The 56,385-nt window shown below is 56.2% G+C and carries 57 protein-coding genes and 1 pseudogene (2 of these 58 running past the window's edge); 25 read left to right on the top strand and 33 right to left on the bottom strand.

All coding sequences use genetic code 11. The annotated features are described in order from the left end of the window. The 4 genes from AC5Q5A_RS16185 to AC5Q5A_RS16200 all read left to right on the top strand — a co-directional run. Positions 1-231, top strand: partial view of an ArsR/SmtB family transcription factor gene (locus AC5Q5A_RS16185; protein WP_493895908.1) — the 3' portion only. 156 nt of this gene lie to the left of the window's left edge; the window shows 231 of its 387 coding nt (coding positions 157-387); its start codon lies off the left edge, out of view; its stop codon occupies positions 229-231. Continuing rightward, positions 231-725 carry an SRPBCC family protein gene (locus AC5Q5A_RS16190; protein WP_493895909.1) on the top strand — a complete coding sequence of 165 codons (495 nt, stop codon included), beginning with the start codon at positions 231-233 and terminating at the stop codon, positions 723-725. The genes AC5Q5A_RS16185 and AC5Q5A_RS16190 overlap by 1 nt, the downstream gene beginning before the upstream one ends. Before the next feature lie 252 nt (positions 726-977). Then, positions 978-2,627 (top strand): MFS transporter, encoded by a 1,650-nt coding sequence (locus AC5Q5A_RS16195; RefSeq protein ID WP_493895910.1) that lies wholly within the window; start codon positions 978-980, stop codon positions 2,625-2,627. An 88-nt stretch (positions 2,628-2,715) separates the two neighbouring features. Continuing rightward, entirely contained in the window at positions 2,716-3,444 is a 729-nt protein-coding gene (locus AC5Q5A_RS16200; protein ID WP_493895911.1) for a DUF899 domain-containing protein, read from the top strand. Here AC5Q5A_RS16200 and AC5Q5A_RS16205 read toward each other — a convergent pair whose 3' ends face one another. Further along, positions 3,445-3,612, bottom strand: a complete 168-nt coding sequence (locus tag AC5Q5A_RS16205; RefSeq protein ID WP_493895912.1) for a hypothetical protein — start codon at positions 3,610-3,612, stop codon at positions 3,445-3,447. 181 nt (positions 3,613-3,793) lie between these two features. Between AC5Q5A_RS16205 and AC5Q5A_RS16210 the strand changes: the two genes are divergently transcribed. Continuing rightward, positions 3,794-5,095, top strand: a complete 1,302-nt coding sequence (locus tag AC5Q5A_RS16210; RefSeq protein ID WP_493895913.1) for a calcium-binding protein — start codon at positions 3,794-3,796, stop codon at positions 5,093-5,095. 121 nt (positions 5,096-5,216) lie between these two features. On the opposite strand, the gene AC5Q5A_RS16215 is transcribed toward AC5Q5A_RS16210, so the two are convergent. The 3 genes and pseudogenes from AC5Q5A_RS16215 to AC5Q5A_RS16225 all read right to left on the bottom strand — a co-directional run. Beyond that, on the bottom strand, positions 5,217-6,017 hold the full coding sequence (locus AC5Q5A_RS16215; RefSeq protein WP_296990674.1) for a MetQ/NlpA family ABC transporter substrate-binding protein: 801 nt from the start codon (positions 6,015-6,017) through the stop codon (positions 5,217-5,219). An 88-nt stretch (positions 6,018-6,105) separates the two neighbouring features. Next, positions 6,106-6,765, bottom strand: coding sequence for a methionine ABC transporter permease (locus tag AC5Q5A_RS16220; protein ID WP_210516613.1), 660 nt, complete (start codon positions 6,763-6,765; stop codon positions 6,106-6,108). Between the two features lie 102 nt (positions 6,766-6,867). Beyond that, positions 6,868-7,596: pseudogene (locus tag AC5Q5A_RS16225) on the bottom strand (methionine ABC transporter ATP-binding protein); the annotation flags it as partial. A gap of 324 nt (positions 7,597-7,920) precedes the next feature. Between AC5Q5A_RS16225 and AC5Q5A_RS16230 the strand changes: the two are divergent. From AC5Q5A_RS16230 to AC5Q5A_RS16240, 3 genes are all read left to right on the top strand, one after another. Then, positions 7,921-8,829, top strand: coding sequence for a hypothetical protein (locus AC5Q5A_RS16230; protein ID WP_493895914.1), 909 nt, complete (start codon positions 7,921-7,923; stop codon positions 8,827-8,829). 154 nt (positions 8,830-8,983) lie between these two features. After that, complete coding sequence (locus AC5Q5A_RS16235; protein ID WP_493895915.1) at positions 8,984-11,170, top strand: protein-arginine deiminase family protein; 2,187 nt, start codon at positions 8,984-8,986, stop codon at positions 11,168-11,170. Between the two features lie 29 nt (positions 11,171-11,199). Next, positions 11,200-11,829, top strand: coding sequence for a hypothetical protein (locus AC5Q5A_RS16240; RefSeq protein ID WP_493895916.1), 630 nt, complete (start codon positions 11,200-11,202; stop codon positions 11,827-11,829). Positions 11,830-11,858: 29 nt separating this feature from the next. Here the strand turns inward: AC5Q5A_RS16240 and AC5Q5A_RS16245 are convergent, their stop codons facing one another. After that, positions 11,859-12,506, bottom strand: a complete 648-nt coding sequence (locus AC5Q5A_RS16245; protein ID WP_493895917.1) for a TetR/AcrR family transcriptional regulator — start codon at positions 12,504-12,506, stop codon at positions 11,859-11,861. 235 nt (positions 12,507-12,741) lie between these two features. Here AC5Q5A_RS16245 and AC5Q5A_RS16250 point away from each other — a divergent pair, with 235 nt between their 5' ends. After that, positions 12,742-13,704 carry a homocysteine S-methyltransferase family protein gene (locus tag AC5Q5A_RS16250; RefSeq protein WP_493895918.1) on the top strand — a complete coding sequence of 321 codons (963 nt, stop codon included), beginning with the start codon at positions 12,742-12,744 and terminating at the stop codon, positions 13,702-13,704. A 41-nt stretch (positions 13,705-13,745) separates the two neighbouring features. After that, entirely contained in the window at positions 13,746-14,393 is a 648-nt protein-coding gene (locus AC5Q5A_RS16255) for a GNAT family N-acetyltransferase (RefSeq protein WP_493895919.1), read from the top strand. A 33-nt stretch (positions 14,394-14,426) separates the two neighbouring features. On the opposite strand, the gene AC5Q5A_RS16260 is transcribed toward AC5Q5A_RS16255, so the two are convergent. After that, positions 14,427-14,882 (bottom strand): DNA polymerase III subunit chi, encoded by a 456-nt coding sequence (locus AC5Q5A_RS16260; protein WP_493895920.1) that lies wholly within the window; start codon positions 14,880-14,882, stop codon positions 14,427-14,429. Between the two features lie 85 nt (positions 14,883-14,967). Next, on the bottom strand, positions 14,968-16,437 hold the full coding sequence (locus tag AC5Q5A_RS16265) for a leucyl aminopeptidase (RefSeq protein ID WP_063087077.1): 1,470 nt from the start codon (positions 16,435-16,437) through the stop codon (positions 14,968-14,970). Positions 16,438-16,680: 243 nt separating this feature from the next. Here AC5Q5A_RS16265 and AC5Q5A_RS16270 point away from each other — a divergent pair, with 243 nt between their 5' ends. Next, the gene (locus tag AC5Q5A_RS16270) at positions 16,681-17,913 is read left to right on the top strand and encodes an NnrS family protein (RefSeq protein WP_493895921.1); all 1,233 of its coding nucleotides are present in this window, start codon (positions 16,681-16,683) and stop codon (positions 17,911-17,913) included. 11 nt (positions 17,914-17,924) lie between these two features. Here the strand turns inward: AC5Q5A_RS16270 and AC5Q5A_RS16275 are convergent, their stop codons facing one another. The 3 genes from AC5Q5A_RS16275 to amrS form a co-directional block, all read right to left on the bottom strand. Next, complete coding sequence (locus AC5Q5A_RS16275) at positions 17,925-18,389, bottom strand: GNAT family N-acetyltransferase (protein ID WP_493895922.1); 465 nt, start codon at positions 18,387-18,389, stop codon at positions 17,925-17,927. Positions 18,390-18,500: 111 nt separating this feature from the next. Beyond that, complete coding sequence (locus tag AC5Q5A_RS16280) at positions 18,501-18,899, bottom strand: (R)-mandelonitrile lyase (RefSeq protein WP_493895923.1); 399 nt, start codon at positions 18,897-18,899, stop codon at positions 18,501-18,503. A gap of 48 nt (positions 18,900-18,947) precedes the next feature. After that, positions 18,948-20,045 carry an AmmeMemoRadiSam system radical SAM enzyme gene (gene amrS / locus AC5Q5A_RS16285; protein WP_493895924.1) on the bottom strand — a complete coding sequence of 366 codons (1,098 nt, stop codon included), beginning with the start codon at positions 20,043-20,045 and terminating at the stop codon, positions 18,948-18,950. Positions 20,046-20,133: 88 nt separating this feature from the next. On the opposite strand from amrS, the gene amrB reads away from it, so the two are divergent. Further along, positions 20,134-21,597: an AmmeMemoRadiSam system protein B gene (amrB, locus tag AC5Q5A_RS16290; protein WP_493895925.1), complete on the top strand. Its 1,464-nt coding sequence runs from the start codon at positions 20,134-20,136 to the stop codon at positions 21,595-21,597. Here amrB and AC5Q5A_RS16295 read toward each other — a convergent pair. Together AC5Q5A_RS16295 and AC5Q5A_RS16300 are read right to left on the bottom strand one after the other, a co-directional pair. Continuing rightward, positions 21,556-22,059, bottom strand: coding sequence for a GNAT family N-acetyltransferase (locus tag AC5Q5A_RS16295; protein ID WP_493895926.1), 504 nt, complete (start codon positions 22,057-22,059; stop codon positions 21,556-21,558). The two genes, amrB and AC5Q5A_RS16295, sit on opposite strands and share 42 nt — an antisense overlap. A 73-nt stretch (positions 22,060-22,132) precedes the next feature. Further along, the gene (locus AC5Q5A_RS16300; protein ID WP_063087068.1) at positions 22,133-22,534 is read right to left on the bottom strand and encodes a rhodanese-like domain-containing protein; all 402 of its coding nucleotides are present in this window, start codon (positions 22,532-22,534) and stop codon (positions 22,133-22,135) included. A 105-nt stretch (positions 22,535-22,639) separates the two neighbouring features. On the opposite strand from AC5Q5A_RS16300, the gene ftrA reads away from it, so the two are divergent. The 3 genes from ftrA to cysQ all read left to right on the top strand — a co-directional run bounded on the left by ftrA (position 22,640) and on the right by cysQ (position 25,115). After that, complete coding sequence (gene ftrA, locus AC5Q5A_RS16305; RefSeq protein ID WP_493895927.1) at positions 22,640-23,653, top strand: transcriptional regulator FtrA; 1,014 nt, start codon at positions 22,640-22,642, stop codon at positions 23,651-23,653. 166 nt (positions 23,654-23,819) lie between these two features. Continuing rightward, entirely contained in the window at positions 23,820-24,203 is a 384-nt protein-coding gene (locus tag AC5Q5A_RS16310; RefSeq protein WP_493895928.1) for a DUF2750 domain-containing protein, read from the top strand. A 96-nt stretch (positions 24,204-24,299) separates the two neighbouring features. Beyond that, the gene (cysQ, locus tag AC5Q5A_RS16315) at positions 24,300-25,115 is read left to right on the top strand and encodes a 3'(2'),5'-bisphosphate nucleotidase CysQ (protein ID WP_493895929.1); all 816 of its coding nucleotides are present in this window, start codon (positions 24,300-24,302) and stop codon (positions 25,113-25,115) included. 28 nt (positions 25,116-25,143) lie between these two features. Here cysQ and AC5Q5A_RS16320 read toward each other — a convergent pair whose 3' ends face one another. After that, positions 25,144-25,272, bottom strand: coding sequence for a hypothetical protein (locus AC5Q5A_RS16320; RefSeq protein ID WP_493895930.1), 129 nt, complete (start codon positions 25,270-25,272; stop codon positions 25,144-25,146). 171 nt (positions 25,273-25,443) lie between these two features. Then, positions 25,444-26,610, bottom strand: a complete 1,167-nt coding sequence (locus AC5Q5A_RS16325; protein ID WP_493895931.1) for an MFS transporter — start codon at positions 26,608-26,610, stop codon at positions 25,444-25,446. A 270-nt stretch (positions 26,611-26,880) separates the two neighbouring features. Here AC5Q5A_RS16325 and AC5Q5A_RS16330 point away from each other — a divergent pair, with 270 nt between their 5' ends. Genes AC5Q5A_RS16330 through AC5Q5A_RS16340 form a run of 3 tightly spaced genes read left to right on the top strand, consistent with a single transcriptional unit; the run spans position 26,881 to position 30,110 of the window. Next, positions 26,881-27,876 carry an L-threonylcarbamoyladenylate synthase gene (locus AC5Q5A_RS16330; RefSeq protein WP_493895932.1) on the top strand — a complete coding sequence of 332 codons (996 nt, stop codon included), beginning with the start codon at positions 26,881-26,883 and terminating at the stop codon, positions 27,874-27,876. Between the two features lie 12 nt (positions 27,877-27,888). Next, entirely contained in the window at positions 27,889-29,301 is a 1,413-nt protein-coding gene (locus tag AC5Q5A_RS16335; protein ID WP_493895933.1) for an FAD-binding oxidoreductase, read from the top strand. 59 nt (positions 29,302-29,360) lie between these two features. Continuing rightward, the gene (locus AC5Q5A_RS16340) at positions 29,361-30,110 is read left to right on the top strand and encodes a DUF4336 domain-containing protein (RefSeq protein ID WP_493895934.1); all 750 of its coding nucleotides are present in this window, start codon (positions 29,361-29,363) and stop codon (positions 30,108-30,110) included. A gap of 14 nt (positions 30,111-30,124) precedes the next feature. Here the strand turns inward: AC5Q5A_RS16340 and AC5Q5A_RS16345 are convergent, their stop codons facing one another. The 7 genes from AC5Q5A_RS16345 to AC5Q5A_RS16375 form a co-directional block, all read right to left on the bottom strand. Continuing rightward, entirely contained in the window at positions 30,125-31,042 is a 918-nt protein-coding gene (locus AC5Q5A_RS16345; protein ID WP_493895935.1) for a DMT family transporter, read from the bottom strand. 179 nt (positions 31,043-31,221) lie between these two features. Further along, positions 31,222-32,073: a 5'-nucleotidase, lipoprotein e(P4) family gene (locus AC5Q5A_RS16350; protein WP_197145324.1), complete on the bottom strand. Its 852-nt coding sequence runs from the start codon at positions 32,071-32,073 to the stop codon at positions 31,222-31,224. A gap of 171 nt (positions 32,074-32,244) precedes the next feature. Further along, positions 32,245-32,559, bottom strand: coding sequence for an acylphosphatase (locus tag AC5Q5A_RS16355; RefSeq protein ID WP_338182480.1), 315 nt, complete (start codon positions 32,557-32,559; stop codon positions 32,245-32,247). A gap of 39 nt (positions 32,560-32,598) precedes the next feature. After that, positions 32,599-32,982 carry a DUF1244 domain-containing protein gene (locus AC5Q5A_RS16360; RefSeq protein ID WP_493895936.1) on the bottom strand — a complete coding sequence of 128 codons (384 nt, stop codon included), beginning with the start codon at positions 32,980-32,982 and terminating at the stop codon, positions 32,599-32,601. Further along, the gene (locus AC5Q5A_RS16365) at positions 32,975-33,709 is read right to left on the bottom strand and encodes an HAD family hydrolase (protein WP_493895937.1); all 735 of its coding nucleotides are present in this window, start codon (positions 33,707-33,709) and stop codon (positions 32,975-32,977) included. The genes AC5Q5A_RS16360 and AC5Q5A_RS16365 overlap by 8 nt, the downstream gene beginning before the upstream one ends. A gap of 281 nt (positions 33,710-33,990) precedes the next feature. After that, positions 33,991-35,991, bottom strand: a complete 2,001-nt coding sequence (gene accC, locus AC5Q5A_RS16370) for an acetyl-CoA carboxylase biotin carboxylase subunit (RefSeq protein ID WP_493895938.1) — start codon at positions 35,989-35,991, stop codon at positions 33,991-33,993. Positions 35,992-36,012: 21 nt separating this feature from the next. Further along, on the bottom strand, positions 36,013-37,545 hold the full coding sequence (locus AC5Q5A_RS16375; RefSeq protein WP_063087055.1) for an acyl-CoA carboxylase subunit beta: 1,533 nt from the start codon (positions 37,543-37,545) through the stop codon (positions 36,013-36,015). Between the two features lie 362 nt (positions 37,546-37,907). Between AC5Q5A_RS16375 and AC5Q5A_RS16380 the strand changes: the two genes are divergently transcribed. Beyond that, positions 37,908-38,873 (top strand): ABC transporter ATP-binding protein, encoded by a 966-nt coding sequence (locus AC5Q5A_RS16380; RefSeq protein WP_064790771.1) that lies wholly within the window; start codon positions 37,908-37,910, stop codon positions 38,871-38,873. 25 nt (positions 38,874-38,898) lie between these two features. On the opposite strand, the gene AC5Q5A_RS16385 is transcribed toward AC5Q5A_RS16380, so the two are convergent. Together AC5Q5A_RS16385 and AC5Q5A_RS16390 are read right to left on the bottom strand one after the other, a co-directional pair. Beyond that, complete coding sequence (locus AC5Q5A_RS16385; RefSeq protein WP_493895939.1) at positions 38,899-41,088, bottom strand: diguanylate cyclase domain-containing protein; 2,190 nt, start codon at positions 41,086-41,088, stop codon at positions 38,899-38,901. A 289-nt stretch (positions 41,089-41,377) separates the two neighbouring features. Beyond that, positions 41,378-42,091 (bottom strand): ATP12 family chaperone protein, encoded by a 714-nt coding sequence (locus tag AC5Q5A_RS16390; RefSeq protein ID WP_493895940.1) that lies wholly within the window; start codon positions 42,089-42,091, stop codon positions 41,378-41,380. Between the two features lie 283 nt (positions 42,092-42,374). Here AC5Q5A_RS16390 and AC5Q5A_RS16395 point away from each other — a divergent pair, with 283 nt between their 5' ends. The 3 genes from AC5Q5A_RS16395 to AC5Q5A_RS16405 all read left to right on the top strand — a co-directional run bounded on the left by AC5Q5A_RS16395 (position 42,375) and on the right by AC5Q5A_RS16405 (position 45,070). Next, positions 42,375-43,397 carry an ABC transporter substrate-binding protein gene (locus AC5Q5A_RS16395; RefSeq protein ID WP_063087050.1) on the top strand — a complete coding sequence of 341 codons (1,023 nt, stop codon included), beginning with the start codon at positions 42,375-42,377 and terminating at the stop codon, positions 43,395-43,397. 98 nt (positions 43,398-43,495) lie between these two features. Continuing rightward, the gene (locus AC5Q5A_RS16400) at positions 43,496-44,281 is read left to right on the top strand and encodes an ABC transporter ATP-binding protein (RefSeq protein ID WP_063087049.1); all 786 of its coding nucleotides are present in this window, start codon (positions 43,496-43,498) and stop codon (positions 44,279-44,281) included. Between the two features lie 18 nt (positions 44,282-44,299). Next, positions 44,300-45,070: an ABC transporter permease gene (locus tag AC5Q5A_RS16405; RefSeq protein ID WP_008892212.1), complete on the top strand. Its 771-nt coding sequence runs from the start codon at positions 44,300-44,302 to the stop codon at positions 45,068-45,070. A gap of 82 nt (positions 45,071-45,152) precedes the next feature. Here the strand turns inward: AC5Q5A_RS16405 and AC5Q5A_RS16410 are convergent, their stop codons facing one another. Beyond that, complete coding sequence (locus AC5Q5A_RS16410; RefSeq protein WP_493895941.1) at positions 45,153-45,977, bottom strand: dienelactone hydrolase family protein; 825 nt, start codon at positions 45,975-45,977, stop codon at positions 45,153-45,155. 281 nt (positions 45,978-46,258) lie between these two features. Here AC5Q5A_RS16410 and AC5Q5A_RS16415 point away from each other — a divergent pair, with 281 nt between their 5' ends. Then, positions 46,259-46,873, top strand: coding sequence for an HAD family hydrolase (locus AC5Q5A_RS16415; RefSeq protein WP_493895942.1), 615 nt, complete (start codon positions 46,259-46,261; stop codon positions 46,871-46,873). On the opposite strand, the gene AC5Q5A_RS16420 is transcribed toward AC5Q5A_RS16415, so the two are convergent. Both AC5Q5A_RS16420 and AC5Q5A_RS16425 read right to left on the bottom strand, forming a co-directional pair. Beyond that, on the bottom strand, positions 46,874-47,347 hold the full coding sequence (locus AC5Q5A_RS16420) for an SRPBCC domain-containing protein (RefSeq protein ID WP_493895943.1): 474 nt from the start codon (positions 47,345-47,347) through the stop codon (positions 46,874-46,876). It abuts the gene before it with no gap. Beyond that, positions 47,334-48,032 (bottom strand): HAD-IA family hydrolase, encoded by a 699-nt coding sequence (locus AC5Q5A_RS16425; RefSeq protein ID WP_008892208.1) that lies wholly within the window; start codon positions 48,030-48,032, stop codon positions 47,334-47,336. The genes AC5Q5A_RS16420 and AC5Q5A_RS16425 overlap by 14 nt, the downstream gene beginning before the upstream one ends. A 245-nt stretch (positions 48,033-48,277) precedes the next feature. Between AC5Q5A_RS16425 and AC5Q5A_RS16430 the strand changes: the two genes are divergently transcribed. Then, the gene (locus AC5Q5A_RS16430) at positions 48,278-48,544 is read left to right on the top strand and encodes a hypothetical protein (RefSeq protein WP_493895944.1); all 267 of its coding nucleotides are present in this window, start codon (positions 48,278-48,280) and stop codon (positions 48,542-48,544) included. A 94-nt stretch (positions 48,545-48,638) separates the two neighbouring features. On the opposite strand, the gene AC5Q5A_RS16435 is transcribed toward AC5Q5A_RS16430, so the two are convergent. The 5 genes from AC5Q5A_RS16435 to AC5Q5A_RS16455 form a co-directional block, all read right to left on the bottom strand. Continuing rightward, entirely contained in the window at positions 48,639-49,742 is a 1,104-nt protein-coding gene (locus AC5Q5A_RS16435; protein ID WP_493895945.1) for an RluA family pseudouridine synthase, read from the bottom strand. Beyond that, on the bottom strand, positions 49,739-50,131 hold the full coding sequence (gene crcB, locus AC5Q5A_RS16440; RefSeq protein WP_063087043.1) for a fluoride efflux transporter CrcB: 393 nt from the start codon (positions 50,129-50,131) through the stop codon (positions 49,739-49,741). Before crcB ends, AC5Q5A_RS16435 begins: the two co-directional genes overlap by 4 nt. A gap of 130 nt (positions 50,132-50,261) precedes the next feature. Beyond that, positions 50,262-50,792, bottom strand: coding sequence for a DUF1499 domain-containing protein (locus AC5Q5A_RS16445; RefSeq protein ID WP_493895946.1), 531 nt, complete (start codon positions 50,790-50,792; stop codon positions 50,262-50,264). Between the two features lie 180 nt (positions 50,793-50,972). Further along, entirely contained in the window at positions 50,973-51,578 is a 606-nt protein-coding gene (locus AC5Q5A_RS16450) for an FMN-dependent NADH-azoreductase (RefSeq protein ID WP_063087040.1), read from the bottom strand. 118 nt (positions 51,579-51,696) lie between these two features. Next, the gene (locus tag AC5Q5A_RS16455) at positions 51,697-53,010 is read right to left on the bottom strand and encodes a replication-associated recombination protein A (RefSeq protein WP_493895947.1); all 1,314 of its coding nucleotides are present in this window, start codon (positions 53,008-53,010) and stop codon (positions 51,697-51,699) included. A 206-nt stretch (positions 53,011-53,216) separates the two neighbouring features. On the opposite strand from AC5Q5A_RS16455, the gene AC5Q5A_RS16460 reads away from it, so the two are divergent. Further along, positions 53,217-54,434, top strand: coding sequence for an MFS transporter (locus AC5Q5A_RS16460; protein ID WP_493895948.1), 1,218 nt, complete (start codon positions 53,217-53,219; stop codon positions 54,432-54,434). Positions 54,435-54,499: 65 nt separating this feature from the next. On the opposite strand, the gene AC5Q5A_RS16465 is transcribed toward AC5Q5A_RS16460, so the two are convergent. Continuing rightward, complete coding sequence (locus AC5Q5A_RS16465; protein ID WP_493895949.1) at positions 54,500-55,957, bottom strand: DegQ family serine endoprotease; 1,458 nt, start codon at positions 55,955-55,957, stop codon at positions 54,500-54,502. Positions 55,958-56,145: 188 nt separating this feature from the next. Continuing rightward, on the bottom strand, positions 56,146-56,385 hold the 3' portion of the coding sequence (gene rplQ, locus AC5Q5A_RS16470) for a 50S ribosomal protein L17 (RefSeq protein ID WP_008892198.1). 192 nt of this gene lie beyond the right edge of the window; the window shows 240 of its 432 coding nt (coding positions 193-432); the start codon falls outside the window, past its right edge; its stop codon occupies positions 56,146-56,148.

Raw genomic sequence — 56,385 nt, forward strand, 5'->3', positions numbered from 1 at the left:
AAGCATCTCAATGTCTTGTCCGGGGCCGGGCTGATTGCCCGGCAAAAAACCGGGCGCACGGTGCGCGTCCGGCTTCAACCCGAAAAGATGGCGCACGCCATGGAATGGTTGAAGCGCTATGAACGGTTCTGGACGGATCGGCTTGATCGGCTGGCCGCCTTTGTCGAGAACGCGGCACAAAACGAGACATCGACACATCCCGCCGCCCCGCAGGATCAGGAGGACCGGTAATGCAACCGCAACCGCAACAGCCCCCGCGAAAGCAAACATCCCCGCAAGACGAAAAACCAAGTCTGACCATCCGGCGACGTATTGCCGCCCCGCCCGCAATGGTCTTTGCCGCCTGGACCGATCCGCAAAAACTTGCGCAATGGTGGGGACCGCATGACTGCCAGACGCTGGACGCCACCATTGATGCCCGCGTCGGCGGCACGTTTCGCATCCGCTTCAAGGAACCCGGACCGGATGGTGAAATTCACGATGTCAGCGGCACCTATGACGCGGTTGAAATTAACCAAAAGCTGTCCTTTAGCTGGCAATGGATCACCATGCCAGAACGCAAATCGCACGTCACACTGACCCTTGCGCCGGACGATAACGGCAAGGCCACCATCCTTGTCCTGCATCACGAACAATTCGCCGACGAGGCCGCCCGCGACGGTCACAATGGCGGCTGGAACAGCGCACTGGACAAACTCGAAACCCTCTTCGCGGCGGCCTCATAAAGCCCTTGACCTCAATCACGGTTGAGGCCCGAGCATTGCCGTGAATGGACACAGCAGTACCACCGCTGCACCATAGACTCCCGCCTGCGCGGGAGTGACGAGCATAAAGAACACCCACGGTTCCGTCATGCCCGCAAAGCCTGCCGTCACGAAGGCGGGGGGGCGGGCATCCAGACAGCACCGCAAAACAACACACAATAAAATACAAGGCGGCCCCCATACGCCACCACCAAGGAAACACAGGAACAAGACATGAGCGCCCCAAGCCACCTCGAAACTGCCGCGCAAGGCACCGACACCAAGGCGACCCACCGCGAATGGATCGGCCTTCTGGTTTTGGCCTTGCCCTGCCTTTTGATTGCCATGGACATGACCGTCCTGCATCTTGCCGTGCCCCATTTGACCGCAAGCCTCAACCCGACCAGTGACCAGTTGCTGTGGATTGTTGATATCTATGGCTTTTTCATTGCCGGATCGCTGATCACCATGGGCACGCTTGGCGACCGCATCGGGCGGCGCAAGCTTCTGATGATCGGGGCTGCCTGTTTCGGGGCGGCATCGGTTTTGGCCGCCTTTGCCAATACATCGGAAATGCTGATTTTCGCGCGCGGGGTTCTGGGTGTTGCCGGGGCAACGTTGATGCCCTCTACGCTGTCGCTGATCCGCAACATGTTTTTTAATGAAAAGGAACGCTCCTTTGCCATTGCCGCATGGATGACAACCTTCATGGTTGGCACGGCGGCCGGTCCGTTGCTCGGCGGGCTGGTGCTAAGCTATTTCTGGTGGGGGGCGGTCTTCCTGCTTAATGTGCCGGTGATGGTGCTGCTATTGCTTGCTGCACCCGTCCTTCTGCCCGAACACAGGGCGGAAAAATTCGGGCGGATCGACCTGCCAAGTGCTGCACTTTCGCTCACCTCGATCCTTGCAATCATTTACGGCGTAAAGGTTATGGCCGCCTATGGCGTTGGCACCGAAGCATTCGCCGCCGTCGCGCTTGGCCTTCTTGGCATGTGGGTGTTCATCCGCCGTCAGCGCAAACTCGACGACCCGCTGCTTGATCTTGGCCTTTTGTACCGGCGCACGATTTCGGTCCCGATTGTCATTCAGACGGCCGCGATCTTTGTCGGGATGGCCTATTTCATGTTCCTGTCCCAGTCCCTGCAACTGGTCATCGGCCTGACGCCAGTTCAGGCCGGCATGGCCATGCTGCCCGCCACCGTTTCAGGCATTGTCGGATCGCTCGGGGCCCCGGTTTTGCTGGGCCGGTTTCGCCCCGGCTCGGTCATGACGGGCGCACTTGTCCTGACCGCGTTCGGGTTTGGCCTGCTGTCCCTGCCTGGCGCGGTCGGCAGTCTTTATATTCTTGCCACCGGGGCTGCAATCTTTTCACTGGGGATCACACCGGTTGCAATGATCTGTACCGATATGGTGATCACGGCCGCCCCGACCGACCGGACCGGATCGGCTGCGGCCATGTCCGAAACCAGTGCCGAACTGGGCGGGGCATTGGGTATTGCCGTTCTGGGCAGTGTCGGCACGGCGATGTATCGCAAAGCCATGCTTGATACCGACCTCCCCGCCAATCTCACAGCCGGGGCGATTGATGCGCTCCGCAGTACGCTGGGTGGTGCCGTCCATGCGCTGGCTGACGCCCGGTCCGGCTTGGCCGGCGACGTCTTGTTACAGGCCCGCACAGCCTTCTCCGACGGCTTGCAGGTGATTTCAATCATCTGTGCGCTTCTGATGGTTTTGTCTGCGATTGGCACCGTCATCGTCTTGCGCAATGCCAAGGCAGAGACCGATGCAGGATCTGACGCCGATTCCAATGACACCCCGGATGGCGATACGGAAATCGACCCTGCCCTGCAACCGGCGGCCTGTGCGGCTGGTCGCGTCGACTAAAAACACGAGGCACGGGCACTGCGTCAATCTCGGCGGTGCCCGACACACGGGAAACATTCCCCCCCCCCGACGGAAAAGGAGAACCGATATGACCCGTCCCCAAATCGTCTCCCGCGCAGAATGGCTCGAAGCCCGCAAGGCGCACCTGAAACGTGAAAAAGACCATATGCGTGCGTGGGACCGTCTGTGTGAAGAACGCCGTGCCTTGCCTTGGGTCAAGGTCGACAAGGAGTATGAATTTGACACGCCCACCGGCAAAAAGTCGCTCGGCGATCTGTTTGACGGTCGCAGTCAAATGATCGTTTATCACTTCATGTTCGGCCCCGGCTGGCAAGAAGGCTGTGACGGCTGTTCCTTCCTTGCCGATCATTTTGACGGAGCCAATCTGCATCTGCGTCATCATGACGTGACCCTGATGGTGGTCTCGCGTGCCCCGCTGGCGGAATTCCTGCCCTTCAAGAAACGGATGAACTGGCATTTCCCGTGGGTGTCCTCGCATGGCAGCGATTTCAATTACGATTTTGATGCCTCCTTCCGCCCCGATGATGTCGAAGCGGGCAAGGCGACATACAATTTCGCGCCCTATCGCGGCAAGATGGAAGACTTGCACGGCATCAGCGTGTTTTACCGCGATCCCGACACCAACGAGATTTTCCACACCTATTCATCCTACAGCCGTGGGGGCGATCCGCTGATCGGGGCGCATGCCTTTCTTGATCTCACGCCCTTTGGCCGCAACGAAAACGGCACGATGGATTGGGTGAAGCTGCACGATCAGTATGAAGACCACAAAACAGCGGACGCATGCTGCCATTGATCAGCACAAACCCCGATAATCCATGACCCGTCGCTCTACGAAGACGCCAACGCCCAAAAACTCGCCGACATCCAAAAGGAACTCGGCCAGATCGAAAACGAACTCGCCATGGTCGAACAGAAATGGCTCGACAAGCAGGAAGAATACGACGCGATGGTCGCCTGACACCCTCGCCTCAATCTGATCAACATACAGGCCCGCAATACATGATTGCGGGCCTGTGTTGTTTCTGCCATTTGCGTAGCACTTCCCCACGGAACAAGCCCGTTGGCAACCAGTCATCAAGTCGCCAAAATTCCGCCGCAACCTTGGATTGCCGGGGTAAAGGCATTCCACGCAGGAGATGGTCATGGTTGACAACATCTATGGAACCGACGGCAATGACACGATTATCGGAACAGAACAGGACGACAGGATATATGGACGCGAGGGCGACGATTATGTCCGCGCGCTTGGCGGCAACGATCACCTGTTTGAGCTGGGGTTTGGTGATGACACGCTTGATGGCGGTGCCGGACATGACGACATCAATGGCAGTGCCGGAAACGATACGCTGTTTGGCGGGTCGGGCAATGACAAACTCAATGGCGGATCGGGTGCTGATGTGATTGATGGCGGCCCCGGTCGCGATGAAATCACCTTCGGCTTCACGCAAGCCCCCTCAGATCAAGGCGTTTACGTCAATCTCACGACCGGCATCGGGTTGGGCGGCGATGCCGAAGGCGACCGCTATAGCAATATCGAGGATATCCGCGATACGACCTATGGCGATGTGCTGATTGGCGATGACGGCAAAAACGCCTTTTATCAGGTCTACAACCGCACCGATGACGGTGACGTCATGCAGGGACAGGGCGGCGATGACACCTTCTATGCCGCGGCCAGCACCGACTTTTCCGAGGACCGCACCAATATCTTTGATGGCGGTGACGGGATTGACACCATCAGCTATATCGCCGGATGGGGCAATGATGCGCCTTATGGCGAATATGGCCCGCAACCGGTCATCAATCTTGCAACCGGCACGGGCCGCACCGGCGATCATTTCATCAACATCGAAAATGTCGATGGCAGCAATCAAAGCGACCTGATCATCGGCGATGAAGGCGACAACCGTCTTGTCGGCAATCGCGGAATGGATACGATCTATGGCCGTGACGGCGATGACGTCATTGTCGGCGAAAACATCCATGGCGAAGCCGGAAATGATACGCTCACCGGTGAATGGTATGACGTCTCGCTTTATGGCGGCGATGGGCATGATACGCTGCGCGCCGGTCCCCTTGGTGATCCGGTTTTCGGCGACAACCTTTTGTCGGGCGGGGCCGGCAATGACTGGCTCGAAGGCAATAGCGGCAATGATACCTTTGTTTTCGATGCGGAGGCCTCAAGCCGCGACCGGGTTGTCGGGTTTGAAACCGGTGACAGCGATGAAACTGGCAATCATCCCGATGCCCTGCTTCTGACAAGCGATCTTCAGGACCGCTCCGGCATCACGGATTTCGACAGCTTCCTCGATCACACCACCCAGACCGGCGATGATCTCTATGTCGATTTCAGCAATGGCGATCCGTGGACATTTGGCGTGATCATCGAAGACACCGACAAGGATGATCTGACCGCCGATCATGTCCTGTTTGCCGATGTCTAAATCGGGCGAACTCAAATCCTCATACAATTGGATTTGGGGCGCGGTCTGATCCGGACATAAAAAAGTCCCGCAGGATGCGTTTCCTGCGGGACTTTTCAATTATTTTGAATAATCGCGATGATTATTCAGGAAGTTTGAATACCGGCAGAACCGATCCTTCATACTTGGTTTCGATGAATTTGCGCACCGCATCATCGTGATAGGCTTCAACCAGCGTCTTGACCCACGGCTCGTCCTTGCGGGCGGTTTGGGTAACAATAACATTGGCATACGGGCTGTCATTGCCTTCGATCGCAATCGAATCCTTGATCGGGTTCAGGCCGGCTTCGAGCGCGTAGTTGGTGTTGATCGCCGACGCATCCAGATCATCCAGCGAACGCGGAAGCTGTGCAGCGTCAAGCTCTACAAAGCTGATATTCTTGGGGTTTTCGATGATATCAAGCGGGCTGACCACAAGACCCGCTGCCGGATCGACCTTGATCAGGCCATGGGACTGCAGGACCAGCAACGCACGACCGCCATTGGTCGGATCGTTCGGAATGCCGACTTCAGCACCGTCAGCCAGTTCATCGAGGCTTTTGATCTTGTTGGAATAAATGCCCATCGGGGTCAGGATGTTGTAGCCGACGACCGACAGCTCATACCCGCGATCCTTGATCTGGTTATCAAGATACGGCACATGCTGGAAGCTGTTGGCATCGAGATCGCCATCATCAAGCGCCTGGTTCGGGATAACATAGTCCGAGAAGCTGACCAGTTCGATGTCCAAGCCCTTGGTGGCTGCGACCTTGACGACTTCTTCCATGACTTCTTCATGCGCACCCGGGGTGACGCCGATTTTGATCGCGTCATTGGCCAGTGCCTGACCGGTGAGTGCGGATGCCAGAACGGCAGCCGCCGTCAGTTTAAGGAAAAACCGCATTGTAAAACTCCTTGATTTCATTTGGGTTTGTGCGGGAATTTGAAGAATATGAGTGATCCTCACATTCGGATTTTGTTCGATGAGATGCTCAGATGTTTCGCTTGTCGGCCTTGCGCGCCAGATAGTCGCCAAAGCTTTGCACGACCTGCACGACGACAATCAGCGTGATGACAACCGCCGCCATCACATCCGGGCGGAAACGCTGATAGCCATAACGAATGCCAAGATCACCAAGCCCACCGGCACCAACGGCCCCGACCATCGCGGAATAACCAATCAGGGTCACAGCGGTCAGGGTCAGACCGTGAATGATGCCCGGCAATGCTTCGGGCAACAGAACCTTGGTCACGACCTGTACCGGACGCGCGCCCATGGCCTGGGCGGCCTCGATCAAGCCACCATCCACTTCGCGCATCGCACCTTCGATGATCCGGGCAATAAACGGAATGGCCGCCACAGTAAGCGGCACGATGGCAGCAGACGTGCCAATTGAAGTGCCAACGACAAAGCGGGTAAACGGAATAATCGCCACCGCCAGAATGATGAACGGGACCGAGCGGGTCGCGTTGACCAGCGGACCAAAAACGCGCTGGAACCAAAGGGCTTCAAACAGCTCCCCCCGGCCAGATGTGGCGAGTAACACACCAAGCGGCAAGCCAAAGGCGGTCGCAATCGAAAGCGAGACGGCCACCATGTAAAGGGTTTCACCGGTCGCCTGCAGCAGAATGGGTGCAAGGGTAGAAAACATGACTTAGCCCTCCTGCCCGGCGGCAACGCCGCTGGTATTTGTGTTGGTTTTGGCGGTGCTGTTCGCATCCGATCCGGCCCGGAAATCCATGAATTCATCGGCCAGAAGCGATTGGGTGGTCGCGTGTTTCGGATCAGCAAAGATGCCGTCAACCGCGCCCTCTTCGACAATCACGCCAGCATCCATCACAGCCACACGGTCACACAGCGCCTTGACCACCGCCATTTCGTGGGTGATCACCACCATGGTCAGACCAAGGCGTTTGTTGATGTCCTTGAGAAGTGTGAGGATCTGACGGGTGGTTTCCGGATCAAGCGCCGAGGTCACCTCGTCACACAGCAGAACCTTGGGGTTGGACGACAGCGCACGCGCAATGCCAACACGCTGTTTCTGACCACCGGACAACTCTGCCGGATAACGATCACGTTTGTCTTCGAGCCCGACGAGCGGTAATAGCGGATCAACCGCCTTGGCGATCTCGGCCTTGGTCGCACCGGCCAGTTCAAGCGGCAGAGCGATATTATCGAACACGGTCCGCGACGACAGAAGGTTGAAATGCTGAAACACCATGCCGAGCTGACGGCGGAACAGCGGCAAGTCGCGTTTGGAAAGTGTGGTGACATCGGTGCCATCAACCGTGACCGAACCCGAGGTCGGGGTTTCAAGCAGGTTGATGCAGCGGATCAGGGTTGATTTACCCGCACCGGAGCGGCCAATAACGCCGACGATTTCGCCAGCAGCGATGTCAAGATTGATGCCGCGCAGCGCAACATGTTCGTCGCTACCACGCCGGGCTGCATAAGTTTTCTGGACGTTCGAGAGCCGGATCATGGATCCCAACCTTTCCGTAGATACAAAAAAACCGCCACGGCTTTACCGAGGCGGTCGTACATACGGAGCATATACGCCCTCTCGCTTTAGCCGCATTTTTAGCGCGCCCGCAAGCTGAGGAGCAAATCGGCGCGTTCAACACCCCTTGTCTATCTGACCCGGTGTCATTGTTCAATGGCTAAAATCATGCATTTCACGCATGGCATGTATGATTCCCAAAAATATAACACAAAAATTTTGTTTATTTAGTGCTTAATGGCCCGACATCACAAAGCCCCACCCTGTCCGTCTATCAGGGGTCAATATCAATGCGGGATTGAACAGATGGCCTTTGCCAACCGGATCAACGACCTTGCCCGAACACTGGCGCAATACCCGACTTTTGTCACAGTCATGGGCAATAAGGTGGATGTGCGCACCAAGGAGCAATTGGCGACAATGTCTGCCGAGACAGCCAAGCTCGAGGCACTGGCGGCCGAGGGAGATACCGCCATCGCAAATGGCACCTGCACGGACCCAGCGGGGCTTTCATCCCGGCTGAACTTCAACGCATCACAGATTTCATCCCTGCTGACCGCCTTTGCCGCCCAGGATTCCGAGCGCCTGAAATCGATGAGCATCATCAGCAAACAGAAATTCGACGGCTACGCAAAGAACCGTCTGGGCGCGGAAAAGCGATTTTCTGATGAGGTTTCAACACTGTTCATACAGGAAGCCAAAGCGGTCGCCGGACTGGCAAAGAGTGACAGCGGTAAACCGGATGCAAAGCCCGATACTAAGCCTGACACCAAACCCGATACACGACCGGATACATCACCAGACGGGAATTCAGACAGCAAACCGGCATCTGACCCAGCATCCGAGCCTGTTCCTGAACCGTCATTGAGTGATGTCATTGCCAATATGCCGGGTTATTTGCAGGTGGCATATCCCACGGCTGCGGGCAATTACGATCAAGTACAGCTTTCCAATCTGTGCACCAGTGCAGGCAAATCGGCCATATCACTTGGCGCACAGACCTCTGGCGGTGTGAGCGACTTTATCACGGCAAGCGTTCTTTATGGCACTGATTTGCCCAATCAGGACTGGGCAAAGACCATTTTGAACGACAGCGAAGCCGGAACCGTTGACGACCGAATGGCAATTCTGCGCAACGCCACAGAGTCCCGAATTCAGGTTCAGGTCGCATTGGCACAAGCCATTTCCCAGACCGTCACCCATCCAGAGATTTGAGGACGTCATGGCAGTTTATACAGTTCGAGTTACGGCCCCACAGGGTGACTATCCGTTCAATCAGGTGCGTGTATCACTGAGCAGTGTCAATCAGGGGCAAAGCAACCACACTTTCACATTTCAGCCAAATGCGCGTGTTCAGCAGCGCAGTTTTGTGGTTCCAAACGGTGTTTGGCGTCTCCGCGTTTCAGGGACCGGTTTTGTCCCGGTGAGTCAACAAAATATCAACATCAATGGCAATGCAACAAATGCCATCGACTTGACTGTCACCTACTATACTCTGCACACGGACCGCGACAGAGACGGCGACCTTGACGATGCCGGTGCACTTAACCAGATCACACCAAATGCCATCAGCTTCGGCCCCGATGGTCGCGGTGCAATCATCCCCGTCAATTGTAACCGTGACGGCAATAATGCAGCCGTGGGCAGAACGGATAATCAGGACAGAGTGATTAACGGCAATGCCGACCTTGCCGACGATGTTGCACGCATTCGAATTCAACGCAGAAGTTTCGGCCCGAATGTCAATCTTCCTGGCGACTGGTCGCTCCGGCTGCGGGTTGAAAGAACACTGATCGGCGATGATCCGGCGAACCGCCATTTCAGAATCTTTAACGGCGTTGCCAATAACAGCACCGAAATCATCGGCCCGGAAACCGTTCAGGAAGCCCCGATTACGACCCAGACCGTTGGGAATGCCAAAGAGTTTGGTATCGAAGCTGTTCGATTTTCCGGAGAAGGTTTTGGTCGGGGCGAAGCGGTCTTGTATCTGTTCGTTATCCAGCCCGAGGTCTCTGGCAACAACAATCCGAGTTACCTCTTTGCTGACCGTATTGTCACCGCCCGTTGGATTGGCAACCACCACCGACAAGCGGTCACACGAATGTATTTTGCCGATGCTAACAATGCCCGCTTTCAAGGCGACCTTGCCACCCCCGCAGCAGCGGAAAACCCGCCTTACCCAATCACGGTTGCCGCCCCCACCACGGCGGTCCAGACCAACGTGCCATATCTGAACGTCAATGCCTGGGGTCATTTCATTGCCGCAGGCGAAGGTGGTGTTCTTCCGGTTGTGGGCGACGATCGATGGCTGCGCGACACCTTTGTTTCCGGGCATACTGTCTGGCCCGGCAACGCCAACGATAGCGTCAAAAACCGTGATGTGTTTATGAAGACCCATCGGTGGCGTTCTTTACAAAACTGGGTCTATCAAACCCTGATCAGCGATGATGTCGGGCTTTACTATCCCGCAGCCGGCAGTGCCGACCGTGTCAATGATGGCAACTCAGGTGGCAACATTGCGGTAACGCCACCGGTCAAGAAGACACAAAACGGCGGAACGACATATTATCGATATGGCCGGATTTATTTTGGCGACAATCGTTACAGCACGGTCGATGACAGCAGTCAGGCTTTTTTCCAAGCCCAGAACATACAACCGCCGATCATTCTTGACACAGATTGGCTGGCTGTCGGGCATGTGGATGAAATGATGACGTTTTTGCCTTACAACACGCCGGTTGATCAGTTCAAGAAATGGAAGCTTTTGGTAGCCAGCCCGGCGAAAGCATATGAAATCCTGAACCAGAACCTCAATGCGCACGGCGATGCAATACTTTTGGCGAGACCACCCCAATCACCAGGCAACAACACCAATCAGTACGACGGTCTGGACTTTGGTAGTGACGCCGATGTTTCAGACGACATCACTGCTTTCCTGGGCAATGGTCAGGCAAAAACAGAATGGGAGGACCATGCCAACGGTGTTTACCGTGCTTACACTTATGAACAACTGCGTATCTGGAATCTTGATGGCGTGGAAGCCGTTATTAACCGAAACATTGATTTGCTCAAGGCTGCGTTCGATCTTGTCGACAATGATATCATCCGTGTTCCGGTCATTTTCGTGCCAGAAGTCCGCATTCCGGGAAATGCTGTATTCGGGGATCTGATTGATCAGACCCGCATGACAACTGATGGTGGGTTTAACGTTAAACCGGGTCGCCGCGGTGGGTTCCGATGTGGAGCCCTGACCGGTGATATGGTCAACATGTTTGTCGGCAATACGCACCTGATGATTCCAAAGCCGTTTGGCCCCTGGATTGAAGACAATACCCATGCCAATAACGGCTATGATCTTTTTGAGACCTATCTGGACGCGCAAATCAATGGACTGAACAACGGGCAACAACGTGTATTTATCGACGACTGGGTCGAATACCACGATCAGGCTGGCGAAATTCACTGTGGCACCAATGAACTGCGAAAACCCTTTGATGGCGCCACAGCTTTTAACGATGCCCGCTACGCCAACTGGTGGAAAGCAGTTGATGTTTGATCACTCCTGACAAGGTTAGGAAATTTGTCATGACCGCCCAAGACGATTATCAAGCAGCTCTCAAGGAAATCAAAGACCTTGAAACAAAAGCTGCCCGACGCGTTGCCGCCAGACCGGCCGCCTTTACCGTGCGCGAAATTTTCAAAAAACACGCAGGCGCAATTGCCCAACCTATGACCGACGATTTGAAAAAGGGATCTTGGAAAAAATGGGAAAGCTGGTTACTTGGCGGGGCGATTGAGTATCTTTCGACTTACGGCACTTCCACCGCCGTATCGCCGCTACGCGACATTGAAAAGGGATACCCGATCAAAGAAATCCAGCAACAGGCCAAAGACCTGGCCGATCTGCTTGCGACACTGGATGTTGCCGTTTCCGAGGCCAGAAAACTCAAAAACGTGACAGACGCCATCAGTTCGGGTGATGCGAACAAAATGGCGCAAGCCATGCTTTTGGCATTGGCGCAACTGGATCTGGATTGGCCAGTGCGGGCGTCCGACATTCAGGCGAAATTGTTCAAGCTGTCTGCTGACAGTTTTCCGGCGATCAATGAATTGGCGTCAGGCAAAGTCACCGAGGATGACGTCACCAAGGCACTGGTCGAAATTCTGTTTGCAGAATTCCTTGCGGGTTCTGGCACCACACAACCGAAACCTTAGCGACAAGGGGCCGGTAAACGCACTTGCTATCACTGGGTGAAAAGCAGCTTCAAAAAACTGCGCAGCAGCATGACCTGATCGGCGAGTTTGCGGGGTTCGTTGAGTGCCTTTGACATCACAATCCCGCCTTCAAGCACGGTTGAAATCATGTCGGCGACTTGTTCGAGGTCGACTGGCTCGGTCGTCTGATACTGGGTTGCGATATCATCAAGGATCGCGCGGAACCGGATGCGCCAGGCCAGGACCGCATGCCGGTTGAGATCGCGAACTTCCTTGTCAAACAGCCGTTCCTGATAGCAATAGACCGCAACAATGCAGCCCGGATGGCCATTGGGGAGATCTTCAAGCACCTCGGCCAGCATTTTAAGGGCTGCCAGCAACTGATGCAGCGGATCGTCGACCAGTTCGCGGGCGCGATCAAACACCTGATCGAGGATTTCGTCATCCTGTTCGATATAGCGTTGCAAAAGCGCGCGGGCGAGTTCGTTCTTGTCGGAGAAATGATAGAAAAACCCGCTTTTGGTCAGGCCGGCTTCGCAAATGATTTCCTCGATCGAGGTCGCACCGAACCCCTTTTCCAAAATCGACTGCGATGCGATTTCCAGAATGCGTTCGCGCGTGCGTTCGCCCTTGCGTTTGGGGCCACCGAACGTGTCGGTGATTGTCAGTTTTTCCATCTCAACCCTCGCTTACCCTACCGCCGGTACAGTTTTTCGTCGCCAAAGGCCGCCATGGCCGCGCCGAAAAACACCGGCCAACTCATAAGTATCTGTTTTGAATATGTTTTTGAAAATCTGAAAAACCTGACCGTGTGCCTACTAGAAGCAAAACTCAATCAGGGCGAGATTTCCGATCCGCGATTACATACCCCCGCGGTAGAAATTTTGAAACCCAAAACTGAAATTTGGACCCATGAGCACAGGCAATCTGCCCCTTCCGCACCACGGAAAGGCAAAATTCATCACCGATGGTGGTCTCGAGACCACGCTGATCTTTCATGACGGGATTGATCTTCCGCATTTTGCATCCTTTGACCTTTTGAAAACGGATGCGGGCTGCGCGCGTATCACCGCCTATTACGAACGTTATCTTGAACTGGCCAAACAGGCCCAAGCCGGATTTATCCTTGAAAGCCCGACATGGCGCGCCAATCGCGACTGGGGGGCCCGGATCGGCTATGACGAGGATGACCTGGCCGCCATCAACCGCAAGGCCGTTGCCCTGATGGCAGAGCTTCGTGATCGTTATCATTCGGATGCCACCCCCTGCCTGATCAGCGGCAATATCGGACCGCGCGGTGACGGGTATGTGCCGTCAGACCGGATGACAATCAATCAGGCGCGCGCCTATCACGCCCCGCAGATCGTGACCTTTGCCAAGGCGGGTGTCGATATGGTGTCGGTCGTGACCATCAACTATCCCGAGGAAGCCATCGGCATCGCCCTTGCCTGCCGGGATGTTGATATTCCTTGCGTCATTTCGTTCACGGTTGAAACCGATGGCAACCTGCCCAGCGGCGAGACGATCCGTGATGCGATTGCCATGGTTGATGCCGAAACCGGGGCTTACCCAGCCTATTACATGATCAATTGCGCCCACCCGGATCATTTCCGCGACCGACTGGAAGAAAGCGGTGACTGGAAAACGCGCATTTGTGGTGTGCGGGCCAATGCATCGCGCCAAAGCCACGCCGAACTTGATGCCAGCACGCATCTTGATGATGGCGATCCGGAAGAACTGGGGCAGCTTTATCACGATCTGGTTGATCTGTTGCCCAATCTGGCGGTGATTGGCGGTTGTTGCGGTACAGACCATCGCCATGTTGCGGCCATGACCAAACATGCCCTGCCGCGCCTTTTGGCAGCAGGCGCCTAAGAACCAAACACGAAAACCCCAAAAAAAACAGGATACGAGCAATGATTGCAGAACCCGTACTGGAACGGGCGGCACATAAGGGTGCCGCCCATCCAAGCCACCCGCGACAAGTCACGAGCTTTGTCAGGGCGACCAAATCAGATGCCGATGCGATGGCCCAGCTGATCAATATCGCCGGTGAAGGTTTGCCAGTCTATTTGTGGCAAGACATGGCAGAAGGCAGCGAGACGGCCTTTGATGTCGGTCGCAGACGCGCACAACGTGATGAAGGCGGCTTTTCATATCGCAACACCACCCTTGCGGTCCGTCATGGTGAAACCGTTGCGGCACTTGTCGATTATGCCCAACCCGACCAGCCAGAGCCGTTTGACCCGGCGGATATCCCGGCGATATTCGTACCGATCCTTGAGCTTGAAAATCTGGCACCGGGAAGCTGGTACATCAATGTTCTTGCCGTCTTTCCGGCCCACCGCGATCAGGGGATTGGATCGGCATTGCTTGCACGGGCCGAGGCCAATGCCCGGCATGCCGGTAAAAAGACCGTCAGCCTGATCGCATCGGATGGCAATCCCGACGCCATTCGCCTTTACCAACGCCAAGGCTTTGTGGCCTGTGCCCAACGTCCTATGGTCAAGGAAGGTTGGGAAAATCATGGTCAGAACTGGGTGTTATTGATCAAGGAAATCTGAACGGAACCGTGAAACGACAAAGGCCGGAAGCACTCAGCTTTCGGCCTTTTTCTCCCACGCCCCTTGCGGGGTTTGCTGCCAGTAGGACAGCTTGTGCCCGGCGTCTTTCCAGTCTTTCCAGCGCGTGCGGGCCTCGGCCACCGCATCGTGATCGCGATCATCAAAAAGCATGATGACGCGTTCATAATCGCCGACCTTGTCGCTCATGGCGCGGTCGGTCAGGAACAGGAACTGGGCATTGTTGGGATTTTCATCCTCGGCCGTCAGCCAGACCGGCTGCATTTCGGCATCGCCGTCGGATTTGGATCCGTGGGGCAACCAGCTTGCAGGGTCATAGGTCCAAAGCAGGGTATTGATGGCCTCGACCCGTTCTTCGACACCGGTCATCACCACAGCACGCTTTTCGCGCTCCAGCGTTTTGGAGAGCAGCGTGGGCAAGGCCCGTTCCAGCGGCATGCTGGTGAGATGGTAAAACCAGATATCAGCCATAGCCAATTGAGTATCGCGAAAGCAAAAACGGGGCAAGATGATCATCACCCTGCCCCGTCTTTTATTCAGTTATGCGTTCCTGAAATCAGGACTCGTAGTTATCGGCGACAAAGCGATCAAGCAGGCGCACGCCAAAGCCGGTGCCGCCTTTTGGCACGACTTCCTTGTCCGCGGTTGACCAGGCCATGGCGGCGATATCAAGATGCGCCCACGGACGATCCTTGGTGATAAAGCGTTTGAGGAACTGGGCGGCGGTGATCGAACCGGCCGGACGACCGCCGACATTTTTCATGTCGGCAATGTCGGATTTAAGCTGCTTGTCATAGGCTGGCGACAGCGGCAAGCGCCAGACGCCTTCGTCAACCGAAAGACCGGCTGTGGTGATCTGGGTCGCCAGATCATCATTGTTGGAAAACAGACCGGCATTTTCATGTCCAAGCGCAATGATGACAGCACCCGTGAGCGTCGCAAGATCAACGATCAGACGCGGATCGTATTTTTCCTGCACATAGGTCAGCGCATCACACAGAACCAAGCGGCCTTCGGCGTCGGTATTGATGACTTCGATCGTCTGACCGGACATCGAGGTCACAACATCGCCCGGACGCTGTGCGGTTGAGGACGGCATGTTTTCAACAAGGCCAAGCACCGCAACCACGTTGCATTTCGCCTTACGACCGGCGAGTGCCTTCATCAGGCCCGATACCACACCGGCACCGCCCATATCCCACTTCATGTCTTCCATGCCGGCAGCCGGTTTGATCGAAATACCGCCGGTATCAAAGGTCACACCCTTGCCCACGAAGGCAATCGGCGCGTCCTTTTTCTTGCCACCGTTCCAGCGCATGACGACCATGGCCGGTTTGCGGGCAGAACCCATGGCAACACCCAAAAGCGCGCCCATGCCGAGCTTCTTCATTTCCTTTTCGTCAAGGACGTCAATCTCGACACCCAGTTTTTCAAGGGCAGAGACTTCCTTGGCGAAGCTTTCCGGATAAAGAATGTTGGCCGGTTCAGACACCAGATCGCGGGTGAAGAACACGCCTTCGACGACCTTTTTGGCGGACTCAAACTGTTTCTTGGCGTCCTTGTGATCGCGGGTGGCGATATCAAAGGCCTTGAGGACCGGCTTGTCTTCCTTGGTCTCGGTCGTGCGGTATTTATCGAAACGATAATCGCGCAGCATCGCACCGGTTGCGAAATCACAGGCGAGGTTTTCCATATCAAACAGAACGGAAAGTTCTTTCTCGCCGGTAGAAAGCGCACGGGCGGTGACGGAGCCACCAAGTTTCTGGGCGGCAATCACGTCAAATTCGGCTTCCTTGCCGATCCCGAAAATGATCACGCGCGACAGATCGACATTGGCCGGTGCAAGGACCTGCAGGCTTTGGCCGGATTTGCCCTTGAAGGTCGACGCCTTGATCGCCTTGGTGATCGCACCCCCGGTTGCCTCATCAAGTGCGACGGCACTGGGCATCAGATCGGCACCCTCGGTCGCAAAGGCGATAACGGCACCGGTTTTCGGAATGGCGAGATCGGAAAACGTGATCTTCATGGTGAACAGGACTCCTGTCATGTTTCGGGGCGCAGTCCTTGATCAAGCAACTGCAAAGAAATTGATGCTCCTAATCTAGCGCGTTAAACGCGGTTGAAAAGGCTTATCGTTCAAAAAGGTGCGGGATTTCACGCAAAGGCAACACCAGCCCGCCAAAACGCCATCCCAACGAATTGCGCAACATCAAGGCGCGATCAGGTTTGATCGCTACTATGACGCATTCCAACATTCTGGAGGTATGTCATGGCTGGCAGAACCGCGCCGATTTCGATTACCGAACCACACAGGGCCACTCATCCGTTCTGGACGGGGGCTTTCCGCCCGCTTTTCCTGCTGGCCGGGGTGCTGGCCATTGTGGCTGTTGTCTGGTGGGTGGCGGGTTTTGTGCATGGCATTGCGACCCCCAGTCTGGGAACAGGGTCATGGTGGCATGCCCATGAAATGATTTTCGGGTTTGGCGGGGCGGCCATCGGGGGATTTTTGCTGACCGCGATCGCCAACTGGACAAGTCGCCCACCGATTTCCGGGGGCATGTTAATGGCGTTAACCACAAGCTGGCTGATCGGGCGGCTGGCGATTGGTTTTGGCGAGACTCTTGACCCGGCTCTGACGATTGCCGGGGCGCTTATTTATTTCATCTTTTTGCTGGCCCTTGGTGTGCGGGAACTGGTGGCTGCCCGCAATTACCGCAATATGCGGGTTCTGGCCGTCATTTCCGTGATCGCGCTGTTTGATGGACTGTTTGTTACGGCCTGCCTTGATGTCATCACCCTTGATCCGGTCCTGCTGTATCAAACGGCGATTTTGACGATCATCTTGCTGATCGGGTTGATCGGCGGGCGGGTCATCCCGGCCTTTACACGTAACTGGATGCAACGCGAACAGATCAATGCCCCGATGCCTGCCATGTTTGGCCGGTTTGACATGGTCTGTCTGGCAAGCATTGCGCTTGGCATCGTTGCCGTGATCCTTGATCCGACGGGGATGATTGCCGGTTCTGTGTTGCTGTTTGCCGGGATTGCACATGCCATCCGTTTGATGCGATGGCGCGGTGTGCACAGCTGGCGCGAACCCATCGTGATCATGCTGCATCTTGGCTATTTCTGGGTGCCTGCCGGGCTTGTCCTGCTGGGCGTTGCGATCCTTTGGCCCGATGTGATGAGCAGCCGTGATGCCCTGCATGCGCTTACCGGCGGGGCGATGAGTTGCATGATTATTGCCATTGCCGGGCGGGCCGCCCTTGGCCATACCGGGCGTGAAGTGCGGGCAGGATGGGCCTTGAACAGTGCGTTTGGGCTTATCTGGGTTTCGACCGTATTGCGCGTCATGGTCGGCTTTGCCGGATCGGGCTATGTCACCATTCTGGCGATTGCGACCTTGATGTGGATTGGCGGGTGGTTGGCGTTTTTGATGGGTTATGCGCCGGTGTTGCTGGGACCAAGTCAAAAGAAAACGCGCGGCATTCCGGTCCGGTAAAGCAGGGCGACCTAGCCAAAATCAAACAGCGAAAGCGACGGGTTGGATTTAATGTATTCGACTTCGTCGTTTTCGACATCACCCGTGGAATGCCAGCCGTGGCTTTCGTAAAAGCCGTGCGCGCGGTTTTCCGGATTGGCCCCGGTGGTGAGTGAGATGTCATTACATCCCTTGGCAAACAGCCAGTCTTCGGCGGTGCGCAGCAATGCCGCCCCCACCCCGCGGCCTTCAAATTCCGGATCGACAAACAGCGCCCAAAGCGTTGCTTCCTTGGGGATGGCAATGGCGAAGCCTGCGGCAGAGCCATCAAGATCGGCAAGCCAGATGCCGTATCCCTGCTCCAGCCACTTGCCAAAGGCAGCCTTGGTAATGCCGCGTTCGGCCAGTTCGGAGGGGGAAAGATGGTTTTCACGCACGCGGCTTCGGATGGCAAAAATTGCCCCTACATCGCCCAAACGGGCTTTGCGAATTTTCATCCCCGCCACTACGTGTGCTTTCTTTCCAACCGCGTCAAACTGTGCGGCAATTTAGCGATATGACGCCCCAGTGCCAGTAAAAAATGCCAGCAAAAACATCCAACCGCACACTTATTGTCCGAGATAATCCGCATCGGTCACGGGCTCCAACCAATCGACCGGGGAGCCATTGAGCTTTTCCTGAATGGCGATATGGGTCATGGCGGTTTCGGGACCGGCCCCGTGCCAGTGTTTTTCACCCGGTTCAAACCAGACGACATCGCCCGGGCGGATTTCCTCAATCGGGCCGCCTTCGCGCTGCGCACGGCCAAAGCCGGCGGTCACGATGATGGTCTGGCCCAGCGGATGCGTATGCCATGTGGTGCGTGCGCCGGGCTCGAACGTCACATTGGCGGCGGCCACACGGGCGGGATCAGCGGCACTGATGATCGGTTCAATGCGAACCTGTCCGGTGAAATATTCCGGGGATCCGACCGTTGAGGCCTGTGATCCGGCGCGTTTGATATCCATGTCGTTCTCCCTCTGGAATTATGCTGAAGCCTTATTGGTTCTGACTGCTCAGTTGCCAGCCATCAAGCGGACCGGTTGACGTTTCGGGCCCCATGTTCCGGGTTGTGCCTGAAACACACCGGCACAATGTGTACCACAGCTTTTACACGCGCCATGGGCATCAAGGTTCCAGTCTGACAACTGATACCAGTCACGGCCAATCAGGATATCACCGCAGCCGTGGCAAAAGGTGCTGCTGTGGCTTTTGTCATGGACGTTGCCGACATAGGCATAGCGAATGCCGTTTTCCATGGCGATCCTGCGCGCCCGCACCAGTGTTTCGGGCGGGGTGCGCGGGGTATCCATCATTTTCCAGTCGGGATGAAAGGCTGAAAAATGCATCGGCACATCGGGGCCGAGTTCACTCTGCACCCACTGGGTCATTTCGTGGAATTCCGCGTCACCATCATTTTCGCCGGGAATGACAAGGTTGGTCAGCTCCATCCAGACCCCGGTTTCGTGGCGCAGATATTTAAGCGTTTCCAGCACGTCATCCAGATGGGCGGAGCACAGCTGATGATAAAAGCGATCCGTAAAGCCCTTCAGATCGACATTGGCGGCATCTATGTGGCGAAAGAACTCCTCGCGGGCCTTATCGCCAATATAGCCCGCCGTGACCGCCACAGTACGCAGGCCCATTTCACGGCAGGCAATGGCAACATCGACGGCATATTCAAGAAAGATCACCGGATCATTATAGGTAAAGGCGACTGCCGAGCAGCCATGCGCCTTGGCGGTTTTGGCGATCATTTCCGGGGTAGCGAGCGAGGAGAGCTTGTCCATCTCGCGCGCTTTGGAGATTTCGTAATTCTGACAGAACTTGCAGGTCAGATTACAGCCCGCCGTGCCGAACGACAGGATCGGCGTGCCGGGCAGGAAATGATTGAGCGGCTTTTTTTCGATCGGATCGATGCAAAAGCCCGAGGATCGACCCCACGTCGTCAGCACCATCTGATCGCCTTGGCGGGCCCGGACAAAACACAATCCGCGCTGCCCGTCATTCAGCTTGCAAAAGCGCGGGCAGACGTCGCACTGAATGCGACCATCGTCGAGATGGTGCCAGTAACGGGCCGGGACGGTGTCGGTCTTGATTGCGGGATCAGTCATCAGCTTTTTCCCAATGCAAAGCTTCCTCTTTGAAAATCTAGTCCTGATCGCTATCTTTTTCAAAGGAAGTCATGCGATTGGAGCGCCAATGACCATCATCCGCCCGCCTGCTGTTGCCGGGACGTTTTATCCGGCCGATGCCGATCTCTTGCGCAGCGAGATTGACGGGCTGATGGATGCGGCCTTGCATTCGGATGCTGTGTCGGGGGATGCCTCGCCCAAGGCGATCATTGTGCCGCATGCGGGATTGATGTTTTCAGGTGCGATTGCGGCCCTTGGCTTTGCCACCGTGCGCGCGCTGAAGGATTCCATCAAACGCATCGTGATTATTGGCCCGGCGCATCGCATGGCGTTTCAGGGGATTGCGCTGGCGCGCGCCGATCAGTTTGCCACACCACTTGGTACTATGCGCTGTGACCTGCCGGCGCTGCAAAAGGCATTGGCGTTGCCGCATGTTCAGATGCTTGATGACGCACATACGCTTGAGCACGGGCTTGAGATTGAATTGCCGTTTATCCAGCGCCTGTTTGGCGAGAATGCTGATATCGGCATTGTGCCACTTCTGGTCAGCCGGTGCAGCCCGCGTCAGGTGCATGAGGTGATCGAGAAGCTTTGGGGCGGGCCGGAAACCCTGATCGTGATTTCATCGGATATGTCACATTTCCATGATTATGACACGGCCCAACGCATGGATAACCGCACGCGGACGATGATCGAGAATTTCGATGCCGAGAATATTGATACAAACGATGCCTGCGGCGCGTTGCCCGTCGCCGGGATGCTGATTGCGGCGCGCAATCGCGGTATGAAGATCAAGACGCTGGGCATGCGCAATTCCGGCGATGTGACGGGCGATAAATCGCGTGTGGTCGGCTATGGCGCTTGGGCGGTTTATGACGCGAAGGCCGCGAATATGCAGGGCGACGGCGAGGACGGTTTTGCCAAGGCGACAGAACATCTGATCAAGACGCATGGGGCAAAGATGCTGGGCCTGTGTCGGCAATCGATCCTGCATGGGATCGAGACCGGGGCGCCGTTGCAGGTTTCCCCAAGCCAGTTTGACCCAGCGCTTTCCGCCCCGGGGGCCTGTTTTGTCACGCTTAAGAAAGCCGGACAGTTGCGGGGCTGCATCGGGTCGATCATGGCCCATGCACCGCTTGCCACCGATCTGTGCGAAAATGCGTTCAAGGCAGCGTTTCGGGATCCGCGCTTTGCCGGGCTCGGCCGCGATGAGATCAATGATGATCTGGAGCTTTCGATTTCGGTGCTGTCGCCACCGGCGCCGTTGCCGTTTGACAGCGAGGCCGATTTGATCGGCAAACTGACACCGTTCGAGGACGGGATTATTTTGTCTGACGGCAACCGGCGGGGCTTGTTCCTGCCGCAGGTTTGGGATCAGTTGCCCGATCCGAAAGATTTTCTGACGCAGCTTAAGCGCAAGGCGGGACTGCCCATGGATCACTGGTCGGCCAATATGCGGGCCGAGCGGTTTATCACACGCGGGATATCGTCACGCGATATCCAGGCAAGCGGGTTCTGGTTCGCCCGCTGAGAGGTCTTTGACCGCCACGGAAAAGCGGAATTTTGATTTCGCCACCGCGCCGAGGCGTTCATAAAACCGGATGGCCCCCGTGTTCCAATCGGGTGTTTGCCATTCCATCCAGCCAAGATCATGATCGGCGGCATAGCGCGCAGCAGCCTTCATCAGCATGCCCCCGATCCCGTCCCCGCGGCACGTTGGCGCCAGATACAAACAATCCATATGCAGATAGTCCGCGGCGTTCCATGTCGAGAACTCGCGCGCGGCGGACAGATAGCCGATCAAATCGCCCGCCCGATCGGCAACGAGGATAAGGGCCCGCGCAGCATCGCCAAAGATATGTTTTGGCAATGCGGAACGCAGGTGAGCACGGTCAACGGTTGCACGTTCATAGGCCGCATGATCGGCGATCAGATTGATCAGCGCATCCAGATCGCCGGGCTGAACCGGCCTTATGACAGTGTCGTGTGGCACGCGGGTTTACCTTTTCGTCCATCGGCAAAATGGAAATACCCCGCCGGATGGGATCACCGGCGGGGCATCATCATCAATCCTTGCCGGTCACAAGGCTGAAGCCCTCGTCGATCCAGCCGGTGATGCCGCCGATCATCAGTTTGACCGGAAGACCAAGGGCCGAAAGACGACAGGCCGCCTTGTTAGCACCATTGCAATGCGGACCAGCGCAATAGACAACAAAGGTCTTGCCGGTCGGGTATTCTGCCATGCGGCGTTCGGTCATCTTGCCATGCGGCAGGTTCAAGGCACCTTCGATATGGCCGCTTTCATAAAGGGCCGGCGAGCGCACATCGAGGAGAATGAAATCATCCGCACCCGCCTGAAGCGATGCATGGGTATCCCAGCAATCGGTTTCAAACGCCAACAAGGCGTCGAAATGCGCACGCGCAATGTGGGACGGGGCTGGCGGGACTTCGTTAATGTAGCTGGTCATGTTCGATCTCCATCAAATTGATGACGCCGATATTAGGCCTTGCCCGAATTTGCAAAAGTGACCAAAATGCCATTATTCAGTAATTTTTCGCCAAAGTGACGACGAATGCCCCAAAGCCCCCGACATGCCGGTACCCAGCCGCACGAACCCAATCATCATGTGCCCAATCATCATGTGGTGGTTCTGGCCTATGACGGGCTTTGCACTTTTGAGTTCGGCATCGCGCTTGAGATCTTTTCCCTGCCGCGGCCGGAGTTTGATTTCCCGTGGTATCGGTGCTCCATCGCCGGGGTTGATCCGCATATTCGCGCCATGGGGGGCTTTTCTGTCGCGGTTGATGCCGGGATGGAGCTTTTGGATGAGGCGGACACCATCATCATTCCGGGCTGGCGCGGGGCGGATGCCGTGCCCGAACCGGCATTGCGCGACGCCATTTTAAAGGCACATGCGCGCGGATGCCGGATCGTCACGATCTGTTCGGGGGTGTTTGTTCTGGCCCATGCCGGGATTTTGCAAAATGGACGGGCCACGACACACTGGCGCTATATCGATAAATTCCGCGCGATGTTCCCGGAAACCGAAATTGTCGATGATGTGCTTTATGTTGATCACGACAACATCATTACGTCTGCTGGCAGCAGTGCGGGGATTGATGCCTGCCTGCATGTTATCCGGTCCGACCATGGCGCGCAGGTGACCAATACCGTGGCCAGACGGCTTGTCATGCCGCCGCATCGCGATGGCGGCCAGGCGCAATATGTCGAGGCCCCTATTCAGGAACGCCCCGGCAAATCGATTGCGGCGGTTTTGGATTGGGCGCGGGAGAACCTTGATCAGCCGATTGAAATCAATGACCTTTCACGGCAATCGGGTTTGAGCCAACGCACTTTCCTGCGTCGGTTCCGCGATGGTACCGGCCTGTCGCCACTGAAATGGTTGCGCCGGGAACGTATTATCCGGTCGATGAAACTGCTTGAGGAAACCGACCTTGCGCTGGTCGACATTGCAGAGCAATGCGGGTTTCAATCGCTTGAGACATTTCGCATCGCCTTTCGCGATATCGCCGGAACGCCGCCTGCGAGCTATCGCAACCGTTTCAAGCTGCGACAATCGGCTTGACCGTAACATCATAAAAAGAAGGGTCGCTGCCCCGCCTGAAACGTAAAGCAGGCCTTGCAATGGATCACACGTCCCCACATATGCGCGCAAAGCGGTTTGTCCCGTGTGGGGCTTTATCGAAGAATATCCGCCCGCACGGCTTTTGGAACCAACAGGATTAAAGATGATGGCAAGCAGCACACAGATTGACACGCGCTACGCCGACTTCATTCACGAAGTCGGCGAATGGGAAGGCGTCTGGGCGCTTTATCATAATGGCTGGTTGCTGCAAACAACCGCGACCGGCGAGAAATACTGCCCGATCTTTGCTACCCGCGAAGAGGCACAAAGCTTTGCCGCCAGCATCCAGAGCGACCATGTCCCAAGTGCGATCACGCTGGTTGAACTGACCGAAAGCGTGATGATGCAGTGGCGCGCCGAAGAGGTCATGGCCGGCATCTGCCCGACCCCGGCCAAACCCGCCATAGTGGTCACCCTTGATCAGCTAAGCGATGATATCATGGCAGCCCTTAAGGACGTCATGGACGAACGGTTTGGCACGCAGAGCTGAAAACACGTAAGCGTTACAAGGCCGGACTGGACGTTGCGGGCAAAATTCCCTATTCCCGTGGGATAGTTGATTTTTACCCCGAGAAACGAGATTGCCATGACCGTTGCCCTGCCCGCCAATGCCGATGCCCTTGAAAACGGACTGATTGAAATCGCCCGCAAGGCGGGGGCAGCGATGATGGAAATCTATCAGACCGATTTCGAAGTCCGGTCCAAGGATGATGCCAGCCCGGTGACCGAGGCCGACGAAGCAGCCGAGGCCGTTATCCTGCCGGGTCTTCGCGCCCTTACCCCCGATATCAAAATCGTATCCGAGGAAAGTGCCGCCAAGGGCGATGTGCCCGATGTGAACGGGGATACTGATTTCTTCTGGCTGGTTGATCCGCTCGATGGCACCAAGGAATTCATCAAACGCAATGGCGAGTTCACGGTCAATGTGGCCCTGATTGCCAAGGGAAAACCGGTTCTGGGCGTGGTTTATGCCCCGGCAATCGACAAGCTTTATTACGGTGGCCCGGATGGTGCGAAACTGATCGAAGGCGACGTTGCCCCCAAAACCACCGCGATTTCGGTCCGCGACATGCCCGAGGACGGCGTTGTCGTTGTCGGATCACGCTCACACGGCGATCCCGAGGCGATGAAGGCGTTTCTGGGCGATCTGGCCGTCAAGGAACTGCGCCCGGCGGGAAGCTCGCTCAAGCTTTGTCTGGTCGCGGCCGGTGAAGCCGATCTTTATCCCCGCCTTGGCCCGACCATGGAATGGGATATCGGGGCGGGTCATGCGGTTCTGCTTGCAGCCGGCGGCGTGGTTGAAAATATGGACGGATCAGGATTCGTTTATGGCAAGGCCGATTTCCGCAACCCGTTCTTTATCGCGCGCAGCCCATCTGTGCCGGTCAAGTACGAGAACTGATCCTTCGCAAAGCGGGATCAAAAGCGAATTACAAAGCCGCATCAAAAGCTTGCCGATCCCGCGCTGCAACAGTGATCAGACCGGCATTTTTCAGGAAAGCTTGAAACTGCTCCACCCCGCAGTTTTCTTGACTTTCAGGACGTTTTGCGCTATCCATTCCTTATCGCCACACAGAGTGTAGGTGACGTAAATAGCCGCCGGAATCACGGCGACGCGGTCCGATTTCACCACCGCGGGGCGAAACCGGGCTAGAGCGTAAATTGGAGCCGCCATTTTCATGGCGGCTCTGCGCTTTTTGGGGTGGTGTTTAATTGCCAAAGCCCTGTAGCTAGTTCTGACGGCGCAGCATCAAAAGCCCGATCGACAGCCCCGCAGCACCCAACACCAAAACAGGCAAGGCCCAGCTTCCGACCATCACCAGAAGCGATGTCCCCGCCGACGGGCCGACAATTGCGCCCAGCGTATAGCTTTGCGAAACAATCACCAGCACGCCGACCTGATATCCCTGCCCGCGCCCGCTGGCGGCAATCAGGACAGCAGCGGTGTAAAGCCCGGCGACAGCAACGCCCAGCATGAACTGGATGGACGCGGCAATCACGCCATATCCGGCCAATGCCATTGGCACAGCCCCGATCAAAAGCAGCCCGAAACACAGAGAGGCCAGTTTGGTTGACCCGGCCTTGTCAGAGATATAACCCACCAGCGGCTGACACACGGTTCCACCGAAGACAAATACCGCTGCCATCCACAAACCGGCGTCGGCAAGCCCGGTATCGCGTTGTGCCTGCAGGGGTAAAACGGACAAAAAGCAGATTTCAACGAAGCCTGCGACCAGGGCGATGACCACCAGATCCCAGTTATCCATCCAGCGCCGCAGTGCGGCCCCGGCCCCCTTGCCGGTGGACGCCATTTCGATAGTTGGCAGGAAAAACGCACAGACAAGCGCAATCACGCCTGCCAACACCGCCAGACCTGACATGGCAAAGGCATCATCACCCAACCAGCCGATCAGGATGGGGCCAAGAACGATCCCCAGCCCCATCAGGGTTTCGTGAAAACCGACAACACGACCGACCTTGTCACGCGGTGCCAGTTGCACAATCAGCCCGTCACAGATCACCCAGCGCAGGATCAGGCCGACACCGGCAAACAGTGTTGCCGGCAGAACCCAAACCGATTGCGGCGCATACATCAAAACCGCAATCAAAAGACAGAATGACGCGCTGCTGATCAAAAGCGGGATCACGGGATGGGTTTTGCGAAGGATGGCGGCGACAAAAAATCCGCCAACCAGATCGGCAATCCAGTACAGCGACAGCATCATGCCGCCATGTTGTTCGCCCAGCCCCGCATTGGTCAGCGCCAGCGGCAACAAGGTATCAATCACCCCGATCTGGATCACTTGCGACACAAAGGAGGCAAGATTGACCAAGGACAGCGACATCGCCGTTGCCGGCGGGATTGATGTTGATTTTAAAAACAGTCTGGCTGGCATGAAAGGCCCTCCTTGCGATGCATGGCACCGTTCGGGGACCTGACACGGGTGTCTGGCGACAGGTCGAAAATCGGATTTGCAGGCCTTGACACTCACCAAGTGCGAACCGCGTTTTTGTCGCAGTTCTTCCTGTCGGTGGCCACGTTAATTCGAAGCAGCAGAGCTTTCAATCCACATTCGCGCAATTTGCGGTTGTCGATGTTGCAGCTTGTCATTCGGGGTCATCATCGCTAGGTATCTCATAGCGCTATATTTTTCATGGAATGCTTGATGTCCCCGGCTTTGACCATCCGTCCCTATTCCGAAGGTGCCCTTAGTCAGGCGGCAGCGAAGCTGCGCGCCGGTGAGTTGGTGGCCTTTCCGACCGAGACGGTTTACGGGCTGGGCGCGGACGCAACCAATGCCGATGCGGTGGCGGGGATTTATGCCGCCAAGAAACGCCCAAGCTTTAATCCGCTGATCAGCCATTTCCCTGACCGCGATGCGGCAGCCAAGCACGCGGTGTTTGATGCGCGGGCCGATAAGCTGGCCGCGGCATTTTGGCCGGGTGCGTTGACACTGGTTCTGCCGCGCCAAGCAGATAGTGATGTTTGTGATCTGGTGACCGCAGGTCTTCCCAGCATTGCCGTACGCGTTCCGGCCCATCCGATGGCGCGCGAATTGTTGCGCGCGGTAGGTCGCCCGGTCGCCGCCCCGTCCGCCAACCGGTCTGGCAAGATCAGCCCAACCACCGCCGCCCATGTTGCGCAGTCGCTGGGCAATGCGATTGGCATGATTTTGGATGGTGGGCCGTGTGGTGTCGGGCTTGAAAGCACGGTGATCGACCTGACCACGGATCGGGTGGTGATGCTGCGCCCCGGTGGGGTGACGGCCGATCAGGTTTCGGAATTGCTGGGTACGGATGTTGTCATGGCGGAAAGCGATGACACCGCACCCAAAAGCCCCGGCATGATGACCAGCCATTATGCGCCGGGCCTGCCGGTGCGGCTTGACGCCACCACCGCCGATCCGGCGAAATATGGCCATGAGGTCCTGCTCGGCTTTGGCGATTGCAATACCAAGGGATTTGATGCGGTGTTATGGCTCTCGAAATCGGGCAATGATATCGAAGCCGCCGCCAACCTGTTTGCCAAGCTGCATGAAGCCGATCAGAGCCACTTTACCGGGATTGCGATTGCACCAATTCCCGATAAGGGACTGGGCATTGCGATCAACGACCGCCTGAAACGCGCGAGCGCCCCGCGCGCGCCGCATGATGCCACGTAAAGGAACAGCGCCATGTCGTTCCTGCCAGAAGCCGCACTTGATGAATTAAAGGACCTGCTGGGCCCCAAAGGTTTCAGCATGGAAAGCGACGTTCTGGCCGCCCACAATGCAGAGGCACGCGGCAAGTTTGAAGGCCATGCCGAGATCATCCTGTTTCCGGCCAGTACCGAGGAAGTCGCCAAGGCGGTTGCCATTTGTGCCGCACATGACATCGCGATTGTGCCACAGGGTGGCAATACCGGGCGGTGCGGCGGTGCGGTTGCCGATAGTAAACAGGTCCTGATCAACCTTAAGCGCATGAACCGCGTGATCGAGATTGACGAGCGTGATTTTACCGCCACCGTTGAAGCCGGTGCGATCCTGCAAACCATTCAGGAAGCCGCCGAGAAGCACGATTTGCTTTTCCCGCTTTCGCTGGGTGCCGAGGGCACATGCCAGATCGGTGGCAACCTTGCGACCAATGCCGGGGGATTGAACGTTATTCGCTATGGCAATGCGCGTGATTTGTGCCTTGGGCTTGAGGTCGTATTGCCCGATGGCACGGTTTGGAACGGGTTGTCCAAGCTTCGCAAGGACAATACCGGTTATGACCTGCGCGATCTGTTTATCGGTGCGGAAGGCACGCTTGGCATTATCACCAAGGCGACGCTAAAACTTTTTGCCCAGCCAAAACACATCGCCACCGCCTGGATTGCCGTGCCGTCGCCGGAATGTGCGATTGACTTGCTTGCACTTGCGCGCCGCCATACCGGCGATGCGATTGCGGCGTTTGAGCTGATCAGCAGTTTTGCCCATGATCTGTCGGTGACGTATCTTAAGGGCCTGACGCGGCCGCTTGCGACCAAGACGAACTGGCATGTCTTGATCGAGCTGACATCGTCGCGCCCGAAGGATGATCTGGAAACACTTCTGGTCGATTTGTTGGCGCAGGCGGTGGAGATCGGGCTTGCGACGGATGCGACCCTTGCCCAGTCCGAGGCCCAGCGCAAAAACCTGTGGGCGATCCGCGAAGGCATCCCCGAGGCACAAGGATATGAAGGCGGATCGATCAAGCATGATGTATCTGTGCCGGTTTCAAAGGTTGCCGAGCTTTTGAAACGCGGCATGGCGAGTGCGGATGCGCTGATACCCGGTATTCGTCCCTGCCCGTTTGGCCATGTCGGCGATGGCAATATCCATTTCAATTTCACCCAGCCCGCGACCATGGACAAGCAAGCCTATCTTGCGCAGTGGGAAAGCCTGAACAGCGTCATTCACGACATTGTTGCCGAGCTTGGCGGATCGATCAGTGCGGAGCACGGCATCGGGCAGCTTAAGCGCGAAGAGCTGGCGCATTATGCCAGTGTGGAAAAACTGAAATTGCTGCACGCGATCAAGGCGGCAATTGATCCAGATGGCAGGCTTAATCCGGGCAAGGTTGTATAATCGCCGCCGACGACGCGCCCGCACCTGCGTCCCCCGCCTTAAAGATGGAAGACCGCCCCATGTTCTCTGTCGAGACCTATGCCCCGCTTGATCACGCCAAACCGATTGCCGAGGATGTCTGGATCTTTGATGGTCCGGTGATCGGGTTTCAGTATGCCGGGTTTAAACTGCCCTTCCCGACCCGGATGACGGTTATCCGACTTCAAAGCGGCAAACTGTTTGTCCATTCGCCGATCCGGCTCAATGAAACGCTTAAGGCCGAGGTCGATGCGCTGGGCGAGGTTGCCTATCTGATTGCGCCGAACACCATCCATTATGCCGGTGTGCCCGATTGGCAAAAGGCCTATCCGGATGCAAAGGCGTTTTGCGCACCCGGTGTGATCAAACGCGCCAAGTCGGTCGGGATTACGGTCAATTTTGATGCGGAACTTGCCGATACGCCGGAGTCTGAGTGGGCCGGTGAGATCGAACAGGTGTTGGTGCGGGGCAGTTATTTGAACGAGGCGGTGTTTTTCCATCCCGCGTCCAAAACCCTGATCCTGACCGACCTGATCGAGAATTTCGAAGCGCCTAAAATCAAAAGCCCGATCTGGCGGTTTATGGTCAGGCTGTTTGGCACCATGGACCCGCATGGCAGCACGCCACGCGACATGCGCCTGACCTTTGCCGGATACAAGGACAGAGTGCGCAAGGCAGTCCACACCATGATTGGCTGGGCGCCCGACTATGTCGTTCTGGCGCATGGGCGCTGTTATGACACCAATGCGGTGGCGGAGCTTAAACGCGCCTTTTCCTGGGTTCTGAAGTAACCGGAAGTCTGATTTTACTGCCGAAGGGCCATGATCCCCGCACCGACAATCAGGACAATACCGACGAGCGACAAGGCATCGGGGGTTTCGGCAAAGAAGACCACACCCCAGACAAACGAAAACCCGACATAGGCAAAATCAAATGTGCCGATCATGGCGGGCGGTCCGTTTTGATAGGCAATGGCCGCCCCGATGCTGCCGATCAGGATAGAGGCCGCCAGGATCGCCATGGTGCCCAAACCGGTCAGGGTCATGGTGGCCCAGGGGGCAAGAAGGAAGCCATCGCGCATGTCATCAGACAGCAGGCTGATCACCAGCGCAGTAATGCCCCCGACCGCGACAAAGGCGATGTTCAGCGCAAGCGAGAGCTTGATCGGATGTTCGTCCCGGCATTTGGTGCGGGTCAAGATCATCGCCACCGCATACAGCATGGCCGCAAACAGCGGCAACAATGCATAACCATTAAAGTTTCCGGCATCCGGACGCAGAATAAACAACACCCCCGCAAAGCCGATGATGACGGCAAGCCAGCCGGTTTTACTGATTTTGCTGCGGGTCGTGATGGCGCTAAACAGCGTGATGAAAATAGGCAGGGTATAATAGGTTGCCGCCGCCACAGACAGGGTCAGATGCGGCAAGGACAGATAATAGCAAACCCACATCACAACCAGTAAAAGGCTGCGCAAGGTGGTCCAGCCAAAAGCATGGCCAAGGCGCAAGGCCGACGGGACACGAATTGCCAGATAGCCCAACAGAAAGGGAATGGCGATTGCCGATCTGATGACGAATATTTGCCAGATGACGAACTGGCTGCTCGATTGCTTGATCAGCGCATCGCCCAGTGACAGGGCGAAAACGGTAAATATGATCGTCCCGACAGCAAGTGGGACACGATCACGATGCGGGGTGGCGGCGTTGGCAGTCGCTTTCATAACATCCTGCGTGGTGGCGCGTGGTGGCACATGGTGGCGCGTGCAAAGCGGTTAAAGCCCGATACATGACCCTAACACCATTGCGCGGCAAAGATGAACCCCGGAGGTCGCGCAGAAGGTTAGATGTAAAAAAAGGCGCCCCGGTCGGGACGCCCTTTAACGTAAGTACGCGGCAAGGATTACTCGGCCGGGCCTGCCCACGGGGTCATGGCATTGAGTTTGTCCTGGCGGCGTTCGTCGCCGGACTTGCCCCAGTCGCCACCGAAGGCGGCTTCTTCCCATGAGCCGTAGCTCGGGTTCGGGAGCATGAACCAGCGTTCGCCCCAGTAATTACCGTACTTTTCCATGACTTCGAGACGTTCAGCGATTGAGCCATCGATTTCGTCGGTGAAGTCACCGAAATTGTCACCGAACTGCATGATCACGCGGTAATCTTCAGCGACAGCCGCCCGGCGCGGGGTTTTGTTCGAGCCCCATTCTTCGACTTCACCACGCAGCATGACATGCTTTTCATCCGCATAGGGGAAGCCATATTTCTTGAGGTTTTCGATGGTAGGTTCTTCTTCCGGGGCCTTGCGGTTCGAGACATAGAAGACTTCAACACCGCGTGCCGCCGCGGCCTTGGTGAATTCCAGCGCGCCCGGGGTCGGGGTGGAAATCATGTCATGCACAAACGCCGCCCAGGTTTTTGAGCTGTAATGGGTTTTGTCGGTGACAACCCATGCCTGATAGGCGGAGTTATCCAGAACGGTTTCATCCACGTCCAGAATGACCGCTGGCGGCTTGGTCATATAGTTGCCGTCCTGCTCGAGTGCTGCGGTCCAGCTGTGATCGCCAATGGCGGCATCCAGCAAACGGGTTGCACCGGCATAGACCGACATGGCGGTCGTTTTGTATTCGACCGATGTCTGCAGCCAAAGCGTGCCGTTCAGGCCGTCATTCTGTTCCGGCTCTGCCTGTGCGCCGAATGCGCAAAGCGCACTGGTCGCAACAATGGCAGCAACGCCAAATGATTTTGCGATAAAGGTCATGTGTAGTCTCCCTGTTGATTTCCCGACGCATTGCGTCTGACCATGCAGTCAGGATTTCATAACCATGCCACCGCAGTGCGATAAAGAAAAAGCCTTTTTCCAGAATCAATTGGAAAAAGGCTTTTGCAATCGGTTTAACAAAGCCGCCAACGCCTTGGAGCACACTCTGTTTCAGGCGGTTGGGCGCTTTTCAAACGTGGCAAACCCGTCTTCGAGGGCCGGTTCTTCGTGAATGCGATCAACGCGCGCATGGGTCGGGCCTTCATGGCAGGCGGTGATCATGGATTGCACCACCTTGGCCGGACCGCAAAAGACCGCCTCGACCGAGCCATCATTGCGATTGCGCACCCAGCCGGTCAGATCGCGTTTGCGGGCTTCTTCGACGGTCCAGGCGCGATACCACACACCCTGCACCCGGCCTTCGATCCGGGCGTGGACGGCGATGTTGCCATCCCCCGTTGACGGGTCGGGGCTTGTATCGGTCATGATCGGGCCTCCTCCCTTGTCGATGGTTTTATCCTGGGCTTATTTCGCGCCGGGAATCTTGGCATGCAGGTGGGCGGTGTCCTGAAACTTCTGTTTCTGCTCATACGATGCCGGGGCCTGATGGCTATCCTTCCAGGCGTCATAGGTCATGCCATAGACGACTTCGCGCGCCCCATCATAATCCATGGCGACACCGCGTTCGCGGGCAGCGGCCAGATACCATTTGGCGAGGCAATTGCGGCAGAACCCGGCAAGGTTCATCAGATCGATATTCTGAACATCCTTGCGATCTTGAAGGTGCATGACAAGGCCACGAAAGGCAGCGGCTTCGAGTTCGAGCTTGGTTTGCGGATCAAGATCGGCAGCCGGGCCGTTGGCCAAAACGGCCTCGGTGGACATTTCAGAACCGGCGCAATCAGACATGTTCCATACTCCCGCTGGTCTTTTGGTTTTCGAGTTTTTCGATGATCCCGGGCACGTGGGCAATGCTTTCGGCCGTGATGACCTTGTCATTGTCGATCTCGGTCTGATCGACCATTTCATGGACCCAGGTGATTTCATAGGGAATGTGGATTGCGGTCGCGCCGCACGCAAGGACCGGCAGGATATCGGATTTCATCGAGTTGCCGATCATGATCGCCTCTTCGGGTTCGACGCCATAGCGGCCAAAGATGTTGCGATAGGTCAGCGGGTCCTTTTCCGAGACAATCTCGATCCCGTCAAACAGGTCCTCGAACCCGGAGCGATCAATCTTGAGCTGCTGGGCGATCAGATCGCCCTTGGTGATCAGGACTACCTTGTAATTCGGGTGCTTGGCATATTGCTTGAGCACTTCCTCGGCCCCGTCAATGATCCGGGTGGGCGCACGCAGCATGGATTTGCCGGTTTCGGCCAGTTTGTGGATGTCCTCGGCGCTGATTTTGCGATCAGACAATTCGATCGCGGTTTCAATCATCGACAGGGTAAAGCCCGTCACGCCATAGCCATAGATGGAAAGGTTGGCCAACTCGGCCTGATAGAGACGATCATCAACCTGTTCGGGATCAACATAATGTCCCAGCATTTCGCGAAGCTGCACATGGGCTTGGCGGAAAAGTGGCTCGTTGTGCCACAGGGTATCGTCGCCATCAAAAGCAATCAGCTTGTACATTCTTAAGCCTCGTTTCTTGTTATTGGATGGCCGCAGGCACGTTCAATGCGTTGGCAGTCAACCTCGATGTTCACAGGGTATTACGGCCTCAATTCACGACCATATGGCAGTGCAAACGCCTCGTAAAGCCCCGTTATCTGTATTTAATATGCGTGAAACGGATCGGAAAGGCCTTGAAAACACAAGTGTTTGAACTGGTTAGGGTTCAAACCCAAAAAAGGCGCCATCCGAAAACCCGGACAGCGCCTTGATCAAGCATCACCCCAGAGGGATCGGGTGGCTTATTCGTCTTTTTCGAACTCGATGATGATGGCATCGACCGAGAGGTTTGCGCCCTGTTCGGCGTGGATCTTTTTGACCACGCCCTTGCTTTCGCATTTAAGGACGTTTTCCATTTTCATGGCCTCAAGGATGCAGAGCTCCTCGCCCGGCTGGACGGTCTGGCCTTCCTCGACCGAGACCTTGACGAGCAAGCCCGGCATTGGCGAGAGCAGGAAGTTCGACATGTCTGGCGGGGCCTTGAACGGCATCAGTTTTTGCAATTCCGCGACGCGTGGCAGCATGACCTTGAAGTGGCGCTGTATGCCGTTGGCGGCGAGTTTGTACCCCACCCCTTCGATGTCGATCTGCACACAGACCGGCGCACCGTCGATTTCACCGACAAACAGCGGATCGCCGATCTTCCAGTCCGAGACCACGCCATAGCTGCGATCCCCGATGGCGACAATGTAATCGCCGTTAACACCATCGAACTCGATATCGAACGGGGTATGTTCATCCCCGCAAACCGCGACCCAGCTTTCGGCGATTTCAAGCGGATGGTCACTGACCTGGCCGGTGATGCCGGCATTGCGTTCAGCGTGGCGTTGATTGATGTAGGCCGCGACCACGATCAGGGTTGCCGGATCGTCATTGGGCAGATCATCGGCCGAGAAACCGTCAGGATATTCTTCGGCGATGAAGTTGGTGGTGATGTTGCCATCCTGGAAGCGTTTGTTGGCCATGACGGCTGCCAGGAACGGGATGTTGTGCGAAATGCCGCGAATATAATAGGCATCAAGCGCACGACGCATTTCCCCAATCGCCTGATCGCGGTTTTCACCATAGGTGATCAGTTTCGCGACCATCGGGTCATAGAACATCGAAATCTCGCCGCCTTCATAGACGCCGGTATCAACACGTACGGTGTCTGATTCCGCAGGCGGTTGATAGCGCACCAGACGCCCGGTGGACGGCAGGAATTCGCGGAAGGGATCCTCGGCATAGACGCGGGTTTCCATGGCCCAGCCGGTGAGTTTGACGTCGTCCTGTTTGAGCGTCAGTTTCTCGCCATCGGCGATCTTGATCATCCATTCGACAAGGTCCTGACCGGTTACGAGTTCGGTCACCGGATGTTCGACCTGAAGACGGGTGTTCATTTCAAGGAAGTAGAAATTCTTGTCCTTATCGACGATGAATTCCACGGTGCCTGCCGAGCAGTAATCCACCGCGCGCGCCAGTGCCACGGCCTGTTCGCCCATGGCCTTGCGGGTGGCGGGATCGATAAACGGTGACGGGGCTTCTTCGACGACCTTTTGATGGCGGCGCTGGATGGAGCATTCGCGCTCGCCAAGATAGATCGCGTTGCCGTGCTTATCCGCCAGCACCTGAATTTCGATATGGCGCGGTTCCTCGACGAATTTTTCGACAAAGACACGGTCATCACCAAAGGAGCTTGCGGCTTCTGACGTGGCACGTTCGAAGCCTTCGCGGCATTCGGCATCATTGCGCGCAATACGCATGCCCTTGCCGCCGCCACCAGCAGATGCCTTGAGCATCACCGGATAGCCGATCTCGTTGGCGATCTTGATCGCCTCGGCGGTGTCCTTGATGACGCCCATATAGCCCGGCACGGTCGAAACACCGGCGTCTGCCGCGATTTTCTTGGACGTGATCTTGTCGCCCATGGCGGCAATCGCACCATTCGGCGGGCCGATGAAGGCAATACCGGCGGCATCAAGCGCCTTGGCAAAGGCCTGATTTTCCGAGAGGAATCCATAGCCGGGATGGACAGCCTCGGCACCGGTGGATTTGCAGGCCTCGATGATGTTTTCAATAATCAGATAGGACTGGTTGGATGGCGCCGGACCGATGCGAACGGCTTCGTCGGCCATCTGGACATGAAGGGCGGCCTTGTCGGCATCGGAATAGACCGCAACGGTCTTGATGCCCATTTTGCGGGCTGATTTGATCACACGGCAGGCGATTTCACCGCGGTTGGCAATCAGGATCTTGCTGAACATTTTTCTGTCTCCCAATTTGTCTTACAGCGGAATGTTGCCGTGTTTCTTTTCAGGGTTCTTGATGTCCTTGTTGCGCAGCATGCCAAGCGCCTTGCAGACGCGGCGGCGTGTGCCATGCGGCATGATGACATCATCAATGAACCCCTTGCGGCCCGCGACAAACGGGTTGGCGAATTTTTCGCGGTATTCTTCGGTGCGGGCTTCGATCTTTGCCGGATTATCCATATCCGCGCGGAAGATGATTTCCACCGCCCCTTTTGGCCCCATCACTGCAATTTCGGCGGTGGGCCAGGCATAGTTAACATCCCCGCGCAGATGTTTCGATGACATCACGTCATAGGCGCCGCCATAGGCCTTACGGGTAATGACGGTGACCTTGGGCACGGTGGCCTCGGCATAGGCATAGAGCAGTTTGGCACCATGTTTGATGATGCCGCCATATTCCTGTGCGGTGCCCGGCATGAAGCCCGGCACATCGACAAAGGTGACAATCGGAATATTGTAGGCATCGCAGAAACGCACGAAGCGCGCGGCCTTTTTGGAACTGTCGATATCAAGGCAGCCGGCCAGAACCATCGGCTGATTGGCAACCACTCCAACCGTGCGGCCATCCATGCGCGCCATGCCGATAATGATGTTTTTGGCGTAGTCGGCCTGAATTTCAAAGAAGTCGCCCTCGTCAACGATCTTGGTGATCAGTTCCTTCATGTCATAGGGCATGTTGGGGTTTTCTGGCACCAGGGTATCGAGCGAGAAGTCATCACGGTTGATCGGATCTTCGCAGAGGCGTGCGGGCGGATCTTCCTTGTTGCACAGTGGCAGGAAGTCCATGAAACGGCGGGTCTGAAGCAGCAGGTCGACATCATTGTCAAAGGCAAGATCAGCCACACCCGACACACTGGTGTGGGTGGATGCACCGCCCAGCTGTTCGTGGGTGACTTCTTCGTGGGTGACGGTTTTGACCACGTCCGGACCGGTCACGAACATGTAAGAGCTGTCCTTGACCATGAAGATGAAGTCGGTCATGGCCGGGCTGTAAACAGCACCACCGGCACATGGCCCCATGATCAGCGAGATTTGCGGGATGACGCCGGATGCCTCGACATTGCGCTGGAAGACATCGGCATAGCCAGCCAAGCTTTCAACACCTTCCTGAATACGCGCCCCGCCCGAATCATTCAGCCCGATCACCGGTGCGCCGACCTTCATCGCCTGATCCATGATCTTGGCGATCTTGCGCGCATGCGCACCCGAAAGGGCGCCACCGAAAACGGTGAAATCCTGTGAGAAAACAAACACCAGACGGCCGTTGATCGTGCCATGCCCGGTGACAACACCGTCGCCGGGAATGCGGTTTTCGGTCATGCCGAAATCAACGCAATCATGTTCGACAAACATGTCCCATTCTTCGAAGGAGCCTTCATCCAGCAGCACATCAAGGCGTTCACGCGCGGTGAGCTTGCCCTTGGCATGCTGATTATCAATGCGGCGCTGGCCGCCGCCCATGGCAGCTTCGGCGCGCTTCGCTTCGAGTTTGGCGACAATATCCTGCATGTTGCGTTTTCCTTGCTGTGGTCGGCCTTCTGGCACTTTTCGGCCCGGTATGCGCGTCTGGAGAATGAAATAGCATTATTCGGTACTGGAATGCCAATTATTTTTGCTGTTCTGACAGAGCTCCAGAATAGTCCCTAAACGCCTGATTTCCCTAACGTCATTTCGATATATCCGCGCAGGCTGAACTAAAGTCTAGAGCAGCATATCCGCCCGACTTATCCGCCCGTCCCTGCCACTGGATCATTTTAATGCGCAAGACGTTGGCATTATGGTGCACACTGCAATCGTCCCTGATCCGGGGCACCCAGAACACGTACACCAACATACCTTTATCGCCTTCGTCACCACAATCGATTGAGCCCATGTTTAAATTCAGCCCGCGCAATCCGGAAAAAACCGGCGACGACCGCCCTGCCAGCTCCCTATGGGGGTATGTCTGGCGGATGAGTGGCTGGCATCAGGTTGTAGTGTGCAGCCTTGCTGTGCTGGTCGCCGCCCTTGGCATTGCACCGATCGAGCTGCAACGCCGGATTGTCGATAACGCCATCACGCCACAGGACTTCGATCTTTTGATCACGCTGGCCGCCCTTTATCTGGGGCTGATTATCGTCCATGGCGGGATCAAGTTCGTGCTTCGGATTTACGAAGGGTGGCTCAGTGAAAGTGCGATCCAGTATAACCGCAAGCACTTAACGCGCCTGCACGCCCACAACGAGGCCGGCAGCCAGGATGAAAGCAACGGGCGTGCGGTTTCGATTATCGGGTCCGAGATCGAAAAGCTTGGCGGGTTTGTGGGCGATGGCCTGTCACAGCCGGTGGTCAATAGCGGCATGCTGATCTTTGGCTTGGGTTACATGATCAGTGTCGAGCCGATGATTGGCCTGATTGGGGTGATCGCCCTGATCCCGCAGGTTGCCCTTGTCCCGGTCATTCAGAAACGCATCAATGCGCTTATTGAAGCACGGGTTGAGAAGATGCGCGATGTCAGTGACGAACTTTCGGAAATGTCGACCGACAAGGATGATGACGAACAGCTTCGCCCGATCAATAAGGGCATCACCGCATTGTTTGACAACCGCATGCAGCTTTTTGTTTTGAAGTTCGGCATGAAGTCGCTGATCAATCTGTTGAATGCGCTGGCGCCGATTTGCGTGCTGTTTGTTGGCGGTTACCTTGTGATTCAGGGCCAGACATCGGTCGGTATTATCGTTGCGTTTATTTCAGGGTTTGATCGGATGTCATCGCCGATGCGTGAATTGCTGTCCTATTACCGGGTGGCAGCACAGGCAGCCGTACAGCACAAGATGATCGCGAAGTGGATGCAGTAACCCTGCAAACGACCGCCAACCTTACCTAGCCATCATGGCTTTGCGGGTTCAGGGCGTATCGGCCACACAGTTCCCGATCAAGGGCACCGCATTCGTTGCAGCCGCCTTCGACATAGAAGCAAAAACGATTACGCCCGCAATTCTTGGCGCGATAAAGCGCCTTGTCGGCATCGCGATAGATTGAGTCTGGCGTTCCGTTCTGATCGGCACAGGTCGAGATGCCGATGCTGATGCCAACATGGACTTCGTTGCCATCAATGATCAGGGGACGTGACACTTCCTCGATAATCCGTTGGGCCGGAATGGCGGCATCGCGGACATCATCCATCAATGGCAGAACCACGGCGAACTCATCGCCACCAAGACGGGCGACGACATCGGCTTCGCGGCAATTGCGCTTGATGATTTCGGCCACTTCGACCAGAAGCTTGTCCCCGACCGGATGGCCAAACGTGTCATTCACTTGCTTGAAACGATCAAGATCAAGCAGCAGCAAAACGATGCTTTTTTCAAAGCGCCGGTTGATCTGAATGATCTGCGACAGCATTGAATTGAACTGATAACGATTGGAAAGACCGGTCAATTGATCGGTCTGGGCAAGCCTGCGAATTTCGGCTTCAACCGCCTTGGTCGGTGTGATATCGGCATGGGTGCCCGACATGCGCAGCGGATTGCCATCCGCATCCCATTCCACGACCTTGCCGCGATCAAGAACCCATACCCAACTGCCGTCCTTGTGGCGCATCCGGCATTCGCACTGATAGTGATCGGTCTCCCCCCGGAAGGTGCTTTGCAAGGCGGCCTCGGACTTTGCGAGGTCTTCTGGATGGCAATATGCCAACCATGTGTCGATGCTTACGGGACCAAGTTCGTCGAGCGTGTAACCGATGATTTCGGCCCAGCGTTCGTTAAACCGGGTTTCGCCGGTCTGAACGTTCCATTCCCATGTACCCGCACTGGTGCCCCAGATGATTTCATCAAGACGCTGGCGTTCCTCGGCCAGTTTGCGGTTGGCATCCTTGAGCATGCGTTCGTAATGTTCGCGCTCGGTAATATCGACATTGGTGGTGTGAATGTATTTGCGTTCATGCAGCTCTATCAGGCCGGCATGTACCTGCATCTTGCGGATTTCGCCATTCCCCAGGCGATGCTGAACGACAAACGACAACGCCCCATGTTCGAGAACCGCACTGACATGCCTGTGCATGGACGGCGCGCCATCAACATCAAGGTCCGGGATCGTCCGACCAACAAGACCGCCATCCGCAAAACCATAAAGTTCTTCTGCTGCGCGACTGGCATCAACAATCCGGCCATCTGTCGGATCGACCAGAATGTTGACCGCAGTTGTGTTGCTAAACATCTGGCGATACAGCAGTTCACGTTCGCGGAAGGCGACCTCGGCCTGTTTGACATCGTTAATATCGGCGAATGAAACGATGACGCCGTCAAAGGTGCCAGTCTGTTCATTATGCAGGGGTTCTGCATTGACCCGGATCCAGGCAAATTCGCCATTGGGGCGATTGACCCCCAGCACGACACCATATTCGCGTTCACCGGTTGCAAGGACCCTTTTGCCGGGAAGCTCATCGCGGGTCAGTGGCACACCATCTTCGCGCACAAAGGTGCACGGCGTTTCGGGTACGGTCTTTCGGCAAAGTTCGTCGCCCGTGAGACCAAGAATCTCAAGCGCAGTATTATTGAACTCCACCACTTTACCGGCGGCGTCATAGACAACCACCCCCTCGGCAAGGGAGTTAAGAAGGCGCTTGTGCAGATTGCCGCCCTTTTGCAGCGTGTGACTGGTGCCATCCGATGACGACAAGGTTTGCGCCGCGTCAAGGCGGGTCAAGCATCCCGACGTCACAACATCGCCATTGGCCAACTCGTGGACCGTTGCGCAATCTTCGACCGTGATCCAATTGCCATCTTTATTGCGCAGGCGGAAGGTTAGCCGCCGGTTGGCATCATTTTTCGTCTGTTGATTGCGGTGCTGCGCGAATATCGCGGCATCATCGGGATGAAGCAAGGACGCCCAACCCTGTGTGCGATCAAAGTCGCTGTCGGCGGGGTCGTAGCCAAGCAGTTCAAAAACGCCTGCGCCGAAATAGTTCCGTGACGGGGTGTTGCGGAAAAACTCATAGAGAACCGGCGCCGCACCGGCAGCGCAAGCGTCAGTTCCTGTCTGTTTGGTCAAGTTTACCGACAAATTCATCCCGTCGCCGTACTGGCGTCTCCTGCAGGAAACCAAAATAACCGATACCAATGTATAGGTATCGTTTTATACCTATTGAAAATTGATGCAAAGCAGATTCTGCAGCGAAGACGCGAAATCGTTTCCCCGATCGAGCTAACTTATTGAACTGAAGCCCCGGATCGACAATCCCTTCAAAAGCAGAACACCGATAAACAAGGCGCTGGCATGCACAGGAAACAGGCATAAAAAAAGGAGCAGCTACCTGCTCCTTTGTATGGGTCATGGTGTTTGCGTGGCCCGTTGCGGGTTAGCCCAGCAGCTCCAGATAACGTCCGGCGGCCAAGAACTCTGCCCGGTGACGGTCGAGACGGGCGATGGCCTCGGCATCGTCGCCCCACTTTTCCATGGCATAGCCCTCGTCAAGGATCGAGGCCTCAAACGCGGTTGTGGTGTCAAGCTTGCGGTTCATCACGGCAAGACCGATGATCACGGAACCTGAAATCGTCGTCAGACTGTGCAGGGCTGTCAGGTAATAGTCGTCAAAACCTTCGACATGATCCTGCAAACGCAGCAATGCATGATCATCCTGGGTGATCGGCATCACACCTTCGGTGACCGTCAGCACCACCCCCAGATCGTTCTTTGACCAATCGAGAAGCGGTTGCCATGTCTTGGCCTGACGTTCGATCAGGTCTTCTGGGAACGATGCGCGATAGCACAGCAAATCCGATCGGCCATAGCCGGTCAGCTCGGCAATCACCGCATCGCGGTTGGGACGCACCCGGTCAATCGCGGTCGCGGCAAGCTGCATGATCGGCATGGTGGAAGGCTGGACTTTTTCGCCCTGCGCATCCCATTCCGCCGCGATTTCACGCGCAAGGACTTCGGATGGCAGCAAAAAGTCCGCCTTGGCCGGGGTTTTCACCGCACGACCATCAAGAAGCACGCGCCAGCCGGCTCCGGTTTCATCGGCGCCCGCATCGGCCTTTTTATAGAAACGTTTGATCGATTGTGTAAGCATGACCGCCATATGCCCAAAAGCAGCAGATTGCGCAAGTGATTTGCCACATAATTTGCCAGATAAAGAACGCCAATTGAGCGATTATCAAGAATTTCTGTATAATTTTTGATCAAATTGCCCCATTGACCAAATAATAAACACCCTTACTCTGCTGGGCGAAGGTTACAAAACCGCGACAAAGCGGGCGCATAGGCGACATGGCATGACCATTGCTAAGTGCGCATTGGATTTATCAGGTGGCTGGATTGTTTCATCGATCCGCATTCAGGAGGCTTCTTTAGACATGACCACGTTTACGAACCGACTTTTGGGGGCTGCTATCGGGGCGGCTGTTGCCCTTGGCGCGCATGCGGCCCTGGCAGATATGGCGATCAAATTCTCGCTCGACTGGAAATACGAAGGTCCGGCGGCACCGTATCTTCTGGCCAAGAAGAACGGCTATTTCGAAGAAGAAGGCCTTGATGTCACGATTGACTCGGGCAACGGTTCGGTCGGTGCGATCACCCGTGTTGCCAGCGGCGCCTATGACCTTTCGCTTGCTGACATCAACTCGCTGGTGGAATTCAACGCATCCAACCCGGATCGCGCCATGAAGTCGATCTTCATGGTCTATGATCGCCCGCCATTTGCGCTGTTCATGCTGAAAAGTTCCGGCATTACCAAGCCGGAAGATCTGGTTGGCAAAACCCTTGGCGCCCCGGTCTTTGATGCATCACGCAAACTGTATCCGGCATTTGCATCGGCCACCGGTCTCGACCTTGATGCTGTGACCTGGGAAAGCATGGATCCGCCGCTGCGTGAGCCGATGCTGGTGCGTGGCGATGTGGATGCGATTTCCGGTCACTATTTCACCTCGATCCTGAACCTGCAGGCACAGGGTGTTGCCAAGGATGACCTGACCGTCTTTATGTATAAAGACTTTGGTATGGACTTCTATGGCAACGGCATTCTGGCATCGCCAGACATGATGGAAAACCACCCGGAAGAAGTTAAAGGCTTCCTGCGTGGTGTGGTCAAAGGTTGGGCGGCGGCGATTGCCGATCCGCAGTCTGCAATTGACGCCCTTAAGGAAGTTGATCCGCTGATCAACCCGGATCTTGAGCTGCAGCGCTTGCAGATGGCGATTGATGAAAACGTCGTTACCCCGGCAACCCTTGAAGAAGGCATGGGCCTTGTCAAAGCCGACCGCATGGCCAAGGCCATCGATCAGGTTGCCCTGGCTTTCGGGTTTGAGAACAAGCCGTCTGTTGATGACATCTATACCGATGAATTCATGCCGTCTGCTGAAGACCGCATGCTGAAGTAATCACCTTATGAAGCGGGGCAGTCAGATTTTCTGACTGCCCCGTTTTCCATGACAGAGAAACAAGAATACGAACAGGCCAAGCAGGGGGAATAACTGCAGTGTCCAAAAGCTTCGTCGAACTCAACGACGTCAAACTTCGCTATAGCGAAGGCGATGAACTGGCGCTTGAAACCACCAATATGAAGATCGACAAGGGCGAGTTTATTGCCGTTGTCGGCCCATCGGGCTGTGGCAAGTCATCCTTGCTGAAACTGGTTTCCGGCCTGATGCCGCCATCTGAGGGCAATGTCATTGTCGATGGCAAGGAAGTTTCAGGACCGCTCAAGATTGTTGGCATGGCGTTTCAGAACCCGACCCTTTTGCCATGGCGAACGACCCTTGATAACGTTCTGTTGCCGATGGAAATCGTCAAGCCGCACCGCAACCGCCTGCGCAAACATCGCGCGGAATATGAAGAACGCGCGCGCAAGCTTTTGGCGACCGTCGGGCTTGAAGGCCACGAAGACAAATACCCGTGGGAATTGTCGGGGGGCATGCAGCAGCGTGCGTCGCTTTGCCGGTCATTGATCCACGAGCCGGATCTTTTGATGCTTGACGAGCCGTTTGGTGCGCTGGATGCCTTCACCCGTGAAGAGCTTTGGGACATCTTGCAGAACCTTTGGATGATCAAGCCGTTTACGGTTATTCTGGTCACCCATGATTTGCGTGAGGCGGCCTATCTTGCCGATACCATTTATGTCATGTCCAAACGCCCGGGCAAGATCCTGGTGGAGCGTGAAAACACCCTGCCCCGCCCGCGCGATCAGGAAACCACCTTTACCCAGCCTTTCACCGATCTTGTCCACGAATTGCGCAGTCACATTCGTGACGTGCGAGAAGCATAAGGAAGGGCGGGAAAAGTCATGAAAAAGAAATTGAACCTTCGCAAAGCAACGCCGTGGCTGAGTGCCATCGGGCTTTTCGTGCTGTGGGAATTGATTGTGCGGATTTTCAACATTCCGCCCTATGTCCTGCCGACCCCGTCTGAAAGCATCATTGTCGGCTGGCAGTTCCATGAAGCGATCTGGATGCATGCCTATCACACGCTTTATACCACACTGGCGGGCTTTGCCATTGCAGTGGTGTTCGGGGTTGTGCTGGGCGCGCTGGTCGGATCAAGCCGGGCGATTTATGACGCGGCCAACCCGCTTTTGGTTGGGTTTAACTCTGTCCCGAAAGTGGCCCTTGTCCCGGTTCTGGTGATGTGGTTTGGCATCGGCACGGTGCCGGCGATCATCACAGCATTTTTGATTTCGTTCTTCCCGATTGTGGTCAACGTTGCCACCGGCCTTGCGACCCTGGAACCGGAGTTGCGCGATGTGTTGCGGTCACTTGGCGCGACACGGCGTGACATCCTGATCAAGGTCGGATTCCCGCGGGCGATGCCGTATTTCTTTGCGTCCCTTAAGGTTGCGATCACGCTGGCCTTTGTCGGCTCGGTGATTTCGGAAACTGTCGCGTCGAACGTGGGTGTTGGCTATTTGATGTTGTCGGCTTCGTCAAAATTCAACATGCCGCTGGTGTTTGCCGGATTGCTGGTGATCGCGGTGATGGGCATTGCGATGTACGAGATCTTTAACGTCATCGAACGCCGGTCGACCAAATGGGCAAACCGCGGAAATCCAACGAATTAAGCCCGCAGAACCCAATCATCAGACAAATAAAAAGGCCGGGGAAAACCCGGCCTTTTTCATCGTACCATTGGCGATGAGATGATTAGCTGAGATGTTCGTCAAAGAAGGCCATGGTGCGTTCCCAGGCCAGCATGGCATCTTCGCCGTCATAGCGCCCGCCGGTCGGGTTGGCAAAGGCGTGATCGGCGTCATACCAGAAGAATTGGTAATCGGTCTTGCCAGCAATACGCAGCGATTCTTCGAAGCCTTCGACCATTTCCTTGTTGATGTTTTTATCAAGGGTGCCGAAATGGCCCATGATCGGCGCATTGAGCGTTGCGACCTGTTCCGGGGTCTTTTTGACGTTACCGTAATAAATCACGGCTGCGTCAATATTGGTGGCAAGTGCGGTGTTCAGCGACCAGCCACCGCCAAAGCACCAACCGACCGAACCAACCTTGCCGGTTGAGTCCTTGTGACCGCGCAGGAATTCGACCGAGGCCTGCAATTTGCGGGTCGCAACCGCCGGATCCATCGACGACATCAGGGAACGCGCCCCATCCGGCGTGGTGGCAGGCGGTTTGCCATAAAGATCAACCGCAAGGGCGATATAGCCCTGCTTGGCATATTCGGCCGCCACTGCACGGATATGATCATTAAGTCCCCACCATTCATGGATCAGAATGACCGTGGGTGCAGGCAGGGTTGCCGGCATGGCGACTTCGGCGACCATTTGATCGCCTTCTGGCGTGGTGATGGTCACTTTATCAAGTCCGTGCCCGGCCGCATGGGCCAGCATCGGGTCGGCAAGAATAACTGCCAAAGGCAGGGCAACTGCGCCCTTCAGAAACAGTCGGCGTTCTTCATCGGTTGCCTTGGGCGGCGGACCGAGATGTTCGTGGGAGCCACATCCGTCTAGCGTACACATGTTCTAGCCTCCTCTGATTCCTGTTTTCGGGTTTTCCCGTATCACCATCATTTGCGACGGCACGCCCGGTTGGCAAATGACATTCCTGTCATCTGGCCTGTCATCTAGCCTGTCAGCTACATTCAGACGCGACCGCATTTCATTCAGGTTTGTTTACGGTGCCAATCGCAACAAGGATCATGATAACACAGCGTTCGGCCCCTTAACTGCTGCTTGCACCAATGGACGCCACCTGATTAAAAGGGGCACCCAACAGCCACAACCCGCCAGATGGAGAAGACATGCGCGATATTGAAACGGTTTTGTTCGACCTTGGCGGCGTTCTTGTCGACTGGGATCCGCGTTATCTTTATCGCAAGATTTTCAAGGACGATGCGGAGATGGAGCGTTTTCTGGCCGAGGTTTGCCATCCGCACTGGAACCATCTGCATGATCAGGGGATGCTGAGCTTTGCCAATTCCATCCCTGATCTTCAGCACCGCTATCCGCAGCATCATGACGAGATCGCCGCATGGCAGGAACGCTGGCCGGAGATGCTAAAAGGCGCGATTGATCGCACCTTCGGGATTCTTGAAGACCTTAAAAAACGCAAAAAGGTCCGCCTGTTTGCCCTGACCAACTGGTCGGCAGAAACATGGCCGCATGCGTTGGAACGGTTTGAGTTCCTTGATCACTTCGAAGACATTCTGGTGTCTGGCCAGGAAAAACTCGCCAAGCCCGATCCGCGGATTTTTGATCTGGCGATTGCGCGCTTCAAGCTTAACCCGCGCGAAACCCTGTTTATCGATGACAGCGAACGCAATATTCAGCAGGCGCGCGAACTGGGCTTTATCACCCACTGGTTCCGCGACCCGGTCAAATTGCAGCGTGAATTGATCGAGTATCAGCTGTACTGATCAGCGCTTTTGGCGCAGGTAATTGCCAAAGCATTCGCCAAAGGCAAATTCCCAGCCCTTGAGGTAGCCTTCGCGAAGGGCTGGCGCGATTTGGCCGACATTTTCCCATGCCTTGTGCTCCAACCGGATGACACAGCGACCAAACTCGTTGAGGTCAAAGGACACCTCAACGAGGGTAAAGTCGCCGGCATTCCAGCCCGGATGCCAGGTAAAGGACACATGTTCGCCCGGTTGCCAGCTTCTTACCCGCCCCCACGGGATATCATCCTGCCCCTTGGCGCGTTCGATGATTTCACCGCCGACCCCGTCATTGAATTCGACCGTGATGCAGTCCTTTTTCGAGATCGAATGGGTATCAGTCGGCCACCAGTCGCCAAAGCCCGCAGTAAAGGCCTTGAAGGCATCTTCGGGATCGACGGCCAGGGTCAGCTCAAAGCGGATCGGGGCAAGGTCGGGATTCTTAAGCGGCGTCACGGTCAATTTCCCAAATCGTATCAAGGGCAGCGGTCAGTTCGTCAAAGTGACTGATCACTGCGTGCGCACCTGATTTATGCAGTGTATCGACATCATGATAGCCCCAATCAACGCCAATGGCGATCATGCCAGCCGCCCGGCCCATTTCGATATCATAGCTGGTATCGCCAACAATCACCGCATTGGGCGCATCCACTCCGGTTTCTTCAAGGGCTGCCATCAGCATGGCAGGATTGGGCTTTGACGGGTGATTGTCACAGGTCTGAAGGGTGACAAAGCGGCCTTCAAGTTCGTTGCGCGCCAGCACCGCATCAAGGCCACGACGGGCCTTACCGGTTGCCACACCGCTTAGCCATTTGCGGCCATCGATTTCCATCAGAACTTCGTGCACACCGGGGAACAGCGGCTCGTGGAAATCGGGGGTCTGGCGCAGGGTGAAGAAGGCGGTTTTATAGGCGGCTGTCACGGCTGCGATGATGTCCTCATCCACCCGCGCCGGGCTTGCCAGCTTTGTGATGGCTTCGGGCAGGCTCAGACCAATGATGGTGCGCGTGTTTTCAAGTCCCGGGCAATCCAGACCGTGCTGCGCAAAGGCATGATCCATGCAATGCGCAATGGCGTGCTGGCTGTCGACAAGGGTGCCGTCGCAATCAAAAATCACAAGTCTAAGCGGGTCAGTGGTCATAAAGGGTCTTTCATCAAAAGTTTGGCATCCCGAATTTTGGAACGCGGAGACTAATCGAAAGCGTTTCAAAGATCGAGTCTCCCGCGGTTGTATTGCCGTGCATTTTTTGTGCTGTGCGGGAAGCAACAGAAACCACAAGTGAATTTTGTATTACTGTCTAAGCGGTGCAATGCGCGCTACAATTGAATTCTGGCCCACAGGGCCCTGCCCGACAGAGGCAGGCTCTCTGCGACAGGAGGCAGATCATGCTTACACTTCGCGACTGCATCGATTTCAGCGACCTCACCGAGGAGGAAGTGCTGGCTATTGCCGAGTGCGAGCATATTCCATTGGTCACCGCCCTTGAGGAGGGTGAGTGCATGGTGCATACCAAAAACGGCCGCAAACAGCTTGCCGTGATGATCAAGGGCCAGGCCGAAATGTGTGAACGCATGGGTAATACGGTTCATGCCCAACATCTGAACCGGGTCTATGACGCCTTCATGAAACGTTTCGACAGCAAAAATACCTAGTACAGACTGTGTCCCAACGCCGTTTGATCAGGAGGACGAAAAAGCCGACGCAATGCGTCGGCTTTTCGGTGTCTGGTGCTGTTTGGGAAGCACCCTATTTCTTGCGTGCACGCGACGGCTTTGCCTTTGGCTTGGGCTTTTCTTCCTTTTCGCGGTGAATTTCCGGGGTCAGGAATTTGGTCGGCGTTTTCGGATCGAAGTTCAGCTTTTTGAGCGTTTCGGCGAAATGTTCCGGCACGGGTGCCTCGATCACGACGCGATGGCCGGTGACCGGGTGCGGGAAATCAATCGCGCGCGCATGCAGATGCATCTGATTGGACATGCCATCAATAAACGCCTTGGGTCCACCATATTTGCCGTCGCCGAGGATCGGGCATTCGATGGCCTCGCAATGGACGCGCAACTGGTGCGTACGACCGGTCAGCGGTGACAGGGCAAGCCATGCGGCCTTGCGCCCGGCGCGGTGAAGCTGACGGAAAACAGACTGTGCCGATTTACCGAGCTTTTCGTCGATGACCATTTTCTCCCCGCCTTTGCCAGCGATTTTGGCAAGCGGGGCATCAATCATGCCTTCGCGTTCCGCAGGCGCACCGGTGACAATCGCCCAGTAGAGCTTGCGGGTCGATTTATCCTTGAACGCCTTGGTCAGCGCATGGGCCGCGGATGCCGAGCGGGCCAGCAACAGCACACCGCTGGTGTCCTTATCCAGACGGTGGACCAGCTTCGGGCGTTCTTTGCTATCAAGCTTCAGCGCATCAAGCATGCCATCGACATGAACATTGGTGTTGGTCCCGCCCTGCACGGCAAGGCCGGCGGGCTTGTTGATCGCCAGAACCAACTCATCATAGAAAATAACGGAATCGCGCAGTGCCTGCAGCTCTGCCTCGGTCGCATCGGACTTGGCGGGGCCGGCCTGTTTGCGTTGCTGGACTTCAGACGGGTTATAGCCCGAACCATCTTCGGCCCATGGGCCTGTACCGCCACCAGACATAACCGGCACGGGTGGTACACGGATTTCCTGGCCCGGCTCAACACGCTGATTGGCCTTGGCACGTTTGCCATCGACACGGATCTGACCGCCACGCAGGAATTTCTGGACCTGACCAAATGTGAATTCGGGACAGTTGCGCTTAAACCAGCGATCGAGCCGAATGTCGGCCTCGTCTGCCTTGACCTTGCGCAGAGTGACACCACTCATTGCAGAATACCCCTTACCAGCGCGATTGCGCCAAACAATGCCGAAATACCGACCACCACGGAAACACCAACATAAAGGGCGGCAAGCCCCATATTGCCCCGTTCATACAAGGTCGCGACATCCAGCGAGAACGTCGAAAAAGTTGTAAACGCCCCCAGAAAACCGGTCACAAGGAGTGCGCGCGTTTCCAGCCCCATGGATAGTTTCAGGGCGGAAACCTCGATCAGCACCCCCATCAGGAACGAACCGACGACATTGACCGTCAAGGTTCCCCAGGGAAATCCAGTGCCCATCACAGAACCCATCATGACGGAAACACTGTGACGCGCAACGGCACCAATGGCACCGCCCAAGGCAATGGATGCGATTAACAACGGTGAAAATTGCATGGCGCGGAACCTATTCCCTCAGTCCTGAAATGTCACGTGTGAATACGGCATGGGCCCATGCCAGCCAAGGGTATCAAACACCATGGCCGACGGATGATCAATCGCGTTGGCCTTGGCGGTTTATCCCGGTTTATTGATTTTGTCCCATGCGGGCTTCGACATCGGCAAGCCAGGCCCGTGTGCGTTTTTCATTTTGCCCGAAATCATCGCGACCATAGACCGATTGGGCGAACAAACAGAAAGCCACATCATTGCCGGTTTCCTGCAGGATCAACTCGATCTCGACCCAGTCGGGAAAACGAAATACTGCTGAGCGTGCCAGGAAATAAAGGCGACCGGCCTTGCCACCCGAAACATCGGTCATCAACGTCATGCCGTGATCCGGGGCGGTTTCGATCAAGACTTCGGTCAGCGTCGCGACCGATGCCGCAAAAGACGGACTTCGCATGGCGCGATCACTGTCAGGCAGCCGGTCGGCCGGACATGCAAGGAAGAAATTCGGCACATTCGGAAGGTTGGCATCACGCCCGAAGGTCATATTGGGGGGATCGCCAGCAGGCAACATATGATCCATCAGCCCGGTAAAACGGACCGTTACGAAAATGCCTGCCAGTACCAGCAGTCCCCAGATTGCAACCATCGCCAGCCGTTTCAATGACACCACCTGCCCTTTTGCGAACTCCGATACATTAACCACAAAAGGTTAAGAATCAAAATGCCCGAACGGGAGGGAACCGTCGGGCATTTCGGGAAACACGCCCGTCAATCAGCAAACCAAGGGGGGGGGATATGGAAATTCGCTGATCGGCGGGAATGTATCGGAGTTTTTGAACCGGGATGCTTAGGCAGCGGCCGGAAGCTTGGCCGCTTCGACATTGGCAATGGCCTTGGCCATGGCTTCTTCGGCGTTAACACCAAAGCCAGACGCTTCGACGACTTCGACATCGGTGATGCCGATAAAGGCCAGAACCTGTTTGAGGTACGGGGTCGCGAAATCAGCCGGGCTATTAACCGGAACGCCACCGGTTGCGGCAACGATGTAGGCTTTTTTGCCTTCGACCAGACCAACCGGGCCATTTTCGGTGTAATTGAAGGTCACACCAACGCGGGCAATCAGATCAACCCAAGCCTTAAGGGTCGAGGGGATGGAGAAGTTGTACATCGGCGCACCGATGACAAGAACATCAGCATCCATAATCTCGGCCACCATCTTGTCAGAAGCGGCGATCACTTTTTTCTGAGCTTCCGAACGGTTTTCAGCCGGGGTGTAATAGGCACCGACGGTTTCGCCGGTGATCGCTGAAACGACTGCCTCGTTGGTGTCGCGTTCGATAACGGTTGCCGAAGAATCAGCGGCCTTGATACGGTCGATCAGTTTGAGGGCGATCTGGCGGGAGTTCGAGTTCTCACCATTCACAGATGCGCTAACATGCAGAACTTTAGTCATTTTCAGTCTCCGAGTCCGGGTTTGTTTGTTGCCCTGAACTTACGCCTGCCAAACCGATCTGTTTAGCCAGAGACTCTTCACCAGATTGTTTCCATTTTGGAACCTAACACGCCCTACGCTAGTTATTGTCGCGCTTCTTTTGACGTTCTGCGCGCAGGCGGTCGAAATATTCGACGCGTTTTTTAAGATCGCGTTCAAAGCCGCGTTCAACCGGCTCGTAGAAATTCTGCCGCCGCATGCCGTCGGGGAAGTAGTTCTGGCCGGAAAAGCCATCTTCCTGATCATGGTCATAGGCATAGCCGGTGCCATAGCCGATATCCTTCATCAGTTTGGTCGGCGCATTGAGGATATGGGCGGGCGGCATCAGCGACCCGGTATCGCGCGCGATCTTGAGCGACTTTTTATAAGCCGCATAACCGGCGTTGGATTTCGGCGCGAGGGCGAGATAAATCACCGCCTGTGCCAGGGCCAATTCGCCTTCGGGACTGCCAAGGCGTTCGTATGATTCCCACGCGCCGATGCAGAATTGCTGGGCCTGCGGATCGGCAAGGCCAATATCCTCGACCGCCATGCGGGTCAGTCGGCGGGCGACGAATTTGGGATCTTCGCCGCCGGCCAGCATCCGGTTAAACCAATACAACGCTGCATCCGGGTCGGAACCCCGGATGGATTTATGCAGCGCACTGATCAGGTTGTAATGACTGTCATCGCCCTTGTCATAGATCGGCATGCGCTTTTGCACGGTGCGGGCAAGCTCCGCCACGCCAAGCGGGCCGTCATCTTCGCTGGGCGGCAGGGAAAAGAGCTCCTCTGCCAGGTTCAGGCAATAGCGCCCGTCGCCATCGGCCATGGCACGCAGGGTTTCGCGTGCCTCGGGTGTTACGGGCAGATCAAAGCCCATTTCCTTTTCGGCCCGCACCAGCAGTTCTTCAAGGCCCTGATCATCAAGACGCTTGAGCACCAGTACCTGACACCGCGAAAGAAGTGCTGCGTTGAGCTCAAAAGACGGGTTTTCTGTGGTCGCGCCGATCAGTGTGATGGTGCCGTCTTCAACATAGGGCAAAAAGCTGTCTTGCTGGGCCTTGTTGAAACGGTGGATTTCATCAATGAACAGCAATGTCGCCCCACCGGTGGAACGCCGCGCACGGGCACGTTCAAACACCTTGCGCAGATCCGCCACCCCGGAAAAGATCGCCGAGAGTGGTTCAAACGCCATATCGGCGACATCGGCCATCAGGCGGGCCAGTGTCGTTTTGCCACAACCCGGCGGCCCCCACAGCACGACCGAGGGCACCCGGCCGGTCTTGATCATGCGGGTGATCGGCCCGTCATCGCCAAACAGGTGCCCCTGGCCAACCACCTCATCGAGTTTGGCGGGGCGCAGTCTGTCGGCCAAAGGGCGCGTGACCTGACTTTCAAACAGGGAAACCATGCTGGAACAATACGATGTTGGTTTTTGGGGCGTCTTGACCGGAAAGTAACACGCAGATGACATTGATGACAGACGAAACATCGTCGATTGACGCTGGCATATGTGCGGCATAGCTTTCAGGCTTGTTTCCATCCAAGCAACAAAAAGAATACGTTCGTGACGCTTGTTTTTGCCTGCCTGCCCGACCCTGACTGTCGGTACCTGCCATGACGTCGACTTCGCACGGCACGCCCGCCAAATTGCCGATTGTGATCGGGTTGGGCACGGGACAGACCCTTGCATTTGGCACCACGCTGTATCTGCCGGCCATTCTGGCCGAGCCGATGGCAATTGAACTTGGCATTCCACCCGGTTGGGCGTTTGGCGCCTTTTCACTTGCGCTGGTGTTTGCAGCGTTACTCGGACCGAAGGCCGGGGCGCGGATTGATCAGTTTGGCGGGCGCACGGTACTGGCGGTGTCCAGCCTGATCTTTGCCGCGGGTCTTGCGATGCTGGGTACGGCCGATAGCCTGACCATGATGTGTATAGCGTGGTGCGTCATTGGTGTTGGCATGTCGATGGGGCTTTATGAGTCGGCCTTTGCCACGCTGAGCTGGATTTATGGCCATGATGCGCGGGGGCCAATTACCGGCATTACCCTGATTGCCGGTTTTGCCAGCACGATCTGCTGGCCGATTACCGCCGGGATCGAGGCCGAGTTTGACTGGCGCACGGCGTGCTATTTCTGGGCGGTGATGCATATCGTGCTGGGCTTGCCGCTTAATCTGTTTCTGATCCCGCGCACCAAGGGCGACGCGGCGACCACAGCAGAAGACAACAAGAGCAAGCCCGTCCCTGCCCCGGCCAAGCTATCGCGTTCGGATATCTTCAACATGCCGATGATCCTGCTGGCGATTGTGTTTGCCGCCAGCTGGTTTACCGCTACGGCCATGGCAGCCAATTTACCGCGCCTGTTACAAATTTCGGGGATGGATGCGACGGGTGCGCTGATTGCGGCGTCGCTGGTGGGGCCGGCACAGGTTGCGGGCCGCTTGGCCGAGTTCGGGTTGCTGAAAAAGATGCATCCGCTGATTTCGTCACGGCTTTCGGCCCTGACCCATCCGGTCGGGGCGGTGTTGCTTTTGGTCTTTGGCGGACCGGTCGGGATGCTGTTTACCTGCCTGCACGGGATCGGCAATGGCATTCTGACCATCGCCAAGGGCACGTTGCCATTGGCGACCTTTGGTCCGGTTGGTTATGGCGCCCGGCAAGGTTATATCATGGCCCCATCACGCTTTGCACAGGCGGCTGCCCCGTTTGTCTTCGGCCTTTTGATTGATGATTACGGGCAGTATGCGATTCTACTGACCATCGTGCTTGGCCTTGTGACCTTTGCCGCCCTGATGATGTTGCGTCATCGTCCCGTGCCCGGTAATGCCGACTGAACAAGATACAAAAAGGCGCGCACCACACAGATCCGCGCCTTTGTTTTGGGTATCAGACCTGAGGGTTACAGGGTGAAATCACCGGTCAGGACTTTGCCATCGCGTTTGACGGAAATCATCCAGTCGCGGCTGCGTTCACCGGCACGGACGACTTCCTTAAAGCGCGCGACGGTATCAATCGGCTGCCCATTGACCTCGACAATATAGTCACCAGCCTGAAGACGCGTGCGACGTGCGAGGCTATCGCGGGCAACAGCAAGGATCATTACACCTTCGCTCAGCGTATCGATGCCCAGTTCATCGGCCAGTGCCGGGTTCATATTGGCGATCTTGGTGCCGCTAAACGGGTTGCGGCCATCAATGATGCTTTCATCGCGGGCGGGAATTTCGGGTGCGACTTCCAGCGGCATGGCAAGGATGGTTTCGGCCCCGCGCCGCAGGACTGACAGCTTTGCCTCACCATTTAGCTCAAGCGTTGCGATACGGAATTTAAGCTCGTTCGGGTTATCAACCGCCAGGCCATTGACCGCGATGACAACATCACCCGATTGCAGGCCGCCGCGCTCAGCCGGGCTTCCGGCACGAACCTTGTTGATCAGAACACCATGCGGGCGATCCAGTTCAAGCGAGGCCGCCAGATCGGCCGTCACCGACTGCCCGGCTGCACCCAGCCAGGGGCGACGCAAATCTCCACTGATCAGACCGCGCATCACCACCTTGACCATATTGGCCGGAACCGCAAAGCCGATGCCGTTCGACCCACCGGACTTGGTAAAGATCGCCGAGTTGACGCCAATCAGGTTGCCATCAATATCGACCAATGCCCCGCCGGAGTTGCCCGGGTTAATCGCCGCATCCGTCTGGATGAAGGATTGATAATCCTGCCCGGTGACACCGGCGCGCGCCAGTGCCGAAACAATGCCACTGGTCACGGTTTGCCCGACACCAAACGGGTTGCCGATGGCAAGAACAAGGTCGCCAACCTCAACCGCATCCGAATCGCCAAACGGAATGGCCGGCAGTTCGTTATCAACCCCGCGTAGTTTGAGGACGGCAAGATCGGTGCGTTCGTCCGAGCCGACCAGATCGGCATCAAATTCGCGGTTGTCATGCAAGACGACGCGGATCTCGCTGGCGCCATCGATCACGTGATGGTTGGTGACCACCGTGCCATTGCCCGAAACAATCACACCGGAACCGAGCGAACGTTCAACACGCTGGCGCGGGGCGCCAAAGGCACCGCCGAAACGATCACCAAAGAACTGCTTGAAGAACGGGTCATTGAAGAACGGCGTGCGCTGGCGTTGTTCGACGACCTTCTTGGTGTAGATGTTGACAACCGCCGGGGCCGTTTGTTTGACCAATGGCGAAAGCGACATCTTGATGTCCGCCTGGCTTGACGGCAAACGCCGGTCCAGGGTGGCTTCATCGCTTTGGGCATGGGCCAGATTGCCTGTGCTGGAAATCGTCGTCAGTCCGATTATGGCAAAGGCGACAATCTTTGAAATCCATCTTGCCTGCACGTCACACTCTCTCTGTTGGTTTGCTTGTTCGCGGTCTTGTGACCGACAAAGACTTGTCATCAATTAGGGAAACTAGACCTTACGCGCAACCTTGTCGGAAATATGAACTTTATGTCATTTAGCCAAAAGAAAACGGGCGACACCAGATGGCATCGCCCGTTTCTGTTTCTTAAAGGCCGAAGCGTTGCTTATTCAGCAGCTGCTTCTTCGCCTTCGCCCTCTGCTTCGAGGCGAGCACGGTCTTCCGCGCCTTTTGCATCGGCGTTGCGATCGACAAGTTCAATCACAGCAACCGGAGCCGCATCGCCATAACGGAAGCCAGCCTTGAGAACACGGGTGTAACCACCAGCGCGCTCTTTGTAGCGGTCAGCGATTTCGCCGAACAGCTTGGCAACGACTTTGTCATCACGCAGGATCGAAATGGCCTG

Source organism: Thalassospira sp. CA1 (assembly GCF_059052855.1).

Coding starts and splice junctions, on each gene's coding strand:
- AC5Q5A_RS16190 (WP_493895909.1), top strand. CDS start 231: ATGCAACCGCAACCGCAACAGCCCCCGCGAAAGCAAACATCCCCGCAA.
- AC5Q5A_RS16195 (WP_493895910.1), top strand. CDS start 978: ATGAGCGCCCCAAGCCACCTCGAAACTGCCGCGCAAGGCACCGACACC.
- AC5Q5A_RS16200 (WP_493895911.1), top strand. CDS start 2,716: ATGACCCGTCCCCAAATCGTCTCCCGCGCAGAATGGCTCGAAGCCCGC.
- AC5Q5A_RS16210 (WP_493895913.1), top strand. CDS start 3,794: ATGGTTGACAACATCTATGGAACCGACGGCAATGACACGATTATCGGA.
- AC5Q5A_RS16215 (WP_296990674.1), bottom strand. CDS start 6,017: ATGCGGTTTTTCCTTAAACTGACGGCGGCTGCCGTTCTGGCATCCGCA.
- AC5Q5A_RS16220 (WP_210516613.1), bottom strand. CDS start 6,765: ATGTTTTCTACCCTTGCACCCATTCTGCTGCAGGCGACCGGTGAAACC.
- AC5Q5A_RS16230 (WP_493895914.1), top strand. CDS start 7,921: ATGGCCTTTGCCAACCGGATCAACGACCTTGCCCGAACACTGGCGCAA.
- AC5Q5A_RS16240 (WP_493895916.1), top strand. CDS start 11,200: ATGACCGCCCAAGACGATTATCAAGCAGCTCTCAAGGAAATCAAAGAC.
- AC5Q5A_RS16245 (WP_493895917.1), bottom strand. CDS start 12,506: ATGGAAAAACTGACAATCACCGACACGTTCGGTGGCCCCAAACGCAAG.
- AC5Q5A_RS16250 (WP_493895918.1), top strand. CDS start 12,742: ATGAGCACAGGCAATCTGCCCCTTCCGCACCACGGAAAGGCAAAATTC.
- AC5Q5A_RS16255 (WP_493895919.1), top strand. CDS start 13,746: ATGATTGCAGAACCCGTACTGGAACGGGCGGCACATAAGGGTGCCGCC.
- AC5Q5A_RS16260 (WP_493895920.1), bottom strand. CDS start 14,882: ATGGCTGATATCTGGTTTTACCATCTCACCAGCATGCCGCTGGAACGG.
- AC5Q5A_RS16265 (WP_063087077.1), bottom strand. CDS start 16,437: ATGAAGATCACGTTTTCCGATCTCGCCATTCCGAAAACCGGTGCCGTT.
- AC5Q5A_RS16270 (WP_493895921.1), top strand. CDS start 16,681: ATGGCTGGCAGAACCGCGCCGATTTCGATTACCGAACCACACAGGGCC.
- AC5Q5A_RS16275 (WP_493895922.1), bottom strand. CDS start 18,389: ATGAAAATTCGCAAAGCCCGTTTGGGCGATGTAGGGGCAATTTTTGCC.
- AC5Q5A_RS16280 (WP_493895923.1), bottom strand. CDS start 18,899: ATGGATATCAAACGCGCCGGATCACAGGCCTCAACGGTCGGATCCCCG.
- amrS (WP_493895924.1), bottom strand. CDS start 20,045: ATGACTGATCCCGCAATCAAGACCGACACCGTCCCGGCCCGTTACTGG.
- amrB (WP_493895925.1), top strand. CDS start 20,134: ATGACCATCATCCGCCCGCCTGCTGTTGCCGGGACGTTTTATCCGGCC.
- AC5Q5A_RS16300 (WP_063087068.1), bottom strand. CDS start 22,534: ATGACCAGCTACATTAACGAAGTCCCGCCAGCCCCGTCCCACATTGCG.
- ftrA (WP_493895927.1), top strand. CDS start 22,640: ATGCCCCAAAGCCCCCGACATGCCGGTACCCAGCCGCACGAACCCAAT.
- AC5Q5A_RS16310 (WP_493895928.1), top strand. CDS start 23,820: ATGGCAAGCAGCACACAGATTGACACGCGCTACGCCGACTTCATTCAC.
- cysQ (WP_493895929.1), top strand. CDS start 24,300: ATGACCGTTGCCCTGCCCGCCAATGCCGATGCCCTTGAAAACGGACTG.
- AC5Q5A_RS16320 (WP_493895930.1), bottom strand. CDS start 25,272: ATGGATAGCGCAAAACGTCCTGAAAGTCAAGAAAACTGCGGGGTGGAG.
- AC5Q5A_RS16325 (WP_493895931.1), bottom strand. CDS start 26,610: ATGCCAGCCAGACTGTTTTTAAAATCAACATCAATCCCGCCGGCAACG.
- AC5Q5A_RS16330 (WP_493895932.1), top strand. CDS start 26,881: ATGTCCCCGGCTTTGACCATCCGTCCCTATTCCGAAGGTGCCCTTAGT.
- AC5Q5A_RS16335 (WP_493895933.1), top strand. CDS start 27,889: ATGTCGTTCCTGCCAGAAGCCGCACTTGATGAATTAAAGGACCTGCTG.
- AC5Q5A_RS16340 (WP_493895934.1), top strand. CDS start 29,361: ATGTTCTCTGTCGAGACCTATGCCCCGCTTGATCACGCCAAACCGATT.
- AC5Q5A_RS16345 (WP_493895935.1), bottom strand. CDS start 31,042: ATGAAAGCGACTGCCAACGCCGCCACCCCGCATCGTGATCGTGTCCCA.
- AC5Q5A_RS16350 (WP_197145324.1), bottom strand. CDS start 32,073: ATGACCTTTATCGCAAAATCATTTGGCGTTGCTGCCATTGTTGCGACC.
- AC5Q5A_RS16355 (WP_338182480.1), bottom strand. CDS start 32,559: ATGACCGATACAAGCCCCGACCCGTCAACGGGGGATGGCAACATCGCC.
- AC5Q5A_RS16360 (WP_493895936.1), bottom strand. CDS start 32,982: ATGTCTGATTGCGCCGGTTCTGAAATGTCCACCGAGGCCGTTTTGGCC.
- AC5Q5A_RS16365 (WP_493895937.1), bottom strand. CDS start 33,709: ATGTACAAGCTGATTGCTTTTGATGGCGACGATACCCTGTGGCACAAC.
- accC (WP_493895938.1), bottom strand. CDS start 35,991: ATGTTCAGCAAGATCCTGATTGCCAACCGCGGTGAAATCGCCTGCCGT.
- AC5Q5A_RS16375 (WP_063087055.1), bottom strand. CDS start 37,545: ATGCAGGATATTGTCGCCAAACTCGAAGCGAAGCGCGCCGAAGCTGCC.
- AC5Q5A_RS16380 (WP_064790771.1), top strand. CDS start 37,908: ATGTTTAAATTCAGCCCGCGCAATCCGGAAAAAACCGGCGACGACCGC.
- AC5Q5A_RS16385 (WP_493895939.1), bottom strand. CDS start 41,088: ATGAATTTGTCGGTAAACTTGACCAAACAGACAGGAACTGACGCTTGC.
- AC5Q5A_RS16390 (WP_493895940.1), bottom strand. CDS start 42,091: ATGCTTACACAATCGATCAAACGTTTCTATAAAAAGGCCGATGCGGGC.
- AC5Q5A_RS16395 (WP_063087050.1), top strand. CDS start 42,375: ATGACCACGTTTACGAACCGACTTTTGGGGGCTGCTATCGGGGCGGCT.
- AC5Q5A_RS16405 (WP_008892212.1), top strand. CDS start 44,300: ATGAAAAAGAAATTGAACCTTCGCAAAGCAACGCCGTGGCTGAGTGCC.
- AC5Q5A_RS16410 (WP_493895941.1), bottom strand. CDS start 45,977: ATGTGTACGCTAGACGGATGTGGCTCCCACGAACATCTCGGTCCGCCG.
- AC5Q5A_RS16415 (WP_493895942.1), top strand. CDS start 46,259: ATGCGCGATATTGAAACGGTTTTGTTCGACCTTGGCGGCGTTCTTGTC.
- AC5Q5A_RS16425 (WP_008892208.1), bottom strand. CDS start 48,032: ATGACCACTGACCCGCTTAGACTTGTGATTTTTGATTGCGACGGCACC.
- AC5Q5A_RS16430 (WP_493895944.1), top strand. CDS start 48,278: ATGCTTACACTTCGCGACTGCATCGATTTCAGCGACCTCACCGAGGAG.
- AC5Q5A_RS16435 (WP_493895945.1), bottom strand. CDS start 49,742: ATGAGTGGTGTCACTCTGCGCAAGGTCAAGGCAGACGAGGCCGACATT.
- crcB (WP_063087043.1), bottom strand. CDS start 50,131: ATGCAATTTTCACCGTTGTTAATCGCATCCATTGCCTTGGGCGGTGCC.
- AC5Q5A_RS16450 (WP_063087040.1), bottom strand. CDS start 51,578: ATGACTAAAGTTCTGCATGTTAGCGCATCTGTGAATGGTGAGAACTCG.
- AC5Q5A_RS16455 (WP_493895947.1), bottom strand. CDS start 53,010: ATGGTTTCCCTGTTTGAAAGTCAGGTCACGCGCCCTTTGGCCGACAGA.
- AC5Q5A_RS16460 (WP_493895948.1), top strand. CDS start 53,217: ATGACGTCGACTTCGCACGGCACGCCCGCCAAATTGCCGATTGTGATC.